General features: G+C 73.3%; 50 protein-coding genes and 2 pseudogenes. 37 read left to right on the top strand and 15 right to left on the bottom strand.

Annotated features, from left to right (window positions below; translation table 11 throughout):
• Positions 1–56: 56 nt before the first annotated feature.
• Positions 57–1076 (bottom strand): SMP-30/gluconolactonase/LRE family protein, encoded by a 1020-nt coding sequence (locus tag BXA10_RS21735; protein WP_076472658.1) that lies wholly within the window; start codon positions 1074–1076, stop codon positions 57–59.
• A 190-nt stretch (positions 1077–1266) separates the two neighbouring features.
• Here BXA10_RS21735 and BXA10_RS32590 point away from each other — a divergent pair.
• A pseudogene (locus BXA10_RS32590) lies at positions 1267–1584 on the top strand (STAS domain-containing protein); the annotation flags it as partial.
• A gap of 271 nt (positions 1585–1855) precedes the next feature.
• Here the strand turns inward: BXA10_RS32590 and BXA10_RS21725 are convergent.
• On the bottom strand, positions 1856–2248 hold the full coding sequence (locus BXA10_RS21725) for an FKBP-type peptidyl-prolyl cis-trans isomerase (protein ID WP_076472717.1): 393 nt from the start codon (positions 2246–2248) through the stop codon (positions 1856–1858).
• Positions 2249–2586: 338 nt separating this feature from the next.
• On the opposite strand from BXA10_RS21725, the gene BXA10_RS21720 reads away from it, so the two are divergent.
• Positions 2587–3507 carry a TerC family protein gene (locus tag BXA10_RS21720; RefSeq protein ID WP_217696821.1) on the top strand — a complete coding sequence of 307 codons (921 nt, stop codon included), beginning with the start codon at positions 2587–2589 and terminating at the stop codon, positions 3505–3507.
• 95 nt (positions 3508–3602) lie between these two features.
• Here BXA10_RS21720 and BXA10_RS21715 read toward each other — a convergent pair whose 3' ends face one another.
• Genes BXA10_RS21715 through BXA10_RS21700 form a run of 4 tightly spaced genes read right to left on the bottom strand, consistent with a single transcriptional unit; the run spans position 3603 to position 5815 of the window.
• Complete coding sequence (locus BXA10_RS21715; protein WP_076472656.1) at positions 3603–4331, bottom strand: helical backbone metal receptor; 729 nt, start codon at positions 4329–4331, stop codon at positions 3603–3605.
• A gap of 54 nt (positions 4332–4385) precedes the next feature.
• Positions 4386–4940, bottom strand: a complete 555-nt coding sequence (locus tag BXA10_RS21710) for a hypothetical protein (protein ID WP_076472655.1) — start codon at positions 4938–4940, stop codon at positions 4386–4388.
• Positions 4937–5455: a DUF6286 domain-containing protein gene (locus tag BXA10_RS21705; RefSeq protein WP_076472654.1), complete on the bottom strand. Its 519-nt coding sequence runs from the start codon at positions 5453–5455 to the stop codon at positions 4937–4939. Before BXA10_RS21705 ends, BXA10_RS21710 begins: the two co-directional genes overlap by 4 nt.
• Before the next feature lie 24 nt (positions 5456–5479).
• Positions 5480–5815 carry an Asp23/Gls24 family envelope stress response protein gene (locus BXA10_RS21700; RefSeq protein WP_076472653.1) on the bottom strand — a complete coding sequence of 112 codons (336 nt, stop codon included), beginning with the start codon at positions 5813–5815 and terminating at the stop codon, positions 5480–5482.
• A 215-nt stretch (positions 5816–6030) separates the two neighbouring features.
• Here BXA10_RS21700 and BXA10_RS21695 point away from each other — a divergent pair, with 215 nt between their 5' ends.
• Complete coding sequence (locus BXA10_RS21695) at positions 6031–6906, top strand: PDDEXK family nuclease (protein ID WP_076472652.1); 876 nt, start codon at positions 6031–6033, stop codon at positions 6904–6906.
• A 791-nt stretch (positions 6907–7697) separates the two neighbouring features.
• On the opposite strand, the gene BXA10_RS21690 is transcribed toward BXA10_RS21695, so the two are convergent.
• Both BXA10_RS21690 and BXA10_RS21685 read right to left on the bottom strand, forming a co-directional pair.
• Positions 7698–8045, bottom strand: a complete 348-nt coding sequence (locus BXA10_RS21690) for a histone-like nucleoid-structuring protein Lsr2 (RefSeq protein WP_076472651.1) — start codon at positions 8043–8045, stop codon at positions 7698–7700.
• Positions 8046–8225: 180 nt separating this feature from the next.
• Complete coding sequence (locus BXA10_RS21685; protein WP_076472650.1) at positions 8226–8867, bottom strand: response regulator; 642 nt, start codon at positions 8865–8867, stop codon at positions 8226–8228.
• A 66-nt stretch (positions 8868–8933) separates the two neighbouring features.
• On the opposite strand from BXA10_RS21685, the gene BXA10_RS21680 reads away from it, so the two are divergent.
• The 5 genes from BXA10_RS21680 (at position 8934) to lon (ending at position 14478) form a co-directional block, all read left to right on the top strand.
• On the top strand, positions 8934–9671 hold the full coding sequence (locus BXA10_RS21680; RefSeq protein ID WP_175649271.1) for a sensor histidine kinase: 738 nt from the start codon (positions 8934–8936) through the stop codon (positions 9669–9671).
• Between the two features lie 86 nt (positions 9672–9757).
• Entirely contained in the window at positions 9758–10627 is an 870-nt protein-coding gene (locus BXA10_RS21675) for a manganese catalase (RefSeq protein WP_076472648.1), read from the top strand.
• Positions 10628–10691: 64 nt separating this feature from the next.
• Positions 10692–11816, top strand: coding sequence for a putative manganese transporter (locus tag BXA10_RS21670; protein ID WP_076472647.1), 1125 nt, complete (start codon positions 10692–10694; stop codon positions 11814–11816).
• A gap of 23 nt (positions 11817–11839) precedes the next feature.
• Positions 11840–12103 carry a hypothetical protein gene (locus BXA10_RS21665; protein ID WP_139338077.1) on the top strand — a complete coding sequence of 88 codons (264 nt, stop codon included), beginning with the start codon at positions 11840–11842 and terminating at the stop codon, positions 12101–12103.
• Positions 12104–12141: 38 nt separating this feature from the next.
• The gene (gene lon, locus BXA10_RS21660; RefSeq protein WP_076472645.1) at positions 12142–14478 is read left to right on the top strand and encodes an endopeptidase La; all 2337 of its coding nucleotides are present in this window, start codon (positions 12142–12144) and stop codon (positions 14476–14478) included.
• 198 nt (positions 14479–14676) lie between these two features.
• Here lon and BXA10_RS21655 read toward each other — a convergent pair.
• Positions 14677–16383, bottom strand: a pseudogene (locus BXA10_RS21655) (DEAD/DEAH box helicase); the annotation flags it as partial.
• A 158-nt stretch (positions 16384–16541) separates the two neighbouring features.
• Positions 16542–17393, bottom strand: a complete 852-nt coding sequence (locus BXA10_RS21650; RefSeq protein ID WP_076472644.1) for a hypothetical protein — start codon at positions 17391–17393, stop codon at positions 16542–16544.
• Between the two features lie 133 nt (positions 17394–17526).
• On the opposite strand from BXA10_RS21650, the gene BXA10_RS21645 reads away from it, so the two are divergent.
• From BXA10_RS21645 to BXA10_RS21635, 3 genes are read left to right on the top strand one after another with little or no spacing between them, the layout of a single operon-like run.
• Positions 17527–18681, top strand: a complete 1155-nt coding sequence (locus BXA10_RS21645; RefSeq protein ID WP_076472643.1) for a sensor histidine kinase — start codon at positions 17527–17529, stop codon at positions 18679–18681.
• Positions 18678–19283 (top strand): response regulator transcription factor, encoded by a 606-nt coding sequence (locus BXA10_RS21640; RefSeq protein ID WP_076472642.1) that lies wholly within the window; start codon positions 18678–18680, stop codon positions 19281–19283. Before BXA10_RS21645 ends, BXA10_RS21640 begins: the two co-directional genes overlap by 4 nt.
• A 42-nt stretch (positions 19284–19325) precedes the next feature.
• On the top strand, positions 19326–19844 hold the full coding sequence (locus tag BXA10_RS21635) for a 2'-5' RNA ligase family protein (RefSeq protein ID WP_076472641.1): 519 nt from the start codon (positions 19326–19328) through the stop codon (positions 19842–19844).
• Between the two features lie 36 nt (positions 19845–19880).
• Here the strand turns inward: BXA10_RS21635 and BXA10_RS21630 are convergent, their stop codons facing one another.
• Positions 19881–22106 (bottom strand): glycoside hydrolase family 43 protein, encoded by a 2226-nt coding sequence (locus tag BXA10_RS21630; RefSeq protein WP_076472640.1) that lies wholly within the window; start codon positions 22104–22106, stop codon positions 19881–19883.
• A gap of 120 nt (positions 22107–22226) precedes the next feature.
• Between BXA10_RS21630 and BXA10_RS21625 the strand changes: the two genes are divergently transcribed.
• The 7 genes from BXA10_RS21625 to BXA10_RS21595 all read left to right on the top strand — a co-directional run bounded on the left by BXA10_RS21625 (position 22227) and on the right by BXA10_RS21595 (position 29722).
• Positions 22227–22973 carry an ArsR/SmtB family transcription factor gene (locus BXA10_RS21625; RefSeq protein ID WP_076472639.1) on the top strand — a complete coding sequence of 249 codons (747 nt, stop codon included), beginning with the start codon at positions 22227–22229 and terminating at the stop codon, positions 22971–22973.
• A 150-nt stretch (positions 22974–23123) separates the two neighbouring features.
• Positions 23124–24185: a cytochrome P450 gene (locus BXA10_RS21620; protein WP_245828341.1), complete on the top strand. Its 1062-nt coding sequence runs from the start codon at positions 23124–23126 to the stop codon at positions 24183–24185.
• Positions 24182–25048, top strand: a complete 867-nt coding sequence (locus tag BXA10_RS21615; protein ID WP_076472638.1) for an isocitrate lyase/PEP mutase family protein — start codon at positions 24182–24184, stop codon at positions 25046–25048. The genes BXA10_RS21620 and BXA10_RS21615 overlap by 4 nt, the downstream gene beginning before the upstream one ends.
• Positions 25049–25270: 222 nt before the next feature.
• The gene (locus BXA10_RS21610; protein ID WP_076472637.1) at positions 25271–26233 is read left to right on the top strand and encodes a DUF5715 family protein; all 963 of its coding nucleotides are present in this window, start codon (positions 25271–25273) and stop codon (positions 26231–26233) included.
• A gap of 4 nt (positions 26234–26237) precedes the next feature.
• Positions 26238–27851 carry an asparagine synthetase B family protein gene (locus tag BXA10_RS21605; RefSeq protein ID WP_076472636.1) on the top strand — a complete coding sequence of 538 codons (1614 nt, stop codon included), beginning with the start codon at positions 26238–26240 and terminating at the stop codon, positions 27849–27851.
• Positions 27852–27945: 94 nt separating this feature from the next.
• Positions 27946–28422 carry a DUF1203 domain-containing protein gene (locus tag BXA10_RS21600; RefSeq protein ID WP_076472635.1) on the top strand — a complete coding sequence of 159 codons (477 nt, stop codon included), beginning with the start codon at positions 27946–27948 and terminating at the stop codon, positions 28420–28422.
• Between the two features lie 304 nt (positions 28423–28726).
• Positions 28727–29722, top strand: coding sequence for a carcinine hydrolase/isopenicillin-N N-acyltransferase family protein (locus tag BXA10_RS21595; protein ID WP_076472634.1), 996 nt, complete (start codon positions 28727–28729; stop codon positions 29720–29722).
• 135 nt (positions 29723–29857) lie between these two features.
• On the opposite strand, the gene BXA10_RS21590 is transcribed toward BXA10_RS21595, so the two are convergent.
• Positions 29858–31312: an LVIVD repeat-containing protein gene (locus tag BXA10_RS21590; RefSeq protein WP_076472633.1), complete on the bottom strand. Its 1455-nt coding sequence runs from the start codon at positions 31310–31312 to the stop codon at positions 29858–29860.
• Positions 31313–31450: 138 nt separating this feature from the next.
• On the opposite strand from BXA10_RS21590, the gene BXA10_RS21585 reads away from it, so the two are divergent.
• The 5 genes from BXA10_RS21585 (at position 31451) to BXA10_RS21565 (ending at position 37581) form a co-directional block, all read left to right on the top strand.
• The gene (locus BXA10_RS21585; RefSeq protein ID WP_076472632.1) at positions 31451–32149 is read left to right on the top strand and encodes a DUF305 domain-containing protein; all 699 of its coding nucleotides are present in this window, start codon (positions 31451–31453) and stop codon (positions 32147–32149) included.
• A 104-nt stretch (positions 32150–32253) separates the two neighbouring features.
• Positions 32254–33483, top strand: coding sequence for a sensor histidine kinase (locus tag BXA10_RS21580; protein WP_076472631.1), 1230 nt, complete (start codon positions 32254–32256; stop codon positions 33481–33483).
• Complete coding sequence (locus BXA10_RS21575) at positions 33480–34145, top strand: response regulator (protein ID WP_076472630.1); 666 nt, start codon at positions 33480–33482, stop codon at positions 34143–34145. Before BXA10_RS21580 ends, BXA10_RS21575 begins: the two co-directional genes overlap by 4 nt.
• 146 nt (positions 34146–34291) lie before the next feature.
• Positions 34292–35101 carry an ABC transporter ATP-binding protein gene (locus BXA10_RS21570; RefSeq protein ID WP_076472629.1) on the top strand — a complete coding sequence of 270 codons (810 nt, stop codon included), beginning with the start codon at positions 34292–34294 and terminating at the stop codon, positions 35099–35101.
• A 5-nt stretch (positions 35102–35106) separates the two neighbouring features.
• Positions 35107–37581, top strand: a complete 2475-nt coding sequence (locus tag BXA10_RS21565) for an ABC transporter permease (protein WP_076472628.1) — start codon at positions 35107–35109, stop codon at positions 37579–37581.
• 51 nt (positions 37582–37632) lie between these two features.
• Here the strand turns inward: BXA10_RS21565 and BXA10_RS21560 are convergent, their stop codons facing one another.
• Positions 37633–38895, bottom strand: a complete 1263-nt coding sequence (locus BXA10_RS21560; RefSeq protein WP_076472627.1) for a nucleotide sugar dehydrogenase — start codon at positions 38893–38895, stop codon at positions 37633–37635.
• A 153-nt stretch (positions 38896–39048) separates the two neighbouring features.
• Positions 39049–40413, bottom strand: a complete 1365-nt coding sequence (locus BXA10_RS21555; RefSeq protein ID WP_076472626.1) for a serine/threonine-protein kinase — start codon at positions 40411–40413, stop codon at positions 39049–39051.
• 515 nt (positions 40414–40928) lie between these two features.
• Between BXA10_RS21555 and BXA10_RS21550 the strand changes: the two genes are divergently transcribed.
• The 11 genes from BXA10_RS21550 to BXA10_RS21500 all read left to right on the top strand — a co-directional run bounded on the left by BXA10_RS21550 (position 40929) and on the right by BXA10_RS21500 (position 51108).
• On the top strand, positions 40929–41567 hold the full coding sequence (locus BXA10_RS21550; protein ID WP_076472625.1) for an RNA polymerase sigma factor: 639 nt from the start codon (positions 40929–40931) through the stop codon (positions 41565–41567).
• Between the two features lie 16 nt (positions 41568–41583).
• Complete coding sequence (locus BXA10_RS21545; protein ID WP_139338076.1) at positions 41584–42537, top strand: hypothetical protein; 954 nt, start codon at positions 41584–41586, stop codon at positions 42535–42537.
• A 266-nt stretch (positions 42538–42803) separates the two neighbouring features.
• On the top strand, positions 42804–44039 hold the full coding sequence (gene egtA / locus BXA10_RS21540) for an ergothioneine biosynthesis glutamate--cysteine ligase EgtA (RefSeq protein ID WP_076472623.1): 1236 nt from the start codon (positions 42804–42806) through the stop codon (positions 44037–44039).
• A complete protein-coding gene (gene egtB, locus BXA10_RS21535) occupies positions 44036–45373 on the top strand; it encodes an ergothioneine biosynthesis protein EgtB (protein WP_076472622.1) in 1338 nt (445 codons plus the stop codon). The genes egtA and egtB overlap by 4 nt, the downstream gene beginning before the upstream one ends.
• Before the next feature lie 13 nt (positions 45374–45386).
• Positions 45387–46127: an ergothioneine biosynthesis protein EgtC gene (egtC, locus tag BXA10_RS21530; RefSeq protein ID WP_076472621.1), complete on the top strand. Its 741-nt coding sequence runs from the start codon at positions 45387–45389 to the stop codon at positions 46125–46127.
• 58 nt (positions 46128–46185) lie between these two features.
• The gene (gene egtD, locus BXA10_RS21525; protein ID WP_076472620.1) at positions 46186–47157 is read left to right on the top strand and encodes an L-histidine N(alpha)-methyltransferase; all 972 of its coding nucleotides are present in this window, start codon (positions 46186–46188) and stop codon (positions 47155–47157) included.
• Between the two features lie 361 nt (positions 47158–47518).
• Positions 47519–48106, top strand: coding sequence for a TMEM165/GDT1 family protein (locus BXA10_RS21520; RefSeq protein ID WP_076472715.1), 588 nt, complete (start codon positions 47519–47521; stop codon positions 48104–48106).
• 39 nt (positions 48107–48145) lie between these two features.
• On the top strand, positions 48146–48508 hold the full coding sequence (locus BXA10_RS21515) for a DUF1622 domain-containing protein (RefSeq protein WP_076472619.1): 363 nt from the start codon (positions 48146–48148) through the stop codon (positions 48506–48508).
• Positions 48505–48837, top strand: a complete 333-nt coding sequence (locus tag BXA10_RS31600; RefSeq protein ID WP_076472618.1) for a hypothetical protein — start codon at positions 48505–48507, stop codon at positions 48835–48837. Before BXA10_RS21515 ends, BXA10_RS31600 begins: the two co-directional genes overlap by 4 nt.
• Complete coding sequence (locus BXA10_RS21505) at positions 48834–49031, top strand: hypothetical protein (RefSeq protein WP_076472617.1); 198 nt, start codon at positions 48834–48836, stop codon at positions 49029–49031. The genes BXA10_RS31600 and BXA10_RS21505 overlap by 4 nt, the downstream gene beginning before the upstream one ends.
• A gap of 616 nt (positions 49032–49647) precedes the next feature.
• Positions 49648–51108: a tyrosine-protein kinase domain-containing protein gene (locus tag BXA10_RS21500; RefSeq protein WP_076472616.1), complete on the top strand. Its 1461-nt coding sequence runs from the start codon at positions 49648–49650 to the stop codon at positions 51106–51108.
• Here the strand turns inward: BXA10_RS21500 and BXA10_RS21495 are convergent.
• The gene (locus tag BXA10_RS21495) at positions 51089–51643 is read right to left on the bottom strand and encodes an arsenate reductase/protein-tyrosine-phosphatase family protein (RefSeq protein ID WP_076472615.1); all 555 of its coding nucleotides are present in this window, start codon (positions 51641–51643) and stop codon (positions 51089–51091) included. The two genes, BXA10_RS21500 and BXA10_RS21495, sit on opposite strands and share 20 nt — an antisense overlap.
• A 165-nt stretch (positions 51644–51808) precedes the next feature.
• Between BXA10_RS21495 and BXA10_RS21490 the strand changes: the two genes are divergently transcribed.
• The 3 genes from BXA10_RS21490 to BXA10_RS21480 all read left to right on the top strand — a co-directional run bounded on the left by BXA10_RS21490 (position 51809) and on the right by BXA10_RS21480 (position 55596).
• Entirely contained in the window at positions 51809–53026 is a 1218-nt protein-coding gene (locus tag BXA10_RS21490) for a glycosyltransferase family 4 protein (protein WP_076472614.1), read from the top strand.
• 121 nt (positions 53027–53147) lie between these two features.
• Positions 53148–54935, top strand: coding sequence for a DUF4012 domain-containing protein (locus BXA10_RS21485; protein WP_076472613.1), 1788 nt, complete (start codon positions 53148–53150; stop codon positions 54933–54935).
• Between the two features lie 13 nt (positions 54936–54948).
• Entirely contained in the window at positions 54949–55596 is a 648-nt protein-coding gene (locus BXA10_RS21480; RefSeq protein ID WP_076472612.1) for a hypothetical protein, read from the top strand.
• Positions 55597–56523 lie beyond the last annotated feature (927 nt).

Genomic DNA, 56523 nt, shown 5'->3' with positions numbered 1-56523 from the left:
GACCCGCCGTGGCGTTGCCGGAGCGTCCGGTCGGCGCACTCACCGCACGGCGCCGGTCAGGTCAGCGGGACGCGGGCGATGCCCGGACCGATCAAGCTGCCGAGCCAGAGCACGTCGCCGTGCTGGCGTACACCCGTGATCATCCAGTAGTCACCGCGCGGACCGTGCAGGGTACGGCGGACGGCGCCCTCGCCGTCGACCAGCGCGACCAGGCCGTAGCGTCGTGGTTGGGGCTGCATGGCGTCGGGTAGCAGCGCGGCGAGCTGGCGCAGCCGCGGGTGCGGCAGCAGTCGCTCGGCCACCGCCACCCGGGGGCTGGGCAGCGCGATCCAGTACGTGCCGTCGCCCACGGCAGAGAGATTGTCCGGGTAAGCCGGCAGGTCGGCCAGGACGCGGACCGCGCCGCCGGGCAGCTCGACCCGGAGCAGCCGGTGTGTGGTCGTCTCCACCAGCATCAGCGCCGACTCGTCCGGAGTCAGCGCGATGCCGTTCGGGAAGTAGAGGCCCTCCACCACCACCTCGGCGCGACGACCTCCGGGCCGGTACGCGAGCACCCGGCCGTTCGGCCGGTGCTCCAGCAGGTCCCGCTTCCAGTGCGACACCGGGAATCGATCCGAGCTGTCGGTGAAGTAGATGGTGCCGTCCCGGGCCACCGTGGCGTTGTTGGCCAGGTGCACCGGTGGGGCGGTGCCGGTCAGCTCGTGCACCGACCCGTCCGGGGTGACTCGCAGCAGCCCCCGGTAGGCGTCGCAGACCACCAGCCCGCCGCCGGTCGGGTCGAGCTCGATACCGAGCGGCCGGCCACCGGTCTCGGCCAGCAGCCGCGGGCGGGTGCCCGGTGCCGCGTCCGCCGGCCACCACCACAGCCGCCCGTCCTCGTCGCCACTGAGCACCCGGCCGGCCGGGTCGACGACCACGTCCTCGGGGCCGGCCGCGCCGTCCGGCAGCGGCAACAGCTCGACCGAGTCGAGCCGCCGATCGGTGGGGGCCCACGAACCGGTCAGCGCGGGCGGGACGGTGGCCGGCTCACGGACCGGTCGGATCAGCCGGGGCGGCCGGGGGCGGGGGACGACCATCCATGCATTGTCACCCGCCGATGCCCTGTTGAGTCGTCGACGGGCCGGTCGGTGTTGCGGCGCGCCGGCGCAACCCGTACGTCCCGGCTCGCGAGGGATCGGGGTCCGGTCGGGGTACGACCCTGGGCGTACCCCGAATCACCTTCGGCGCCGAACCGGACTGTCGGTGGTCGAGACTAGATTGGACAGCATGGGAGAGCAGCTCAGCGACCGGTTCCACGTGCAGGTGAGCGTGGGCGACGAGAGCGTGGACGTGCGCGCGTTCGGCGAGATCGACGTCGCCACCGTGGGCGCGCTCCGCTCGGCGCTCTGGGCCGCGCCGGCGCGGCCGGTGCTGCGCGTGGATCTGGCGGGCGTCCGGTTGCTCTCCGCCGCCGGGGTGCGGGCGCTGGCCGCCGCGCACCTGCGCGTGCGCGCGCAGGGCGGCGAGCTCGTGCTGGTCGACCCGGATCCGGTGGTGGCCCGGGTGCTTCGGGTCACCGGGCTGCACCGGGTCGTCCCGGTCGTCCAGTCGTCCCGGCCGGCCGCGGGCCCGCCCGCACAGCCCGCCTCGCCACCGCGATCGCCGGCGCCACCCACCGCCGCCCCGGCCCCGGCCCCGGCGCCGGTCGCACCGGTCGAGTCGTCGGTGCCGGTGCCGGTGCCGGTGCCGGTGGCGCGGCCCGGGCGGCTGGCGCGGCGGCCGGTGCTGGTGGCCGCCTGAACTCGGCGTCCGCCCGCGAGCGGACACCGAGCCGCGAGCGGGGCCGCCGACGTTCGTCGACGGCCCCGGCGAGTGGTCAGCGGACGCCGAGCAGGTCCACCACGAAGATCAGGGTCTCGCCCGGGCGGATGACACCGGCCGCGCCCCGGTCGCCGTAACCCAGGTGCGGCGGGATGACCAGCCGGCGGCGGCCGCCGACGCGCATGCCGACCACGCCCTGGTCCCATCCGGCGATCACCTGTCCGCCGCCCAGCGGGAACTCGAAGGGCTCGCCCCGGTTCCAGGACGAGTCGAACTCGCGCCCGCTGCTGTGCCCGACGCCGACGTAGTGCACGGTGGCCAGCTGCCCCGGCTGGGCCTCCGGGCCATCGCCGACGGTGAGGTCCTCGACAACGAGGTCGGCGGGGGGCGCACCCTCGATCGGGGCGACGTCGGGCTTGCCCGAGCGGGCACCTGCTGGCTGGTTCATCGGGAAGTCTCCTGCCGTGTTGGGTCGTGTGGCCCGGTCAGCTCCGATCCTGCCGGATAGTGCGGGGCCGATGTGCGGCAGCCCGCCACCGTGTCCGCGACGGACCGGCCCGTACGCGGCCCGCACCGGCCGCCGCGGGCCGATCTCGTCCGAGCGGTCCCGCCGCACGCGTCGTTGAAATAGGCTCGGAGGCGCCCCCTGCCTCAGTCCGTCGTCGCCGCGCCGAGCGGCGGAGATCACCCCGGGGAAGCGGTCGATGCGGAGGGCACCGGGTGGGCGACGCGACGTTCCCGGCACCGCCCTGGGCCTGGGCGGCAGTCAGTGTCGTCATCGCGGTCATGCTCGCGGTGGATGTGCTCTCGCACCGGGACAACCACGTCATCGAGCTGCGCGAGGCGTTGATCTGGAGCGCCGTCTGGATCGGCGCGGGCCTCCTCTTCGGCCTCGTCATCTGGTTCTGGCGCGGCGGCGAGCCGGCGGTCGCGTACTACTCCGGCTACCTGTTGGAGAAGGCGCTGTCGGTGGACAACGTCTTCGTCTTCGCCCTGCTCTTCGGGTACTTCCGGGTCCCCGCCGGCTACCAGCACAAGGTGTTGTTCTGGGGTGTGCTCGGGGCGTTGGTGTTCCGGCTGGCCTTCATCCTCGCCGGCGCCGAGCTGCTGCGGCGGCTGGCCTGGGCCGGCGTGGTGCTCGGCGCTTTCCTGATCTGGACCGGCTGGCGGTTGGCCGTACGCGGCGAACCCGACGTGAACCCGGAACGCAACCGCGTGGTGCGGCTGTTCCGCCGACTGGTCCCGACCGACCCCGGCTACCACGGCGACCGATTCACGGTACGCATCGACGGTCGACGCCGGGCGACCCTGCTGCTGGTGGCGCTCGTCGCGATCGAGGCCACCGACGTGGTCTTCGCGATCGACTCGGTGGCCGCGATCCTGTCCATCACCACCAACACGTTCCTGGTCTGGACGGCCAACGCCTTCGCCGTGCTGGGGCTGCGCAGCCTCTACTTCTGCCTCGCCGGGCTGCTGCGTCACTTCGGCTACCTGCGGTACGGCCTGGCGGTCCTGCTGGCCTTCGCCGGGCTGAAGCTGATCCTCGCCGAGACGCCCGTGGGAAAGCTGCCGCTCTGGCTCACGTTCGCGGTGGTGGTGGTGACCCTGTCGGTGTCGATCGGGTGGAGCGCAGTGTCGGTCCGGCGGGGGCGAAGCCGGGCCCGCAGTCGATCGACGGGCCGCCGGGCCGAGGGCGGGGAGCCCTGACGCCGTGATCCGGTCCAACGGCGGCGCGCAACCGATCACCACCGGGCCGCCGGACTGCCGTGCCGGCGGCCGAGCGGATGATCGAACCGGCCAGGTCAGGCCGGGACGGTCACCGGCCGGGCCAGCTGCGCGGCGAGCACCGCGGGCGCCTCGGCCAGCGACGGTCCGTACCAGGTCAGATGCCGGCCGGAGAGTAGGGCGCAGGGCGTACCGGGGAAAGCCTCGGGGCCGTCGTCGGCGGTGAAGCGGTACGGCTCGTCGGGGAGCACCACGAGTTCCGCGCCGATGTCGCGCAGCTCGGCGAACTCCGGGCGGGGGTAACGCTCCGGGTGCCCCTCGTAGAGGTTCAGCGTCCCCAACCGCCGCAGCACGTCCCCGGCGAACGTGTCGGATCCGAGGACCACCCAGGGGCGACGCCAGACCGGCACCACCGCCCGGCGGGCCGGCGACAACCGCGGCGGGTCGGCCCAGGCGCGGCGGGCGGCGCCGAGCCAGGCCGGCTCCTGCGTCGCGCCGAGGTCGGCGAGCAGCTCGGTCAGCTCGGCGAGCGCCTCCGGCACGGTACGCGGGTAGGTGACCCGCACCGGCACCCCCGCGGCGACCAGGGCGTCGGCGTCCTCCCGGCGGTTCTCCTCGACGTTGAGCAGCACGAGGTCCGGGCGCAGCGCGAGCACCCGAGCCAGGTCGGGGTACTTGCTGCCGCCCACCCGCGGCACGTCCAGCTCCGCCGGGTGGGTGCACCAGTCGGTGGCGCCGACCAGCACGCCGGGCAGGGTGACCGCCACGGCCTCGGTCAGCGACGGTACGAGCGACACGACCCGCACGCTCCACCTCCAGGTCTCGGCGCTCCGGCGACCGAGCGGGCGCCGGTGGGTCGATCATGCCTGGCCGGCGTCGACCAGCGCGGTCACGTCGAGGTGGGCGGGGTGGCAGTCGGCGGTGTCGACGTAGCGGCGGATGGCGCCGCTCACGTGCTCCCGCAGGCCGGCGGTGCGCGTGCCGGCCACGATCTCCACGCGGAGCCACAGGTCGGGCCGGTGCGGATCGCCGGTGAGTACCACCCGTGCGCGACGTATCCGCGGATCGCCGGTCAGGTCGCGTTCCAGCGCCCGGGTGAGCGCCGCGGCGGCCAGCCGGGTCCGCCCGCGCCGGCCCGGGTGGACGAGTGTCCGCCGATCCTCGCCGATTCCGCGCAGCTCGCGGAGCAGCAGCCACAGCCCGCTCACCGCGGCGAGCAGCCCGGCGACCGCCGCGGCCAGTGCGCCCCAGGGCGCGGCGAGCCGCCAGGATCGCCGTAGCCCCGTGCCGAGCAGCACGGCGCCCGGGTCCCCGCCGGGGAGCCGACCGAGGTTCAGCGCCAGCACGACGCCGCCGAGCGCGACCAGCAGCAGCGCCACGACGGTCCAGAGCACCCGGTGCGCGGCGTTGGTCACGCCGCCCGCCGCCGGGGAAGCAACCGCACCTCGATCCGGCCGGATCGGGAGACGGCCAGCCGGTGCAGTTCCTGACGCACGGCGAACTCGACCTCGCCGCGGGTCGCCGGGTCACCGACGACCGCCACCCGCGGTCGCCACTGGGCGCCGTACCGGCGTATCCGGACCCGGGCCCGCCGTACACCCGGAACCGAACCGGCGGCCACGGTCAGCCGGCGCTCCAGGCAGCGGCGGTGCAGGTGCCAGCCGGCCCCGGCGTCCACCCGCAGGGGTGTCCATCGCCGCAGTTCGGCGGCGAGGAGACAGAGCCCGAGCAGGAGGACGGCGATCGCCGCCGCGCGCACGGCCGGCTCGTCCCACCGGGCCCCACCGAGCGTCGCGGCCCAGCCGGTGAGGTCGACGAAGAGCGCCGGCCGGCCGGCCGCGGACAGCAGCGCCTCCACGGCCAGCAGCACGCCGCCGACGAGCAGGACGACAGCGAGCAGCAGCGTGGCCAGCCGGTTGGCGGTACGCATCTCAACCTCCGGCGGTCCGGCCGGTCACGTCGGCACCGGCACGTCCACGCCCGGTACGACGACGTCCTGCACCGTGACGGTGACTTCCCGTACGGCCAGCCCGGTTGACGACTCCACCTGTTCGATCACCGCGTCGCGGATCGCATCGGCCACGGTCAGCACGCTCTGGCCGTACCAGGTGACGACGTCCACGTCGACGCTCACCGCCCGGTCGTCGAGGCGGACCGCCACCCCGTACGGCCGGGCCGGCACGGCGACCAGCGTGTGCACGCCGGGAGCCTGGCGGGCGGCGTGGGCGCTGATCCGCGCGACGGCGTCCGGGGTGATCCGGGTGGGGTTCCGGTCGATCGGGTAGCTCACCGCTGCCTCCCTGTCGGTCACCGCCGCCGTACGGCCCGTCGGCGTGGATCTGGATACACGCTCGCCGCGAGTCGGAACATGGCCGATCTGTGATCCACCTCACATCTGCTGGGTTTGGCTGGTCGTGGCCCCGGCCCGGGCCGCACCGGCGACGCGGCCCCCATGATCCACCCCTAGACTCGGCCGGTCGACGAATCGGCGGATGGATCAGGCGGATGACGATCATCGGTGACGAGGGCAGGCTCCTGCGGGCGCTGCCCCTGGCGGGCGGGCGCGCCCCGCTGCTCCACCGCGCCGGTCACCAGGTGTACCCCGCGCACCGGCTCGGCGAACTCGTACCGGGACGGCCGCCGGGCATCACCGGCAACCAGTGGAGTACGGCCAGCCGCGAGGGATACGACCTCGTCATCTGTTCCGGCGACACCGGTCAGATCGTCGCCGCGGTCGAGATCGGTCCCGCCGTGCCCGGAGGCTCGCCGGCGCAGCGGGCCGAGCGGATGAAGGCCACCGTCGCCGCGGCAGCCGGGCTGCCGGTGCTGCGGGTCGAGTCGTCCACACTGCGACCCGCCGACCACGGTCGTCGCCTGGTGGAGTACGTCCTCGACGCGCGCGGTTACGCCGCGGCGACCCCGCCCGACCCGGAGGGGCCCGCGCCGACCGGGTTCCGCGAGATCCTCGGCAGGCTCCCCGACGGGCGTACGGGACACGTGAACGATCTGGGCGCGCTGGCCCGCGCGGCGGCGGTGGAGGCGTACGTCTCCCGCGGACTGGTCGACCCCATCGTGCGCGGCCTGCACGTGCAGTGGTCCGGTGGACCGGCAGAGGGGTGGAGCTGGGTGGAGGTCCGCCCCGGACGCTGCCTGGTGGAACGGGTGACGGTCCGGGAGCACGGCTTCTCCTGCGGCATCGACTCGGCGCAACTGGCCGAGGACCTCGCCGCGGTCGCCATCGGCGAGCGGCTGCGTGACCTGGACGACGCGGAGCCGGAGTTCGTCGGCAGGGACGCGCTGCGGGCCGACATCCTCGCGCTGCAGGCCCGCCGGGACGAACTGGTCGGCGGTTTCGCGTTCGACCATCTCTGCGCCGACTGAGTTCGTCGGCTTCTTCCCGACCGCAGGTACGACCTGACCAGCGGCTATCAGTCCCCACCCGGGGCGGCCGGTGACTGCCTGGACAATTTTTTCCGGCGGCTCGTCGAACCCCTGACCGTGGACGTTCCGTACCTCAGCGGGAATGGGCAGGATCTCGCCCCGTCCGCGGCACCGGAGGCGGGAGACGGTACGGAAATGGCATCGTCGGCCATCGACGTGTGACGGTACGCCAGGAGTGCCGTCTCGGCGTGCGCGCAATTCCGCCGGCCGGCGAGGGACGGATCCACCGGATCGCGGAGGCGAGCAATTCGATGCGCAGGTCCAGACGGGCGCGCCGGTCGTCCGGTAACGCACGGAGCAGGCGACTGCCGGCCGTGATCGGCACTCTCGCGGTCTTCGGCGGGATCGTCGCCGGTCTGGACGTGCTCGCGAACAACTGCGACGACAGCCGGCTGCGGTGGCGCGGAGCCGGACGAGGTGACCATGCAGGTGCCCGGCCTGCCGGAGTCCGGCATCGCGCAGTGCGCGGCCTGGGCCGGTGACGGTTCGCACCGGCTGCCGATGATGTAGCGGGGCCACCAGACCCCCGCCTTCGACGCGGTCCGCATCCAGCTCGGCTGAGCCGGCTCCGGTGCGGCCGGGCCGCCCGGTGCGATCCCGGCCGGCCCTCGCGCGTGGGCCCGCCCGGCATCGCGAACACGTCCGGCCGGCCCGTGCGGGCCGGCCGGATGGATGCCCTGCTGGCGACGCTCCCCGCCGCGACGGAACGTCGCGCGCCGCCGCGAGCAGGATCAGCGGTTCTTGTACGCCTCGGCGACCTCGACCGGGATCCGGCCCCGTTCGGAGATCCGGTAACCGTTCTTGGCGGCCCATTCGCGGATGGCGCGGTTCTGCTCCCGATCCATTCCCGCACCGCCGATCCGGACCGCCCGCCGTCCGCTGCGGGCGCTCTCCACATTGCCGCGCCCGATGCGGCGACCGGCGGTGATGTAAGGGTCGAGCGCCTTGCGCAGCACGCCGGCGTTCTCGTCCGAGACGTCGATGGTGTAGCCGACGCCGTCGAGGCTGAACTCGACAGTCCGGTCGGCCTTTCCACCATCGAGGTCGTCGGTCAGCACCGTGATTACTTTTCTGGCCATCGCCGATTACTCCCTGTCTGGGGCGGGGTGTGTCCCAAAGTTTGACGTACGATCCCAGTAAACCGCAAGAATACGGTCGATTCATTTCGGTGGGTCGTGTTTTCGCGCCATCAATAGTGTGCCCGACGGGGTAATCGGTCCCGCCACCAGATCGGTGGGCCGTGGAATCGGCCCGACTGTTCATTCGCCGAGCAGACCCACCTGGCCGGCGAGAGCGGCGGCCTCGGCCCGGCTGGAGACCCGTAGTTTCCGCAACAGAGCGGCGATCATCCGCTTCACGGTCCGTTCCGACACATGCAGGTCTCCGGCGATCTCGACGCTGCTGCGGCCGGTGGCGACGGCCCGCAGCAGACGACGCTCGTCGACGTCCAGGTCGATCGCGGCGGACCGGACCGGTCGGAGCAGCGCACGCAGCAGCTCTGCCGGGAGCACGGCCCAACCGTCGAGGACCGCCAGCAGCGGCGGCAGCAGCTCCTCGGGTTGGCTGCTCTTCGGCAGGTACCCCTCGGCGCCGGCCCGTAGCGCCTCCAGCGCCGGATCCGGGTCGTCGCCGCCCGACATGGCCACGACGCGTACCCGGGGCGTGGTCCGCCGGATGGCCGCCACGGCGCGTACGCCGCCCGGTGGCGGCATGTGCAGGTCGACCAGGGCCAGGTCCGGATGGCAGCGGCTCACCAGCGAGGCGGCCGCCGAGGCGTCACCGGTCGAGCCCACGACCTCCACCCGCTTGTCGGTCGTGGCGGGCAGCAGAAGTTCGAGCCCGCGTACGAAGAGCCGGTGGTCGTCGACGACCACGAGCCGAATGGTGGGCACGTCGGGCATGTCTGGTCCCTTCCCGAGCGGGTACCGATCATGCGGGTACGCACCGGTACGGAGGGAGCGGGTCGGATGCGCGGACGGCACGGGTTGGCGGCGGTGCTGCGAGGTTTCCGGCGGATCGAGCCGATCGGTGAAGACGTGGACCGGCCGACAGCTAGCGACCCGGAACTGCTGCTGCGCGTGCTCTGTCACGAGTTCCGTACCCCCGTCAGCTCGCTGACGTCGCTGACCGGGGCGCTCGCCGACGAGCGCCGGGAGTTGACCGCCGCCGACCGCCGGGCGATCATCCGACTCGCGCGGGACCAGGCCGCGCACCTGCAGGCGCTGCTCCGAGACGCGACGGCCGGCACCGGCGCGCTGACCCCGGCGGTGGCGCCGGAGACGCTCGTGCCGCTCGGCGAGCTCCTGCGGGAGTCCGCCCTTCTCGTGCCCGTGCACCGGCGGCGGGTCCGGGCCACCCGGCGGGCGGCACGGTGCCCGGTGCCGGCACGACGCGTCCGGCAGGTGTTGGTCAACCTGGTTGAGAACGCGCTGCGGCACGGGCCTCGCGACGGTCGGGTGGGGATCTACGCGACGCTGCGCCGCACCGGGCTCAGCCTGCTGGTGACGAGCGAGGGGCGGGTGGCGGCGAGTCTGCTGGAGGCGCTGCGCCGGCCGCAGCCGGGCTCCGGGATGTCCGGGCTCGGCCTGTGGATCGTCCGCCGGCTCGTCGCGGCCGATGGCGGCTCGGTGCACGTGCACCGGCTCCGCCCACGCGGTGTGGCGATAGAGGTGCTGCTGCCGCAGGTCGCGCGCGCCGGCGGTTGACCCGGCTGGGCCGCCGGTTGGCCCGGCCGGGTCAGCAATGCGGGAAACGTACCGGTGCCACGTCGTCGCGGTACCGAGGAGGACCCTTGTTCACGCACCTGAAGGACCTGCAGTTCGAGGCGAAGCCGGACGGTCCGGACGCCGCGTTCGCCCGCCGGCTGCAGGAGATCCTGGGCGGCAAGTGGGGCGAGATGACCGTCGCCAACCAGTACCTCTACCAGGGCTGGAACTGCCGCCTGCCCGGCAAGTACAAGGACCTCTTCCTCGACGTCGGCACCGAGGAGATGGGTCACGTCGAGATGATCGCCACAATGATCACCCGGCTGCTCGAGAACGCGCCCCTGTCCCTGCAGGAAGCGGCCGAGCAGAACCCGATGGTGGGGGCGATCTACGGCGGCTCCAACCCGGCGCACCTCATCCACGGTGGCGGCGGGGCGTTGCCGGTGGACAGCGTCGGGGTGCCCTGGAACGGCTCGTACATCACGGCCAGCGGCAACCTGCTGGCCGACTTCTACCTCAACGTCACCGCGGAGGCCCAGGGCCGGCTGCAGGTGGCCCGGTTGTTCAACATGACCGACGATCCGGGGGTCAAGCAGATGCTCCGCTTTCTGCTGGCCCGGGACACCATGCACCAGAACATGTGGATGGCCGCGATCGAGCAGCTCATGGAGGACGGCCTGGAGGAGATGCCGGTGCCGGACGCCTTCCCCGACTCGTCCGAGTTGACCGAGCAGTTCGGCTACACCTACCTGGACTTCTCGCCCGGCACCGACGCCTCGCAGGGGCGCTGGGCGTCCGGGCCCGCACCGGACGGCAAGGGCCAGTTCCGGTACGACGACAGCCCGCGGGCGCACGCGCCGGAGCCGGTGCTGCCGCCCGGTGACCCGCGTCTGTACGGCACCAACCCGGGCATGGTCGGCGAGGTCGCCACCAAGGTCAAGAGCAAGTTCACCTGATGTCGCCGCGCCGGCCGCGCACTGGCGGGCGGCCCAGCGGCGCCCGTCCTGAAGGAGGTGTGGCGTGACCGAGCTGGTGCTTCGTCCGCTCGCGGACGCGTTCATGCAGGTGGGCGTCTACGTCGCCGTCATGGTGGCACTCTTCGGCTGGCTGCGCTGGCGCTACGGCGACCGGGCCACCGACGGGCTCACCAAGCATCCCCGGCTCGGGCCGCTGGTCGGGGCGCTGCTCGGTGTCAGCCCCGGCTGCGGTGGGGCGATCATCCTGATGCCGCTGTACGCCCGTGGGAAGGTCTCCTTCGGCACCGTCATCGCCGCGCTTACCGCGACCATGGGGGACTCCTCCTGGGTCGTGATCGCCTGGAACCCGCTCTTCGCGCTCAAGATCCACCTGCTGCTCTTCGCGGTGGGGCTGGCCACCGGGTACGTCGTGGACGCGCTCGGCATCGATCCGGCGCGTCGCGGTCGGAGTGTCGCGGCGGAGGCGGCCCGCGTCGCCGCGCCCGCCGCGCCGGCCGGGCTGGTGGCCGCCGGCGGGCCGGATCCCGGCGCGTCCCGCCGGCTGCTCGGCGGGCTGCTGCCCCGGGTGCCGGCCGCCAAGGCGTTCTGGGGACTGACCACGCCCGCCTTCGCGGTGTCGGTGCCGGTGGTCTTCCAGATGGTGGATCCGGGCACCCTGACCCGTGCGTTCGGCGGTATCGACCCGTACCTGGCACTCGGGGTGCTCGGCACGTGCACGGCGGTGGTGATCTTCGCGGCCGGCCGGGGGCGGTTCGCCGACGACACCCTCGAGACGGCGCATCCGCGGTCGTTCCGAGCGACGCTGCGACACAGCGCGCGCGAGGCGTCCTTCATCACCGTCTGGGTGGCCGTGGCGTACGTCGGCTGGCAGGTCTTCACCACGACCACCGGTTTCGACGGGTCCCAGCTCGCGCTGACCGGCTTGCTGGGCGTGCTGGTCGGCGCCGGGATCGGGTTGATTCCCGGCTGTGCGGTGCAGATCGTCTTCACCGGTCTCTACGTCAGCGGCGGGCTGCCGCTGCCGACCCTGGTGGCCAACGCGCTCAGTCAGGACGGTGACGCGCTGATCCCGCTCGCCGCGCTGCGTCGGCACTCCGCCCTGCTGGCCACCGTGATCACCACCATCCCGGCCGCAGCCGTCGGCGCCGCGCTGCTGGTCCTGCTCTGAGGACCCGGAGAGAGGTGTCGAAGATGTCGTCGGATCCGTTGGTCCCGATCGCCCGCACGCGCGTGAAGCTGGCTGTCTCCGGCGCGCTGACCATCGGTGCCGTGACCGCCGGGCTGCCCGCCTGGACGGTGGCCGCACTGGCTCTGACCAGCATCGCGATCCCGGTCGCGGTGGTGCTCGCCGGTGGCGGCCGGCTGCTGCGGGAACTGCTGCTGCCGGTGCCCGGCGACGACAGCGGCAGTGGCCTGGCTCACACCCCGGAAGAAAGCGAACGCCTCGTGACTTGAGTCAGACACGCTCAACTCAATGCGATGGCAGGTGTTCGATGGCAACTCTTCCGGTACTTCCTCTGACCGATGCCGTGCTGCTGCCCGGCATGGTCATCCCGGTGACCCTCGACCCGACCACTCAGGCCGCGGTCGACGCGGCCCGCGCCAGCGGCGACCAGACGCTGCTGGCCGTACCCCGTATCGACGGCGAGTACGGTCCCGTCGGCGTCGTGGCCACCATCGAGAAGGTCGGCCGGCTGCCCAGCGGGGAGCCCGCCGCCGTGATCCGTGGTGTGTCGCGCGCCCGCATCGGCTCCGGCGTACCCGGACCGGGGGCCGCGCTCTGGGTCGAGGCCACCGAGCTCTCCGAACCCACCCCCGCCGGCCGGGCCCGCGAACTCGCCCGCGAGTACCGCGCGCTGGTGTCGTCGCTGCTCCAGCAGCGTGGGGCCTGGCAGGTCATCGACGCGATCGAGCGGATGACCGATCTCTCCGAGCTCGCCGACTCCGCCGGCTACGCGCCGTGGCTGAGCCTGGAGCAGAAGAACGAACTGCTCGCCGCCCCGGACGTCACCGCCCGGCTGGAGCTGCTCGTCGGCTGGGTGAAGGAGCACCTGGCCGAGCAGGAGGTCACCGAGCAGATCAACAACGACGTGCGGGAGGGGCTCGAGAAGTCGCAGCGGGAGTTCCTGCTGCGCCAGCAGCTCGCCGCGATCCGCAAGGAACTCGGTGAGGACGAGCCGGACGGCTCGGCCGACTACCGGACCCGTGTCGAGGCCGCCGACCTGCCCGAGAAGGTGCGCGAGGCGGCACTGCGCGAGGTCGGCAAGCTCGAGCGAGCCAGCGACGCCTCCCCGGAGGCGGGGTGGATCCGTACCTGGCTGGACACGGTCCTCGAGATGCCGTGGAACACGCGTACCACCGACAACACGGACCTGGCCGCGGCGCGTGCGGTGCTCGACGCCGACCACTCCGGCCTGCCGGACGTCAAGGACCGCATCCTGGAGTACCTGGCGGTGCGTAACCGGCGTGCCGAGCGCAACCTCGGCGTGGTCGGCGGACGCGGCTCCGGCGCGGTGCTCGCCCTGGCCGGACCTCCCGGTGTCGGCAAGACCAGCCTCGGCGAGTCGGTCGCCCGGGCGCTCGGCCGCAACTTCGTCCGGGTGTCCCTCGGTGGCGTCCGGGACGAGGCGGAGATCCGCGGCCACCGGCGCACCTACGTCGGCGCGCTGCCCGGCCGTATCGTCCGTGCCCTGCGCGAGGCGGGCTCGATGAACCCGGTCGTGCTCCTCGACGAGGTGGACAAGCTGGCCGCCGGATACGCCGGTGACCCGGCCGCCGCGCTGCTGGAGGTGCTGGACCCGGCGCAGAACCACACCTTCCGGGACCACTACCTGGAGGTCGACCTCGACCTGTCCGACGTGCTCTTCCTGGCCACCGCGAACGTGGTGGAGACCATCCCCGGCCCGCTGCTGGACCGGATGGAGCTGGTCACCCTGGACGGCTACACGGAGGACGAGAAGGTGGCCATCGCCCGGGACCACCTGCTGCCCCGGCAGCGGGAGCGGGCCGGGTTGACCGCCGACGAGGTGACAGTCGCCGACGAGGCGCTCGCCCAGATCGCGGGGGAGTACACCCGGGAGGCCGGTGTCCGGCAGCTCGAGCGTGCGCTCGCCAAGATCCTGCGCAAGGTGGCGGTGGCCCTGGCCACCGACCCGACGCCGGTCCACGTGGACACCGGCAACCTGGCCCGCTACCTGGGCCGGCCGAAGTTCACCCCGGAGTCGGCGGAGCGCACCGCGGTGCCCGGCGTGGCCACCGGCCTCGCCGTCACCGGCGCCGGTGGGGATGTGCTCTTCATCGAGGCGACAAGCATGGAGGGCGAGCCGGGGCTGACCCTGACCGGCCAGCTCGGCGACGTGATGAAGGAGTCGGCCCACATCGCGCTGTCCTACCTGCGGTCCAACGGTCGGCGCCTCGGCATCGACCCGAACGCGCTGGCCGGGCGCCGGATCCACGTGCACTTCCCGGCGGGCGCGGTGCCCAAGGACGGGCCCAGCGCCGGCATCACGATGGTCACCGCGCTGGCCTCGCTGGTGACCGGCCGGCCGGTCCGGCCCGAGTTCGGGATGACCGGTGAGGTGACCCTCTCCGGGCGGGTGCTGCCCATCGGCGGGGTCAAGCAGAAGCTGCTCGCCGCGCACCGGGCGGGCCTGACCGAAGTGATCATCCCGAAGCGCAACGAGCCGGACCTGGACGACCTGCCCACCGAGGTCCGTGAGGCGCTGACCATCCACACCCTCTCCGATGTCGCCGACGTGCTCGCCCTGGCGCTGCGCCCGGCTGAGATCGACACGGAGTCGCTGGACGGTCCGGCGCTCGCCACGGCCTGACGCGTCACCGAAGGGCCCCCTGCCGTATCCCCGAACGGGACGGCAGGGGGCCCTTCTGGCATCTGACGACCGGGACGGTGGTCAGGGACGCTCACGGCGGTCGCCGTCGCGGTCCCGCCGCTCACGGCGGTCGCCCCCGTACGGCCGCTCACGGCGGTCACCGCCGTACGGCCGTTCGCGGCGATCCCCCGCGTACGCCCGCTCCCGGCGGTCCCGGTCGTCGCCGTCACGGTCTCGGCGTACGGTCGCCTTGCGCCCCTTGATCGTGCTGGCGCGCAGCCCCGCGATCACCTCGTCGGCGACGGCGTGCGGCACCTCCACCAGCGAGAACCGGTCCGCGATCTCGATCGAGCCGATGTCCCGGCCGCTGATCCCGGTCTCGCCGGTGATCGCGCCGACCAGGTCCTGGGGCCGTACCCCGGCACGCCGGCCGAGCCCGACGAAGACCTGCGTGGTGCCGCCCGCACGGGGCCGGCCGCCGGCGCCGCGCCGCTCGCCCCGCGCCCCCTCGCGTGGGCCGCGCAGCGACACCTGCGGAATCTCCTCCTCGTCGTCCGCGCCCGGCGACGTCGCCTCGTGCGCCAGCCGCACCGCGGCGAGGGCGACCTCCATCAGGTCGAACTCGTCGGTGAGCGACTCCACGATCACCCGGAACGGCTCCAGGTCGTCATCGAGCAGGCTCTCCCGCAGCGCCGCCTGGGTCAGCTCCAGACGCCGGGTACGCAGATCCGCCACCGTCGGGATGGTGTCGATGGAGATCCGTTGGCCGGTTACCCGCTCGATGGTCTTGAGCATCCGGTGCTCCCGGGGCTCGGCCAGGGTGATCGCCACCCCCTCCCGGCCGGCCCGGCCCACCCGCCCGATCCGGTGCACGTACGACTCGGGAGCCGACGGCACGTCGTAGTTGACCACGTGGGTGAGCTGCTCGACGTCCAGGCCGCGCGCGGCGACGTCGGTGGCGACCAGCAGATCGGCCGTGCCGGAGCGCAGCCGCCCCATCACCCGGTCGCGCTGCTCCTGGCTCATCCCGCCGTGCAGCGCCTCGGCCCGGTAGCCCCGGCCGTTCATCGTCTCGGTGAGCCGGTCCACCTCCTCCCGGCTGCGACAGAACACGATCGCGGCGGTCGGTGACTCCACGTCCAGCACCCGGCCCAGCGCCGCCGGCTTGTGCGCCCGGGCGACCAGGTACGCGCTCTGCCGCACCCGCGGCGCCTCTCCGGCGACCGGCTGCTCCCGCTGGATCAGGATCCGGACCGGGTCGGTGAGGTGCTGCCGGGCCATCCCGTCGATGCGCGACGGCATCGTGGCCGAGAAGAGCACCGTCTGCCGCTGCTCCGGCGCGTGCTCCAGGATCGCCTCGATGTCCTCGGCGAAGCCCATGTCGAGCATCTCGTCGGCCTCGTCCAGCACCACGGTGGCTATCCCGCCCAGCCGCAGCGTCTCCCGGGCGATGTGGTCCAGCGCGCGACCCGGGGTGGCCACCACCACGTCGACGCCCGCGTCCAGGGCACGCAACTGCCGGCCGATCGGCTGCCCGCCGTAGATCGGCAGCACGCGGGTGCCGAGTTCCCGGCCGTAGCGGTGGAAGGCCTCGGAGACCTGCACCGCCAGTTCCCGGGTCGGTACCAGCACCAGCGCCACCGGGTCGCCGCTGTCCCGGTGCGCCGGCATCCGCTGCAACAGGGGCAGCGCGAAGGCCGCGGTCTTGCCGGTGCCGGTGGCCGCCTGGCCGAGCAGGTCCCGGCCGGCCAGCAGCGGGGGAATCGCCTCCCGCTGGATCGGGGTGGGCTCCTCGTAGCCGAGGGCGGTGAGCGCGCCCAGCAACTCGGGGCGGAGCCCCAGGTCCGCGAAGCCGTTCGCCTCGGTGTCGCCCGGGTCGGTGGGGTGGATCTGTGCCGAACTCATGTGCCAAGCCTTTCATCACCGCCTCGCGCCCGCCTCGCCGACCGGCACCTATCCGCCGCAGATGGTTCCGGACCGCCCAGATGATCAAGTAGTGCGGGTCCGGAGCGGGTGCCGCCGTCCTCTTGATCGGGCGGCGGCCGGGGGTGGCGACATCGGGGTCAGGCGGTCAGCAGCGCCAGGATGATCGTGACGCCGACGACCGTGTCGAGCACCCCGCACCATTCGGCGTAGCCACGGGGCACGACCTCGTGGCGGCGGTGGTGCACGACGTCCCAGACCGCGTGGCCGAGCCAGCCCAGGGCGACCAGCCACGCGGCGCTCCGTCCGCCGGCCACCGCCGCGAGCAGCGCCAGCGCCGACCAGACGGCCAGGCCGGCGACTTGCCGGGCCAGCACGCCCGGCCCGCGCAGCCGGCGACGGTACCCGCCGATGATCAGATACCCGGCGGGCAGCACGAGCAGCGTCCAGGGGCCGGGCACCGCCGGTGAGACCCAGAGGTCGATCGTCATCAGCAGGGCTAGCGCGGTCGGCCAGCGGCGGACCAGCGTGGCCACCAGCCGCGCCCGCCGAGGTGCGGACGCGGGCCGGTGGTGCCGGTGCCGCAGCGCCACGAGCACCATGGCCGGCAGCATCAGCAGGTGGCCGCCGAGCAGCATCGCGTCGCCGCCGAGCAGGCCCGCCCAGTAGGGGGCCAGCAGCACCAGGAACGGGACGTACATGGCGGCCGCCATCTCGGCGCAGGCCGCCACGGAGTGTCGCCGGTGCCGCATCCACACGGTCATGCCGATGGTCATGTTCGTGGCCATCACCAGCGCGGCGACGTCCGGACGGTCGAGCGCGGCGGTGAGCCCCGGCGGATCGGCGACGAGCGACCACACCGGGTCGAGCAGCAGCATCCCGGCGATCATCGCGAGGAGCATCTCGCCGAGGTGCCGCAGCAGGTGGGCGACGCCGCCCGTCCGGCGCGGGCCGGTCGCGGTGGTCGGCTGGTGGAGCAGGGTGTCCGTCATGCCGTCGACCCTGCCCGCGAAGGCGACCGGGCGGGCAGGCCCGGATGTCACGGGTTCTCCGTGCGATGTGCACGGTCCATTCGTGACATCTCGCAGGGGCGGATGGTGCGGCGACGGCCCTACGATCGGGTCCGTGACACAGGAGGAGGCGGGATCCCGGGCGGACCGGCGGCTGCGTCGTGCACGCACCGCCACCCTCGTCTCGCTGGCGACCGGGGTCTGGGTGAGCCTGCTGCTGCCGCTGGTCGGTGTGGCCCGGGAGCCCGACGTCGTACGCGCCGCGCTCGGCGCGTTGGGTGTGGTCGGCTTCGCCGCCGGCCAGGCCGCAGTGCTCTACGCGGCGGTGACCCCCTGGCTGTCGCAGCGGTGGCGCCGTCGGTCCCAGTCAGGACTGGCTGCGGTGGCGCTGCTGACCGTCCCGCTGGTCGGTCCGGTCGCCGCGGGCGCGTGGCCGACCTGGGCGTGGCTGGGCGCCTCGCTGCTCGGCATGGCACCTCTGCTCGTACGACCGCCGGTCGTGGCCGCCGTGGCCGCGGCGACCCTCGGCGTGTCGGCCGGGGTGGGGCTCTGGAGCGGCGGACAGGTCTCCCGGTTCCTCTTGGTGACCGGCGGAGTCGGCGCGGGCACGGCTGCGGTCAACTGGCTCCAGGTCTGGTTCTGGGATCTGCTCGTCGAGGCGCGGGAGGGGCAGCTGGCGCAGGGCCGGCTGGCCGCCGCCGAGGAGCGGCTCCGTCTCGCCCGTGACGTGCACGACGTGCTGGGGCACAACCTCACGGTGATCGCGTTGAAGGCGGAGCTGGCCGCCCGCCTCGCCGAGGTGGATGCCGAGCGGGCCGGCCGGGAGGCCACCGAGGTGCAGCGGCTGGCGACTTCGGCGCTGGCCGAGGTCCGCGCGACCGTGTACGGCTACCGGGCCGTCGACCTGGCCGACCAGCTCGCCGCGGTGGCGGGCGTGCTGCGCTCCTGCGGCGTACGGTGCACGACCGTGCCCCCACCCGCCGACCTGCCAGCGGGGGCGGCGAGCGACCTGGCGGCGGTGCTGCGGGAGGCAGGCACGAACGTGCTGCGGCACAGCCGGGCCGGCTGGTGCCGGATCGACATCGTCCGTGACGGCGACGTCGCCCGCTTGACGGTCGCCAACGACGGTGCCGCGAGTCGCGGGCCGGACCAGCACAGCAACGGCCTGCGCGGACTCACCGACCGGCTCGCCGAGGCCGGCGGGCGGCTGCGCGTCCGGCGGGAGGAGAACGTGTTCACCCTCGAAGCCACCCTTCCGGTCGGATCATGATCCGCGTCCTGCTCGCCGACGACGAGGATCTGATCCGGGCGGCGCTGGCCGCGCTGCTCGCGCTCGAGCCCGACGTCGAGGTGGTGGCGGAGGCGGCCGACGGGCCGTCGGCGGTGACGACGGCGCTGGCGCACCGGCCGGACGTGGCGGTGGTCGACCTGGAGATGCCGGGGCTGACCGGCATCCAGGTCGCCGCCGAGCTGTCCCGGACGCTGCCCGGGTGCGCGGTGGTCCTGCTCACCGGGCACGGCCGCCCCGCGCACCTACGTCAGGCGCTGACCGTCGGCGCTCGCGGCTTCCTGGCCAAGGGCGCACCCGGCGGGGCGCTCGCCGACGTGATCCGCCGGGTACACGCCGGCGGACGGTACGTCGACCCGGTACTGGCCGCGGACGCGCTGACCCTGCCCGACTGTCCACTGACTCCTCGGGAGCTGGAGACGCTACGGCTGGCCGAGCTGGGCGCCCCGGTCGCGGTGGTCGCCCGGCGGGCGCACCTGTCCGCCGGCACCGTGCGGAACTACCTCGCGGCGGCGGTGCAGAAGCTCGGCGCGGCCGACCGGGCGGAGGCGATCCGGACGGCGCGGGAGAACGGCTGGCTCTGAGCGGGTTTCCCGACCGCCTTCGTGGACGACTAGCGTGGGTGGGTGCGTACGGTCGAACTGCTCTGCTCGGCTGAGTTGGACGCCACGGTGCGGGCCGCGTGGCAGCGGCTGGCCGAGACCGGCCTGCCCAGCCTGGCCCGCAACATCCACCCCACGAACCGTCCCCACCTGACCCTCGCGGCGGTGGACGAGTTCCCGCCCGGTGCCGAGGAACGCCTCACCGATCTGTTCGACGCGGCGCTGCCCGTCCGCGCGCGGGTCGACCGGGTGGCGGTGCTCGACGGCAGCGCCCCGCTGGTGTGGCTGATCCGGCCCACGCCGGAGCTGCTCGCCCTGCACGGGGCGGTCTGGGACGTGCTCGCCGCCGCGCCCGGACCACACCCCTGGCACCTGCCCGGGCGGTGGGTTCCACACCTGAGCCTGGCGCTGCGCTTCCGCGACGCCGACCGCCGCCGGGCCCGGGCGGTGATCGGCGGTGACCGCCCGATCGGGGAGCTCGTCGCGGCACGCAGCTACGACGGGGCCACCCGTACGGCCGGGCCACTCGGTGCCGGACGCTGACCGGGGCCGTCACCAGCGGCCCCGGTCAGCACACCGTCAGCGGTAGAAGCGCAGGTAGTCGAATTCGGCGGTGACCGCCGGCGTGGCGCCGCCGTGTGCCACCAGCCCGATCCGGGGGGTGGTGTCGGCCGGGAAGGTCCACACCCCACCCCACGTCCAGTGTTGCCCGTCCCGGCTGGAGGCGGCCCGGAACTCGTGCTCGCCGGTCGTCGGGTCGACGTGGTGTGCCAGCCGCAGCCAGGTGGTGGTGGCCGGGGTGCCGACGATGGTGCCGCCGTACACCGGCTGGCCGGCGAAGGGCAGCTCGTAGCCGTACTCCACCTGCCGGGTGTTCCAGATCGCCACCTGGGCCAGCCGGGCGAACCGGTCGTCGTCGACGTACGCCACCAGGCCGGCCTGCTGGTAGTTGCGGACGCTCTCCTCGCCGAGGTCGAGGGTCACCTTCGTCTCGGCCACGTAGTCACCGGCGGGCGCGTCGCGCAGGAGCACCCCGGCCGTGTTGGCGGTGCCGCTGAAGTCGGCGGACTGCACCGGCCAGCGCAGCGCTCCACCGGCCACCGTCGCCGCGGGGTCCGGGCGCACCCAGCTCCAGGCCGGGCCGAGGCCGTCGGTGAAGTCGTCGGAGTACGACGGCAGGATCCGCCCGGCCCCCGGCGTCGTGGCAGCCCGCGCCGGTCGGTACAGCCGGACGGCGCTCACGTTGTCGAACTCGGCGGCACCTCCGATCGCCCCGAGCCCGATCCGTCCGGAAACCGGGCGGTCCAGCCTCAGCTCGACCACGGCGAGCTGGTCGCCGAGGCGGGCCGGGCTCAGCTCGGCGACGAGTTGGCGGCCGCGTACCTCGACGGACAGGTTGTGCCGATCGGCCGGGGTGAACCCGGCGGGCAGCGCGGCGCCGGCCGTACGGCTGCCGTCCCGAGCCACCAGCCGACCAGCGGTCGCGTCGACGCGTACCTCGACCCGGTCGGCGAGGGTGATCCCGGCGGAGGCCGCGCCGGTCAGCCGCAGGTCGGCCTCCGCCCGCAGGTCGCCGCCCACGGTGGTACGGCTCGTCATCGCGCCGCTGCCGGTGAGCCGGCCGTCGTCGACCTGCCAGTCGCCGGCGACGCGCCGCCAGCGCGCCAGCCCGGTGGTGTCGAAACGCTCGTCGAGCGGACCGGTCGTCACCGGGGCGGGGCGCTCGCCGTCGGACGGGCCGGCGCCGGCGTTCACGGTCGGCCAGCCGTCGATCCAGTCGAGCCGGTCGATGAGCATCGGCCGCTCGTTGACGCCGAACGGCTCGTCCAGGTACGGGTCGGCCCGGTCGATGGCGTGGTAGACGATCCAGTCCTGCCCCGACAGGTCGGTGAGGAATCCGTTGTGTCCGGTGCCGATCCAGCGGTTGCCGTTCTGCGTGAGCACCGGGGTGCCACCCGTGCGGGACGCGGTCAGCGCGATGCCGTCGCGGTCCAGGAACGGTCCGCGCGGGCTGCGGGCGCGCCCGACCTGCACCGAGTAACCGGTGGCCGGGCCGGCGCAGCAGTTCGCGGTGGAGGCGAAGAGGTAGTACCAGCCGTCGTGGCGCAGTACGTAGCTGCCCTCGAACTTGTTGTCGACGGCGACCAGGGTGGGGGAACCTGTCGCGTGCAGCCCGTCGGGGGTGAGTTCGGTGACCGAGACGCCACCGTAGTAGCTGCCGTAGTAGAGGTAGTTCCTGCCGTCGACGTCGGTGAACTGGCTCGGGTCGATCGTCCACAGCCAGCCACCGCCGCCGCCCGGCCGTGGTGCGACCACCGGTTGGTCGGCGAACGTCCACGGGCCGGTCGGGGTGGGCGCGGTGGCCGCGCCGATGGCGTAGTCGCTGCCCTCGGGGGAGACGGTGGTGTCGGTGACCGTCACGTACATGACGTACCGGTCGCCGATGCGGCGTACGTCCGGGGCCCAGAAGGCCGCGCCGGGCGCCGCGTAGGGCGGGCGCTGGTCGGGCCCGAAGGCGTCGCCGGCGTACGTCCAGTCGACCAGGTCGGCGGAGCGGGCGGTGGGTACCCGGTGCGGCTGCTTCTCGGCCTCGCGCAGCGGGTCGGTGGTGCCGTAGGCGTACCAGTAGCCGTCGTCACCGCGGACGACGACCGGGTCGGCGAAGGTGTCGCCCACGTCGACGGAGATCGGGTTGCGGTAGTGGGGGGTTGTGCGGGCTTCGGCGGCGGCCGGCGCGGCGGCCGAGACCGTCAGCACCAGACCGAGTACGGCGGCGAGTGCGCCACCGCGACGTGGTTGTCCCATCAGACCTGCCTTGCGTGCAGTGGTTGTCGGTGCGAGCCGCGTCCCTTCCTACCGCGCGGCGTACAACGTTGTAAAGACCGGTCGGCGAAGACCGAACCGTCCCCGTGCCAGCATGGGCGGATGCACCCGACCACCGCCTGGGCCCCGGGCCTCGCACGGTTCGCCGCGCTGCTGGCCGACACCACCCGGGCCCGGATCTGCCTGGCGTTGCTCGACGGTCGGGCCTGGACGGCGGGGGAGCTGGCTCGGGCCGCCGGCGTCGCCCCGTCCACCGCGAGCGACCACCTCAGCCGCCTCGTCGAGGGCGGGCTGCTGGCGCAGGAACGGCAGGGGCGGCACCGCTACCTGCGGCTCGCCGACGCGAGCGTGGCCCAGCTCGTCGAGGACCTGGCCGGAAGGGTCACCGCGCCGCCGGTTCCGGACCGGTCGCTGCGGGCGGCCCGGGCCGGTGCCGCGCTCGCGTACGCCCGGACCTGTTACGACCATCTCGCCGGACGCCTCGGCGTGGTGGTGCACGACGCGCTGCTGCACCGGGGACTGCTGGACCGGTCGGCCGGACTGACCCTCACCACGGCTGGGGAGCGCTGGTGCGCCGAGCTGGGGCTGCCCCTCGCGCCGCTGCGCGCCGCACGCCGGCCGTTGCTGCGCGACTGTCTGGACTGGACCGAGCGGCGCCCGCACCTGTCCGGAGCCCTCGGCGCGGCCCTCTGCGCCCACCTGCTCGACCTGGGTTGGCTCACCCGGGGCGCCGGCCGGGCCGTCCGCCTCACCCCGTCCGGAGGCCCGGCGCTCGCCGCCGTCCTCGGCCTGGACGCGGCCGACCTCACCCCGCCGGTGGAGGCCGTCACCGGCGGGGGACGCGCCTGACCTGGCGCTCATCCCTGGTCGACGCCGGAGTCCGGCGCCCGGGCGCACGCCGGCCGTCCGGCGGTTGATCGACCCGGTCCCCTTTGATCTCGGGGTGCCGCGTCGACACTTCGGCGCCGGCCGCAAGGTCCCGGCCCTAGCGTTCGTCGGGTGACACTCACCCGCCCCCGCATCGCTCCGATCCCCGGCACTCCACCCTGCGGTCCACCCACCGTGGACCCGCGGACCGGTTGCACGCTGACCCGGTACGCGGACGTGCGTGCCGCCCTCGCCGCCCCGGCCTGCCACGTACCGGCCGCCCGCCCCGGCGCGCCCTACACGCTCGACTGGTTCCGTGGCCTGGTGAGCCGCTTCAGCGCCCCGCAGGACCATCCCGCCCGGCGGGCCGCCGGCCTCGCGGCGCTGGCCCCGCTCGACCCGGACGAGCTGCGCGCCGAGGCGGCCCGGCGAACCGCCGACGCCCTGGACCGGGCCGGCGGCCGGCTGGACGTGGCGTCCGCCCTCGCCCGGCGCGTACCGGTGGGGGTGCTCGCCGGGCGACTCGGGCTGGCCGATGCGGCGACCGCCGTCGACGCGGTGGCCACGATCGCCGCCGCCTACCAGGCCGGCGCGGACGCGGCCGCGGCCTGGCGGGCCGACGGGGCGGTGACGGTACTGGTGGCGCTCGCCCCGCCCGCCCCGCCCGAGGCGCTCGCCAACCGGCTCGGCCTGCTGGTCCAGGCCTGCGACGCCACGGCCGGGCTGATCGGGGCCGGTGCCCGCCACCTCCTGCCCCCGGCCGCCGATCTGCCTCCCGCCGCCGGCGAGGTGACCGGGTTCGGTCGTCCGGCCGGCGACACCGAAGAACTGCTCCACGAGGTGCTCCGGCTGGACCCGCCGGTACGCGGCACCCGCCGCACCACCACCGGGGCCGTTCACATCGGCGGTGTCGACGTGCCGGCGGGCACCCCGCTGCTGCTGCGCTTCGATTCGGCGAACCGGGATCCGGAGGTCTTCCCCGAGCCCGACTCCTTCACCCCCGGCCGCCCCACACCCGCACTGACGTTCGGCGCCGGCCCCCGCGGCTGCCCCGGGCAGCGGCACGCGCTGGCGCTCGCCACCGGAGTGCTGGACGTGCTGCGTGAGCGGTGCCGGCTCGCGCCCGGCGTGCCGGCGTACGAACCCCACCCGCTGCTGCGGGTGCCGACCCGACTCGAGGTGATCCCGCTATGACGACACCGTCCGACGGCACCGACCGGTACGCCGACCGCTGCGCCGCCTTCCGTTCGCTGCATCGGCCCGGCCGCCCGCTGTTGCTGCCCAACGCCTGGGACCATGCCTCGGCGGCGATGTTCGCGACCCGGTCGTACCCGGCCGTCGGCACCACCAGCCTCGGCGTCGCCGCCGCGGCCGGCCTGCCGGACGGCGCCGCGGCGACCCGGGCCGAGACGCTGTTGCTGGCCCGGCGGCTGCGCCGGCTCCCGGTGCTGCTCACCGTCGACGTGGAGGCGGGCTTCAGCGACGACCCGGCGGACGTCGCCGCCCTCGCCGTCGAGCTGGCCGGGCTCGGCGTGGTCGGCCTCAACCTGGAGGACGGCCGCCCGGACGGTTCGCTCGCCCCACCGGCGGTGACCGCGGACAAGGTGGCCGCGGTCAAGTCCGCCGTGCCGGAGCTGTTCGTCAACGCCCGCACCGACGCGTGGTGGCTGGGCGTGCCCGATCCGCTGGGCGACGCGGTGCGGCGGGTGCGGGCGTACCGGGCGGCGGGGGCCGACGGGATCTTCGCGCCGGGCGCCCCGGACGAGCACACGATCCGTGTCCTCGTCGCCGAGGCCGGCGCCCCGCTGAACGTGCTGTACCGCCCGGGTCTCCTGGAGGTCGACGAGCTGGCGAGGCTCGGGGTGGCCCGGGTGAGCACCGGATCACTGCCGTTCCGGGCCGCGCTCGGTGCCGCGTTGGCCTGCGTGGACGCCCTCACGGCGGGGCGGGTGGGCGTCGCCGCCGATCGCGCCTCGGTCGCCCCGGTCGGGTCGCCCGAACCGCCGTCGTACGCCGGCGTGCAGGCACTGACGGAGGGGTGGATGCCGGCATCCTGATGCTCGTTCGGCTGCCGTGCCGTGGCACTCCCCGCGGCGGTTGACCGGTTCGTGCCTCGCCCGGCCCGCCCTGCCTGCTCCTGGCGGGGCGTGCCGTGCTTTCCCGAACCGTCGCCCTTCGCGGGTGATAGGAGGAATGTTCGGCCTTCTCCCGATCCGACTGGTTACCGTGTCTGTGCAGGGCGAGCGACCCAGGTGTCGTGACCGCAGAGAGGACCGACCATGCGAGTGCCCAGCCGCAGCCCCGGGGGGCGGTCCGGTCCGACCGCCGCCTCCACCGCCCCCGCCCGCCGCCTCCCCAGCCGGCCCGGACCGGTGCCGGTCACCGAACCGGATCTCGCCGCCTACCGGGAGGCCGTCGCCGACCTGTTGGTGGAGGTCGGCGCGCTCGCCGACGCGCCGAGCGTCGCCGCCCGACAGGTGCTCATCGACGACCGGCTGCGCGAACCGGCCCTCGCCGCGGTCCTCGACGCGACCCCGCAGGGATTCCTCGGTGCCCGCGAGACGCTGCTGCTGGAGATGGCCCGCTACCAACCCAACACGCGCAGCTCCGCACAGGACCTGACCGCGCTGGTGCGGATCTACCTGCTCTCCCGCATCGACATCATGTGGTGGCGGGACACCCCCACCTTCCTCACCGACGACCAGGTTCAGGGCAGCACCGACCTGGTCGACCTGGAGTGGCTGCGCCGCCGTGACCTGCTCGGCTTCCGCTACCGGGAACAGCCGGCCAACGTGGTGGGCCGCGGATGGCAGGCGGTACGGCGGCGGTTGCGCCCCGACGCCAGCCCGCGCACCGCCGGTCTGCTCGCCCGGCGCGCCCGCCGAGAGGTCGTGGCGCTGCTCAACGACCTCGCCCGGGAGTTCGCGGCGGCCACCCCACCCGGCACCCCGCCACTCTGGGTCACCTCACTCACCCGCAGCGTCGAGCACCAGCACCGGCTGCGCCGCCTCGGGTACGCCGCCATGCTGCCCAGCGGGCACTGCGTCGGCTACGCCATGGACGTGGAGATGACCTGGTTCGCCCGATACGGCGTACGAGACACCCTGGCCGCCCTGCTGCTCGAGCGCCAGCAGGCCGGCGAGATCAACGTGATCGACGAGGGGCAGGCCTGGCACGTGTGCCTCGCGCCGGCGGCCGGGCGGCGGCTGCGCCGGGCGTACGAAGTCGAGATGGGCCTCTGAGCCGATGTGCGGCATCGCCCTGAGCATCGGCCCGGACGCCGACCCGACGTTCTTCCGCCGGATGCTCGCCGTGCTCGCCCCGCGCGGCGAGGTGACCGAGGCCCGCTACGAGTCCGGGCTGCTCGCCGGCACCCGCCGGCTGCGCGTGGTGGACCGCGGTCGGGCGGTGCAGCCGTGGACGTCCGCGGACGAACGCTGGCTGCTCTGCTACAACGGCGAGGTCTTCAACCACTGGGAGTTGCGAACGGAGCTGAGCCGGCTCGGCCACGACTTCCGGGGCGACAGCGACACCGAGGTGGTGCTGGCCGCCTTCGAGTACTGGGGTCCCGAGGCCGTCCACCGGCTGCGCGGCGAGTACGCCTTCGCCGTGGTGGAACGGGCCACCGGACGCGCGTTCCTGGCCCGCGATCCGCTCGGTGTGAAGCCGCTGTACTGGGCCCGCGAGCCCGGCTGCCTGCACGTGGCCTCCGAGGTCAAGGCGTTGGTCGGGTACGGCATGCCGGTCAGCGAGGTGCCGCCCGGGCATCACGGCTGGGCGGACGCCGACGGCCATGTCCGCCTGCGTCCGTACGTGGACCTGCCCGCCCTCGGCGCGGGACTTCCCGTGATCGACGACCCGGACGAGGCCGCCCTGCTCGTCCGTGCCGCGTTGCGGGACAGCATCCGGGTCCGGGTGGACACCGACCTCACCGTGGGGGTGGTGCTCTCCGGCGGGCTGGACAGCTCGCTGGTGCTGCACGAGGTTCGGGAGCTGCACCAGGACTGCGTGGCGATCACGATCGGTGCGCCGGGCAGCCCCGACGTGGCGTACGCGCGGCGGCTCGCGGCCGACCTCGGTGTGCCGCACGAGGTGGTGGAGCTGCGCCCGCGCGACATCCGGCTGGCCGACATCCGGGAGGCGATCCGGATCTCCGAGCTGACCGAGTACGGCGACATCATCAACGCGGTGGTCTCCGTACCGCTGTTCCGGCGGCTGCGGCAGCTCGGCGTGAAGGTGGCGCTCACCGGCGACGGCTCGGACGAGCTGTTCGGCGGGTATCCGATGTACCACGAGGTGGGGGCGGAGGCGTCCCGCCGGCTCTTCCTCCATCGCATTCGCAACCTCGGGCGTACCGAGCTGCAACGGGTCGACCGGACCAGCATGGGCCACGGGGTGGAGGCGCGGGTGCCGTTCTTCGACCCGAGCGTCGTCGAGCTGGCCATGCGACTGCCGCTGGAGTTCAAGCTGCGCGACGGGCGCGAGAAGTGGATCGTCCGGCGGGCCTTCGCCGGCGTGCTGCCCGAGTACGTGCTCCGGCGGCCGAAGAACCCGATGTCGTACTCGTCGGGGCTGCACGAGCGGGCGCGGCTCTACAAGCCCTTCTTCGCCCGGCTGTACCGTTCGTTCGGCTACCAGCTGCTGGAGCCGGTACGACGGGACTTCGACAGCGTGTTGAGCCGCTGCGGCAACGACCTGGACCAGGCGATCGCGGACGGTCTGGCGCGGCCGGACTACACGGTCCTGGAGCACGCCCGGGACCTGGTGGGCGCGGCGAGGTGGAACGCGGCGCCGATGGTGCGCCGGCTGGTGGGCCCGCGGCGGACCCGAGGTGACGACGAGGCCCCGCTCACCGGCTGACGGGATCTCGCGGCGGACACCGCGGCCGCGGCACCGGCAGCGCCAGGTCCGATCGCCGCCAGCGTTCCCGCCGGAAGCGGACCAGGCTGGGCGCATGACCACCCTGATCGGCTTCGTCGTCCGCCCCATCTCCGCCGACCTGCTCGACACCGTGCGCCGTAACCGTCGTGACGCCGCCGACCGGCCGGTCGAAGCCGCCACGGCCGCCGGCGGGGAACCGCTGCGCTGCTGCCTGCGCGACGCCACGCCGGGCGAGGAGTTGCTGCTCTTCGGGTACGCGCCGCCGGTCGCCGCCGGCGCCTACCGGGAGATCGGTCCGGTCTTCGTCCACACCCTGCCCTGCTCCGGGCCGGAGTCGATCGACTCCTACCCCGCGGCCTGGCGAGGGCGGGAGCAGGTCCTGCGGGCGTACGACCGGCAGGGCCGCATCCACGGCGGCCGGCGGCACACCGGCGGTGACCCGGAGTCGGTGATCGCCGAGCTGCTCGCCGACCCGGCCGTGCGCCAGCTGCACAGCCGCAACGTCGTGTACGGCTGCTACATGTTCGCCGTCGAGCGCGCCGAGGAGTGACCGGCGGCGGGCGGCGAACATCGCGACGAGCTTGATACCTGAGAGGCATCAATATGCCTCTCAGGTATCAAGCTCGTGCTGATAATCGGCCCGGTGGCCCGCGCGACGTCCCGGGCCTACGTGACCCCGCCACCATGTCCCGCGGGTGTGGGCGCCACCGGCGGTCGGTGCCGGTGGGGAAGGGCGGTGCGCTCGCCAAGGGCACCCTGCCGATCAGCCGGACCCGATTTGACTGGTGGGCGGGGGTGTCCGGCCGGTCCGGCCAATGGACAGACGGGCGCCCGACGCATAGCGTCCTGTGGATATGCGGAGGACTGTACCGGCCGCCACCCTGGCCCTGCTGCTCGTGCTCACCGCCTGCTCGGCGCCGTCGGAGACCCCGACATCCGCGCCCAGCCCCACCGGCACGCCCACCGCGTCGCGGCAGGACGCGGCTCAGGTGGAGCAGACCCTGGCCAGCCTGCGCCGGGTCGACGACTTGCCGTTGTACGAGATGACCTACGTCGGGTCCTACGACGCCACGGTGGGCACGGACGCCGCGCCGGCGAGCCCGTTCGGCTGCTCGCTCTTCGTGGCGGCCGGCGACCGGAGCCGGCCGCTGTTCGCCCGCAACTTCGACTGGGACCCCAACCCGGCGATGGTGCTGCGCACCGATCCATCACAGGGGTACGCGTCGATCTCGCTCGTGGACCTGGCCTACCTGGGGGTCGGCCCCGACCTGACCGGTGACCGACGGCTGTTGAACGCGCCGCTGCTGCCCTTCGACGGGATGAACGAGCGCGGCCTGGCGGTGGGGCTGGCGGCCGACGACGCCGCGCGGGCCGAACCCGTGCCGGGCAAGCCGACCGTCGGCTCGGTGCGCATCCTGCGCCTGGTACTCGACCGGGCGGCCACCGTCGACGAGGCGGTCGCGGTCTTCACCGCACACAATCTCGACTTCTCCGGTGGGCCGGCGCTGCACTACCTGCTGGCCGACGCCACCGGCGCGTCCGCGGTGATCGAGTTCGTGGACGGCCAGATGCGGGTCGAGCGGGGCCAGGGCAGTTGGCAGGCGTTGACCAACGTGCCGGTGGTCGGGGTCGCGGAGCAGAAGCGCCGTGCGGACCGCCGGTACGACCTGATCGCCCAGGCGATGACCGACGCCGACGGTGTGGTGGACGCAGCGGCGGCGTTCCGGGTGCTGGCCGGCGTCCGGCAGGCACACACCCGCTGGTCGGTGACGTACGGCTTGCGCAGTGGCGAGGTGCGGCTGGTCACCGCCGGCGGCGCCGAGCGGCGCTACGAGCTGCCGATGCGCTGACGCGCCAGGGGTTCCCCGCTCTTCCGCCCGGACCGGTGTGCGCACCCGTGCGCCCCGGACGCGGCCGGGCCCGGCCCCCTCTCCGGGGACCGGGCCCTTTTCGCGTGTGCGTCGGCGGGTGCCGCCGTGCGGCGCCTACCGCCCGCCCTGGAAGCTGGGCTGGCTCTGCACGTTGAGCTCCTTGTACCGGACCCGCTCGGCCGGCTGGGTGCGCGCGTCGCTGAGCTTCAGGACGTCGAAGCCCTTGAACAGGTCGTTGGAGTAGATGTAGCCGTTGTAGTAGTACGCGGACCAGCTACCGCCGCCAATCATCTCCTCGTTCGAGATCGGCCCCCGCTCCCAGAAGGCGATCTCCGTCGGCTGGGCGGAGTTGGTGAACTCCCAGACCGAGATGCCGCCCTGGTACCACGCCTGGACCATGATGTCCTTGCCCGGCACCGGGATCAGCGAGCCGTTGTGCGCCACGCAGTTCTCGGTGTCGGCGTTGGTGCGCGGGATCTTGAAGTAGCTGCGGAAGACCATCTGGCGGCTGTCACCGCGACCGGTGATGTCGTAGATGGCGTCCGCGCCCCGGTTCGGGCCGACCTCCTCGTTGCAGGTCGCCGCGCCGCCGCCACCCAGCTCGTCGGTGAAGACGACCTTGGTGCCCGAGTTGTTGAACGTGGCCGAGTGCCAGAAGGCGAAGTTGGTGGTGTCGCGCACCCGGTTGATCACCCGCGGGGCCTCCCGGTCGCGGATGTCCATCAGGATGCCGTCACCCATGCACGCCCCGGCGGCCAGGTCCTTCGACGGGTAGGCGGTGATGTCGTGGCAGCCGGTGGTCGCGGAGCCGCTCTCGCTGCCCTCGAAACCACCGTCCGGGAAGAGGTTCGGCGTGGCGGCCACGGCCGCCTCGGTGGGCTTCTTCACCGGCACCTTGATGATGGAGATCGAGTCGTGCGGCGGCTGGCAGTCCGGGAAGGTGGCCCGAGGGCTGTACGACGAGACGTACAGGTAGACCGTCTTCTTGTCCTTGCCCGGCACCAGCGTGTGGGTGTGCGAGCCGCAGGCCGTCTCCACCGACTTGATGTAGCGCGGGTTGGCCTTGTCCTTGATGTCGAAGATCTTGATGCCCTCCCACGACTCCTTCACGTCGGCGCCCTGCGCGGTGCTGTTGCAGGAGTCGTCGCTGCGGGACGAGTCGGTGGAGAGGAAGAGCAGGTCACCGTAGACGGAGACGTCGTTCTGGGACCCCGGGCAGAGCACCCGCGACACGACCTGTGGTGAGCTCGGCCGGGAGATGTCGTAGATGACGAACCCGTTGTAGTTGCCGGCGAAGGCGTACTTGTCCTGGAAGGCGAGGTCGCTGTTGGTGCCGTCGAGCGGGGCCACCTTGGGCAGGTTGGTGACGAGTCGCAGGTTGGGGCTGCTGGCGATCTCGTCGACGCCGGGGATGGTGTTGGTGCCCGCGGCCGGCGCCGCCTCGACCGCCTGCGGCGCGACCTGCGCGCTGCTCGGCGGGGCGACGAGGACACTGGCGGTGAGGAGGCCGGCCGCGGCGATGCTCACGACCTGCAGTCGTCGTAAGCGTGGCCTGGGGGTTCTGATCATCGGCGAGACCCTTCGCACGGGAGTGGTGACTGTGGACACCTTACAGTCGTGTGACGGACGTCGATGTGATGTACGTCACATCGATGTTCGTTGCCGAGTGGATAGCATCGCGGTGACCTCGATCTCAGGGAGTGGCTCATGACCGTTCGGCGTGCCCGGGTCCTGGCGGCCGTCACATTGGCGCTCGCCCTGCCGCTGGTAGCCGTGGTCTTCGTCGTCGCCCGCGATGGCTCGGGGTCCGCGTCCACGCGACCGGCCGCCGCTCCCGCCAGCGCGACGCCGGGCAGTCCCGGACCGAGCGAGGTGACAGTCATCGTGCCCGGCCGGCCAGGAGAGCCGGCCGCCACCCGGCGCGCCGGAGAGGTCCGCGGCGCGGGCTCGACGCCGCACAACGAGATGGACGTCTGGTTCGTCCGGATGATGATTCCGCACCACATGCAGGCGCTGGAGATGTCCCGGCTCGCGCCCGACCGGGCTGCCGACCCGACGGTGCGGGCCATCGCCGACCGGATCCGGGCCACCCAGGACCCGGAGATCGGGTTGATGCGCGCCTGGCTGCAGAATCGCGGCCTCTCTGCCGACGTCGCCGGTCACGACCATGGCAGCATGCGCGGCATGCAGACGCCGGAGGCGATGCGGCAGTTGGCCGCCGCCCGAGGCGCCGAGTTCGACAGGCTCTTCGTGAAGATGATGACCGAGCACCACGAGGGGGCCATCGAGATGGCCACCAACCTGCTCACCGTGGGAGCCGACCAGCAGTTGAACGAGTTCGCCAACTCCGTGGCCACCGAACAGACCGTGGAGATCGACCGGATGCGCGAGCTCCTCGCCGGCTGACCGGCAGCGCCGCGGCACCCGGCAGGGCCCGTGGATGACCAGCGAACGGGGCCGCAGGCGGCAACGATGGTGGCGGTTGACGAGCGTCCCAGCGCGTACGCTGGGTGACCGTGATCCGCAGAGTCCTCCGCCGCCCGCTGCGCAGCGTCGCCTTCGACGTCTTCGTCGTCGGGCTGGTGCTGTTGTTCGGTCTCGTGGCCATGGCGTCGCAGCCCGGCTGGAAGGCCAGCCTGGTCGGCGTGGGGATGGCGGTCGCGCTGCTGTTCCGCCGTGCGCACCCCGTGACCGTGGCCGGGGTCGTCGGGGCGCTCGGGCTGGTCCAGTTGATCGGCGCGTGGGGGCCGCTTCCGTACGACATCGCGGTACTCGTAGCGCTCTACAGCGTGGTGAAGTACGCCGACCGGCTCCGCGACGGGGTGCTCGCCGGGATCGGCGCCCTGGCCGGTGCGGTGCCCGCCGCACTCCAGATCGAGAACGGCGGGCGGTGGTGGGTAAGCGCAATCGTTCTCGGGCTGGTCACCGGGGCGGTCTGGCTGGTCGGGCTGAACGTGCGTACCCGTCGGCTCTACGTGCTCAGCCTCGAGGAGCGAGCCGCGACGCTCGAACGGGAACGGGAGGCCGAGGCCCGTGCGGCGGTCGCCGGCGAGCGGACCCGGATCGCCCGGGAACTGCACGACGTGGTGGCGCACGGCATGGCCGTCATGATCGTTCAGGCCGACGGTGCCCGTTTCATGATCGACCGTGACCCGGAGGCCGCCCGTCAGGCGGTCAAGGTGGTCGCCGACACCGGCCGGCAGGCGCTGGAGGAGATGCGGCGGCTGGTCGGCGTGCTGCGGGAACCGAGCGCCCCGGAGGCGACGACCGGGCCCGGACCGGACGACGCGGCGGTGGGTGGCGACCCGGAGCGTCGGCGCCTCGTTCTCGCCGAACTGCCCGCCCTGCTCGACCGGTTCCGCGACGCGGGCCTGCGCGTCCGGCAGACCGTCACCGGCGAGCCGGCGACGCTGCCGCCCGGGCTGGAGCTCACCGTCTACCGGGTCGCGCAGGAGGCGTTGACCAACGCGCTCAAGCACGCCGGCGTCGGGGCCGAGGTGGAGCTGACCCTCGAGTACGGCCCGGACGACGTGGTCGTCCGGGTGGTCGACGACGGGCAGGGCCGGCCGGCGGCCAACCCGACGCCCTCCGGCGGGCACGGCCTGATCGGCATGCGGGAGCGGGTCGGGGTGTACGACGGCAGCCTCGCCGCCGGCGCCCGGCTGGCCGGGGGGTGGCAGCTTGAGGTGCGACTGCCGCTACCGTCGAGCGCTGCGACGACGGAGGTGATCGCGGCGTGACGACCCGGGTGGTGATCGTCGACGACCAGGCGCTGGTGCGCGCCGGCTTCCGGATGGTGCTCGACTCGCAGCCCGACCTCGAGGTGGTCGGTGAGGCCATCGACGGCGCGGACGCGCTGCGGGTGCTCGCCCGGGTCGAGGCCGACGTCGTGGTGATGGACATCCGGATGCCCACCATGGACGGCGTCGAGGCGACCCGGCGGCTCTGTGCGGGACGACCCCCGGGCCCGCCCCGAGTTCTCGTGCTGACCACCTTCGACACCGAGGCGGACGCCTTCGCCGCGCTCCGGGCCGGGGCGAGTGGCTTCCTGCTCAAGAACGTGCCGCCGGAGGAACTGCTCGCGGCGATCCGGGTGGTCGCCCAGGGCGACTCGGTGGTCGCGCCGTCGATCACCCGGCGACTGCTCGACCGGTTCGCCGACCAGCTCGGCCCCGGCCCCACCGGGGATCCGCGGCTGGCCCAACTCACCGAGCGGGAACGGGAGATCCTGCTGCTGGTGGCGCAGGGGCTGTCCAATGCGGAGATCGCCGCCCAGGCGCACGTCGCGGAGGCGACAGTGAAGACCCACGTCGGACGGATCCTCGCCAAGCTCCAGCTCCGGGACCGGGTGCAGGCCGTGGTGTACGCGTACGAGAGCGGGCTGGTCGTACCCGGCGTCTGACTCCGTACGACCTGAGACGTACGGGTGCTCCTGGTCAGGGGCGACCCGGGGCGTACCGAGGTCGAGCGCGCAGGTGGAGCCGGTCCGGCCGCCCGGTCCATAGCGTCGGAGAGGTCAGAACGTCCCTCTCCATCGGGAGCAACACGTTGCGCGTCTCATCTCCCGCGACCGCCGCCGGTGTCCAGCAGCCCGGCTCGGCCGGTGCCGCCGTCAGCGCCCGCGGCCTGAGCAAGCGGTACGGCGACGGGCCGGCCGCGGTCGTCGCCCTCGACGCCGTCGACCTGGACTTCGCCGCCGGCCGGTTCACCGCCATCATGGGTCCGTCGGGTTCGGGAAAGTCCACGCTGCTGCACTGCCTGGCGGGGCTCGACCGGCCCAGCGCCGGATCGGTACGCATCGGTGACGTCGACCTCGACAGCCTCGACGACCGGCGACTCACCCTGCTGCGCCGCGACCGCGTCGGGTTCGTCTTCCAGAAGTTCAACCTGCTGCCCGCGCTGACCGCCGAGCAGAACATCGTCCTGCCGCTGGCCATCGCCGGACGGCGTCCCGACCCGGCCTGGCTACGCCAGGTGGTGGCCGCCGTGGGGCTCACCGACCGACTGCGGCACCGGCCCGCGGAACTCTCCGGCGGCCAGCAGCAGCGGGTCGCGATCGCCCGTGCCCTGATCACCCGGCCGTGGGTGATCTTCGCGGACGAGCCGACCGGCAACCTCGACTCCCGCGCCGGCGCGGACGTGCTCCGCCTGCTCCGGGAGGCCGTCGACACCCTCGGCCAGAGCGTGATCATGGTGACGCACGACCCGGTGGCCGCCGCGCGCGCCGACCGGGTGGTCCTGCTCGCCGACGGCCGCCTGGTCCACGACCTCGCGGCCCCCACCGCCGAGCAGGTGCTCGACGCGCTCGCCGGTCTGGACCCGGCCGGCGCCGTCCGGGCCCGCTCGGTGGGGCGGTGACCGGGATGTTGGGTCTGACCCTGCGTTCACTGCGCGCCGAGGCGCTGCGGAGGCTGCTCTCCATGCTGGCCGTCGTGCTCGGCGTCGCGTTCATCGCCGGCACGCTGATCCTCAACGACGCCCTGACCGACGGCGCGTACGAGCGGGCCGGCACCTTCGACCGGCACACCGACGCCGGTGTGTACGCGGAGAAGGAGACCCTCTCGCCCGCCACTGTCGACCGGGTCCGCGCGGTCGACGGGGTGGCCGCCGCCGACGGCGAGTTGATCGGCACCGGCGGGATCGTCGGCTCCGACGGCCGACCGGTGCTCGGATACACCGTCCTCGCCGCCGTGCCGACCGACCCGGCGCTGCGCTCCTACGACGTGGTCGCCGGTCGGCTGCCGGACCGGCCGGGAGAAGTGGTGCTCGACGCACCGACGGTGACACGGGAGGAGTTCACCATCGGCGCGCCGGTACGCATCGGCGGCGTCGCTGCCGCCCGCCCGTACACCCTGGTCGGCACGGTCGACGTGGCGCACACCACCCGCGACGTCGGCGGGCCGTTCATCGGGATGGTCGGCTCGGACGCGCTCGCCGTGACCGGGATGCAGGGGTACGGGAGGATCATGGTGGCCACCCGTCCCGGCACCGACGCGGCGGCGTTGACCGGCCGTCTGGCCGCCGCCGCCGGCCCGGGCGCGACGGTGAAGACCCGCCAGCAGATCCTCGACGACGCGGTCGAGGACGCGGTCCGCGACGCCCGCCAGTTCACGATGGCGCTGCTCACCTTCGCCGCCGTCGCCGTCGTGGTGGCCGGCTTCGTCATCGCGAACACCTTCGCGATCGTGCTCGCCCAGCGCACCCGCCAGACGGCGCTGCTGCGGGTGGTCGGCGCCACCCGCAGGCAGGTCTTCCTGGCGGCCGTGCTGGAGTCGGCGGTGGTCGGCCTGGTCGCCTCCGCGCTCGGTGTGCTGCTCGGCGCGGGTCTGGCCGCCGGGCTGGCTGCGCTGCTGTCCCGGACGACCGCCCAGATCGGCGCGGGAATCACCCTCGCAACGGGAACCGTGCTGGTCAGCGTGCTGCTCGGCGTGCTGCTGACCGTCGGCGCGTCGCTGCTGCCGGCCTGGCACGGCACCCGCGTCGCACCGGTCGCCGCGCTCGCCGACGCCGACGTGCATCAGACCCGGCGGGCCGGCCGGCTCCGGCTCGCCGCCGGCGCGCTGGTGCTGGCCGCGGGGATCGCCGCACTGTTCGGCGCGGTCGTCGCCGGCCAGGTGGTGCTGGTGGCGCTGGGTGGCATGCTCGCCTTCCTCGGCATCGTCCTGTTCGGTCCGGTGCTCGTTCCGGCACTGGCGAGGGTCGTCGGCTGGCCCTTGCGCCGGTTGATCGGGGCGACCGCCGGGCTGGCCGTGGCCAACGCGGTACGCAACCCGCGCCGGATCGCGGGGACCACCACCGCCCTGGTGATCGGGATCGGCCTGGTGTCGGCGTTCGTCGTCGGCGCCCACAGCACCAAGGCGGGCATCGAGCGCACCGTGGACGCCCAGATAGGGGTGGACTACGTGGTCACCGGCATCGGGGCGGACCTGCCCCGGGGGATCGCCGCGGAGCTTGCGGCCCGGCCGGAACTCGGCGTCGTGCACGAGGAACGGGCCGCCGTCACCGACGACTTCGAGGTGCGCGCCGCGCACCCCGCGCTGGTCGGTCGCACGCTGACCGTGACGGCCGGCGACCTGAACCGGTTCGGCCCGGGCACCGTGCTGGTGCACCGCGAGCTGGCCGCGGCGCGTGGCTGGGCCGTAGGTGACTCGGTCACCGTCAAGAGCCGGACGTTGCGGGTCGTGGCCGTGGTGGACGGCGGCACCGGGCCCGCGCCGAGCGCCGGGGTGCCGGCGGGTCATCGCCTCTACCTGACCGACGCCGACTTCTCCGCGCTCTTCCCCGCGGAGCGGGGCTACCTGGCCGAGATCGATCCGGCCGACGGCGTGACCGCCGGGAGGGCGCGGGCCGCGATCGAGTCGGTGCTCACCCGCTATCCGACGGTCAACCTCCTGGATCAGGCCGCGTACAAGAAGATGCTGACCGGCACCGTCGACATGGCACTCGCGCTCGTCACCGCGCTGCTCGGCCTGGCCGTGGTGATCGCCCTGGTCGGCGTGGCGAACACGCTGAGCCTATCGGTCCTGGAGCGCACCCGGGAGAACGCCGTGCTCCGCGCGGTCGGGCTGACCCGGGGGCGGATGCGGGTCATGCTCGCCGTCGAGGCGGTGCTCATGGCGGTGGTCGGCGCGCTGCTCGGGCTCGGGCTGGGCACCGGGGTGAGCGCCGCCGCGATGGCCCTGCTGACCCGCCTGGGTGGGGACTTCCACGTGGTCCTGCCATTCGGCCAGCTCGCCCTGATCCTCGGGGTCGCGGCGGTGGCGGCGCTGCTCGCCTCGGTGTTGCCGGCGCGCCGTGCGCTGGCTCGACCGGTGGTGGAGGCGCTCGCCGACCTGTGACAGCGCCGGCCGGTCCCGTCGACGCTGACGGGACCGGCCGGCGGTGCCGGTCTAGAGGCGCTCGACCACGTCGCCGGAGCAGCGGTTGCGGGTGTCGAAGACGTAACCGGCGTGCCGGGTCACCAGGTCGTAGTCGAACACGTCGTGGTCGGTCACCACGACCACCGCGTCCGCCTCCCGGACCTCCCGTTCGGTGAGGTTCACCACGACCACCCCGCCGGGGATGTGGTGCGGTTCGGCGTACGGCTCGACGGCGCGTACGTCCGCGCCCAGCGCCTGCAACCGCTGGGCCACGTCGACCGCGGGGGAGTCGCGCATGTCGCCGGTGTTCCGCTTGTACGCGAGCCCCAACAGCAGCAGCCGGGAACCGCTGATCGCGCGGCCCCGCCGGTTCAATCCGGCCATCACCCGCTGCGTCACGTGCTCGGGCATCTCGTGGTTGACGTCGTTGGCCAGCTCGATGAAGCGGAACTGCCGGCCCAACCGCCTCTTGACCTGCCAGGACAGGTAACACGGGTCGATCGGGAGGCAGTGCCCGCCCACGCCGGGACCGGGCCGGAACGGCATGAAACCGAAGGGCTTGGTCTCCGCCGCCTCGATCGCCTGCCAGACGTCGATGTCCAGATGGTGCGAGAGCATGGTCAGCTCGTTGATCAGAGCGATGTTGACCTGGCGGAAGGTGTTCTCTATCAGCTTGGTCAGCTCCGCCACACGGGTCGAGTCGACGGGCACCGTGCGCTCGACGATCCGCTGATAGAAGCCGTCGACCCGGGCGAGCGACTCGGCGTCCACACCGGAGACCACCTTCGCGGTGTTCTCCAGCCGCCAGGTGGGGTTGCCGGGGTCGATCCGCTCCGGGCTGTAGCCCAGGTGGAAGTCGCCGGGGCTGCTCAGCCCGCTCGCCGACTCGAGCAGCGGCCGCAGCAGCTCCTCAGTGGTGCCGGGGTAGGTGGTGGACTCCAGCACGACAGTGCAGCCCGGCCGGACGTACGGGCCGATGCCGATCCCGGCCTGCTCGACGAAGCTCAGGTCCGGCGTGCCGTCGCGCAGCGGGGTGGGCACGGTGATCACGCAGATGTCGAAGCCTTCGGCATCGGTGTACTCGGTGCTCGGCAGGTACCGGCCGGTGCTCAACGCCCGCCCGAGCCGGTCGGTGGTGATGTCCTCCACGAACGACTCTCCCGAGGCGAGCCGCTTGATCCGGTCGCCGTCGACGTCGAGCCCGACCACGTGCAGGCCGGCCTCGACAGCCCGCATGGCAAGTGGCAGTCCGACGTAACCCTGGCCGATCACTACCAACTTCTCAGCGCTCACCCAAGCTCCTGGGGCAGACGGGAAAAGACCTGCTTGGAGCGTAGAGCGCTGTCTGCTGTCGTACGTCCGGTTTGGGAATATCGGGGCGGGTGAGGCCTGTCGGGCATCCGGCTGCCCGCCGCCGTCACCCGCGCGCCGGTTTCCTTCGGCCGGTCAGTCGTTCCCGCCCTGACCGCCGTCCCCGCCGATCGGAGTGCTCGGCGTGGTGCTCGGTTCGGTTGTCGACGGCGACTGCGAGGGGCTGCTCGAGGGCGAATCGGTCGGCGTCGGGTCGCTGGCGGTCGGGGTCGGCGACTCCGGGCTGGCGGACTGGCTCGGCTGCACGCTCGGACTCGGGCTGCTCGACGCCGGCGCGCTCGTGCGGGGAGTCGCGGGCCGGTTCGGCCGCTCCGAGTCGCTGGGCGTCACCTCGTTACCGACCGGAAGTTCGACGTCCGCACTGGCCGTGACCGGCGGCGTGGTCGGGGTGAGCTCGACCGCCGGGGCGTCCCCGGCGTACTTGGCCGCGCCGAGCGCCGCGGCCAGTCCGACCACCGCGACCAGCACGGCTGCTCCAGCACCCAAGAGGGCTGGCCGCCCGCGCCGGCCACGTCCGGCGGCGGCGACCACGGCCGGGTCGAGCTCGGCCTGCGTGTCCGGACCGGCGCCGCGCAGCGGAGCCACCGTGACCAGGGCGGTCGGTCCGGCGTCGCCGGTCACCGCGGTACGCGCCGCCTCGGCCATCGCCGCGCCGCTGCTGAACCGGTCGGCCGGGTCCTTGGCCAGGGCGCGTGAGACGAGGGCCCGGACTGCCTCGGGGATGTCGTGCGGCAGTTCGGGAGGCTCGTCGTCCAGGTGCCGTACGGCCACCTGAAGCGGGTTGTCCCCGGTGAACGGCGGCGTGCCGGTGAGGCAGCAGTAGGTGACGGCACCGAGCGCGTAGATGTCGGTGGCACCGCTGACCGGTCGCCCGGCGGCCTGCTCGGGTGCCATGTAGAGCGCCGTGCCGGGCACCGCGTTCGTGCTCGTGATGCTCGTGACATTCGTCGACCGGGCCACCCCGAAGTCGACTAGGACGACGGATCCGTCCTCCTGCACGAGCAGGTTGCTCGGCTTGACGTCGCGGTGCACGATGCCGCCGCGGTGCGCGGCGTTCAGCGCCTGCGCCGCCTGCGCGACGATCGACATCGTCTCGGCGACGCCGAGTTTCCCGGCGGCCTCGATCCGCTTGGACAGCGGCTCGCCGTCGACGAACTCCATGACCAGGTAGTCGGCCCGGCCGCCGTCGGGCAGGTCGTCCTCGCCGCAGTCGAAGACCTGCACGATGCCCGGATGCCGCAGGGCGGCCATGATGCGCGCCTCGGCCCGGAACCGGGCGATGAAGTCGGGGTCGGACACCAGCGCCGGCAGCAGCACCTTGACCGCGACCTGCCGGCCGAGGACCTGGTCCGTGCCCCGCCAGACGTCGCCCATGCCGCCGGTGGCGACGCGTTCGTCCAGGCGGTACCGACCGCTGAGTACGACCTCCGATGACAGCACGGGGTTACCGTACCCAGACCCGTTGATGGGCACGCACGGCGCAGTCCCGCGCTCGGCGCTGGTTCCGCGGCGCCGAACCCGCCCTTCACCGCCGCTTCGTGACGCATAGACGATGATCCGATTACGCTGCGCGCGCATCCCGCCCCGGGTCCTCCTGCCGGCGGCGACCGTGCCGGCCCGGCGTACGAGGGCCGGAAATTGTTACGTCGACACGCGGGAGAAGGCGGTTGATAATTGTCACTCTTCTGTGACGTGCCCGCTGCTTGTGGGTGCGGGGGTCCGATCCTAACGTTGGCCCGAACTCGGGCCGTTTGGTGACGCCGTTGTGACGTTGCGTCGACGTCCCTCGTCGTGGTGCCCGGGCATACCGACCGGGCAGCCGCGGCCGCGGGCATGAAGGGTCAGCGGAGGGCTGGGAGAAGTGCGGGAACAGGCCCGGTCCGCGAACCGGAGAGTGCGGGAGTCCGCTCGTTCCGGAGGCCGATGCCGTCCGGCGACGTCCGGTCGGCGACGGCATGACCGCTGAACTGAGCGACGCGGTCGCGAAGGCGCGCTCCGGCGACGAGGACGCCTTCCGCTTCCTCTACCGCAGCCTCCAGCCGGGACTGTTGCGATACCTGACCGCGCTGGTCGGTGCCGACGCCGAGGACGTCGCGTCGGAGACCTGGTTGCAGATCTCCCGGGATCTGCCCAGCTTCACCGGCGGCGAGTTCCGTGCCTGGGCAGTGACCATCGCCCGTAACCGGGCCATGGACCACCTGCGCCGGCAACGTCGCCGCCCGTCCCTGCCGGTGCCCCTGCAGGCGCTCACCGACTTGGCCGGGGACGCCGACACCGCCGAGCGGGCCGGGGAGAGCATCGGCACCGAGGCCGCGCTCGCGCTGATCGCCACCCTGCCGCCCCGGGAGGCGGAGGCGGTCCTGCTGCGCGCGGTGATCGGCCTCGACGCGGAGACCGCCGGTCGGGTGCTCGGTCGTCGGGCCGGCGCGGTGCGTACCGCCGCCCACCGTGGGCTGCGGAGACTCGCCGAGCTGCTGGAGCAACGACGTCGCGAAGCAGGCCAGATCCCGGCCGTGTCGGACGGTGCGCTGCCGCCCCGTCCGCGCGGCGAGTTGCGCCGGCGTAAGCCGCGTGCCGAACCGGCGGATGGTTGACGTGGGAGAGTTCAGGATGAGTGACGGTCGCCGGCCGGATCGGCTCGCCGACGGCGCCGAGGCCGACCGGCTCCTCGACGCGGCCGGAGCGGGCACGCCGACGGAGGCGGGCGGGCCGCCGGATCCGCTCGTGGATCTGCTCGCCGCCGCGGCGGCTCCGGCACGTCCGCACGAACTGGCGGGGGAGCAGGCCGCGATGGCGGCCTTCCGGGCGGCCCGCGCGGCACCGGCGTCGCCTGCCCGCCGGCGGCCCGGATTCACGGCCGGCGCACTGGCCTGGGGCGCCGGCGTGCTCGTCACCGCGACGGCGGGGGTGGCCTTCGCGGCGGTCACCCTGGAGAAGCCGCCCGCACCGCCCCCACCGCCCACCTCGGTCAACCCAGCGCCCGACAGCGCGGATCCCGGCGAGAGCGCGTCCGCCGGCGGTACGTCCCCGGACGGGCCCACGACCGCCGAGCCGAGCACGAGCCCCAGCCGTCCGGCCGGTGCCACCGAACAGCGCAGCGAACTGGTCGGGTTGTGCCGGGTATACCTGGCGAAGAACCCGGCCGAGCGGGAGAAGACGCTCACCGCCGCCGGGTTCCCGCCGCTGGTCCAGGCGGCCGGCGGGGCAGGCCAGGTCGAGGCGTACTGCCGGGGCGTGGTGCCGGACCCGTCGGCCGACGCCACCAGGACCGGGAACGACAACGGCCAGGGCGACGGGCACGGCAAGGGCGACGGGAACGGGAAGGCCGACGGCCAGGGCGACGGGCACCGGGAGGCCGACGGCCAGAGCGACGGGAACGGGAAGGCCGACGGCCAGGGCGACGGGAACGGGAAGGCCGACGGCCAGGGCGACGGGGACGGGAAGGCTGACGGCCAGGGCGACGCGAGCGGTCAGGGCCCGGCCGGCAGTCGGGAGACCGGCGACGGCGAGGAGAACGGCAACGGCAAGGGGCGGCACAGCCCGCCGGCCGAACGGGTCGGTTAGATCCGGCCGACGCGCGGCGCACACCCCGCCCGCAGCTGACATGCCCGAGTCGGCCGACGCCGCCCGCGGTCATCTCCCGCAGGAACCGGCCATCGACTCCCGTGCCGGCGGTGGCCCCGCCGCACTGCCCGCGCGGCTGTTTGCGCCGGCCGCCAGCCAGCGGTCTGCTAGACAAAGGTGAACGGGCCCGCACGTCGGCCCGCAGTGTCGCAGGGTGCCGTTACGGTGACACCCGGTCCGGATGCCGGTGCGGGAGGGGGCCGCAGATGGTGACGTCACCCGAGCTCGATCGTGGTGTGATCCTGCACGAGTACGAGGCTGCGGCCCGCCACCTCGCGCGCATCTGCTTCAAGACCGGTCCGCCGACACGCACCGGCGTGGAACTGGAATGGACCGTGCACGACGCCGCCGACCCCGCCCGCCGGGTGGACCGGGCGCGGCTGCGGGCGGCGCTGGGGCGACACAGCCCCCTACTCCTCGACCAGGCGAGCCCGGCGCATCCGCTGAGAGAGGGCAGCGTGGTGAGCCTCGAACCGGGCGGCCAACTGGAACTATCCACCCCGCCGCACACCTCGATCGGCGCGCTCGTCCGCGCCACCGAGACCGACATCGCCCAGGTGAGCGGCCTGCTACGACGCGCCGGGCTGACCCTCGGCGGCAGCGGCATCGATCCGTATCGGAAGCCGCACCCCCTGCTCGAGACTCCCCGCTACCGGGCCATGCGCCGTGCCTTCGACCGACGCGGCCGAGCCGGCCGCACGATGATGTACTGCACCGCCGGCTTGCAGATCTGCCTGGACGCCGGTGAGTCCGAGCAGGTGCCGCTGCGCTGGGCCGTGGCGCACGCCGTCGGGCCGCCACTGCTCGCGCTGTTCGCCACGGCCGACCGTCACGCCGGACGCCCCACCGGCTGGGCCTCGTCCCGCATGGGCGCCTGGCTGGCGATCGACCCGTCCCGCGCCGGCCCGGTCTGGTCGCCGGCACGACCGGACGACGACCCGGTGGCCGCCTGGACCCGCTACGTGCTCGCCGCGCCGTTGCTCTGCCTGCGCACCGCCGGGTCGGACTGGACGCCCCCGCGCGACGTCACCTTCGCCGACTGGCTCGCGGGGGCGCTCCCGCGACCGCCGACCACCGACGATCTCGACTACCACGTGAGCACGCTCTTCCCGCCCGTACGGCCGCGCGGCTACCTCGAGCTGCGTTACCTGGACGCTCAGCCGGGCCGGGACTGGGCGATCCCGCTGGTGGTGCTGGCCGCTCTCTTCGCCGATTCGGAGACGCTGCACGCCGCGCACCTGGTCAGCGTCCCCGTCGCGCAACGGTGGCAGGACGCGGCCCGCGCCGGGCTCGCCGACCGGGCGCTCGCCACCGTCGCGGCACGCCTGCTCGACCTGGCCCTGGCGGCGCTGCCCCGACTCGACCTGCCACCCGACCTGAACGAGGAGATCCACCGAGGCGTACGACGGCGACGGGCCGCCGCGGAGAGGGGAGACCGGTGACCGACACGAGCATCGACCGGCTCGGTACCGAGCAGCTGCGCGATCGGATCGCGGCCGAGCTGGAGCGCACGAGGGCGCGTACCGCGCTGCTGACCGACGTGGTCGACGACGCCGACCTGATGCGGCAGCACTCACCGCTGATGTCCCCGCTGGTCTGGGACCTCGCGCACGTAGGCAACCAGGAGGAACTCTGGCTCGTGCGCGACGTGGGTGGCCGTCCGCCGGTACGGCAGGACATCGACGATCTCTACGACGCGTTCAAGCAGCCGCGCAGGGACCGGCCGTCCCTGCCGTTGCTGCCCCCGGGTGAGGCCCGGGCCTACGTCACGACCGTCCGGGACAAGGTGTACGACCTGCTCGACCGGATCCGGTTCACGGACGACCGGCTGGTGGCTGACGGCTTCGCGTTCGGGATGATCGTGCAGCACGAGCAGCAGCACGACGAGACGATGCTCGCCACCCACCAGCTGCGCTCCGGGCCGGCAGTGCTGCACGCCCCGCCGCCGCCCGAGCCGCGGGCCCCGGTCGGCGGGGAGGTGCTGATCCCCGCTGGTGCGTTCACCATGGGTACCGACACGGACCCGTGGGCGCTGGACAACGAGCGCCCCGCACACCGCGTCGACCTGCCCGCGTACGCCATCGACGCGACCCCGGTGACGAATGGCCAGTACCGGCGGTTCATCGCCGACGGCGGCTATGACGACCCGCGCTGGTGGAGCGCTGCCGGCTGGGCGCACCGGGTGCAGGCCGACCTGTCCGCGCCGATGCACTGGCGCCGCGACGGCGACGGCTGGCTCTGCCAGCGGTTCGGCCGGTGGGCGCCGGTTCGCGACGACGAGCCGGTGGTGCACGTCTGCTGGTACGAGGCGCAGGCGTACGCGTCCTGGGCCGGCCGGCGCCTGCCCACCGAGGCGGAGTGGGAGAAGGCCGCCCGCTGGGATCCGGTCACCGGTCGCTCCCGCCGATATCCGTGGGGCGACGACGATCCCACCGCCGTGCACGCCAACCTCGGCCAGCGCCACCTGTCGCCGGCTCCGGTGGGCGCGTACCCGGACGGGGCGTCACCGCTCGGCGTGCACCAGCTGATCGGGGATGTCTGGGAGTGGACCTCCAGCGCCTTCCGAGGGCACCCGGGGTTCACCGCGTTTCCCTACCGGGAGTACTCGGAGGTGTTCTTCGGCGACGACTACCGGGTGCTGCGGGGCGGGTCGTTCGGCACCGACCGGGCCGCGTGCCGGGGCACGTTCCGCAACTGGGACTTCCCGATCCGCCGGCAGATCTTCAGCGGGTTCCGCTGCGCCCGGGATGCCCGGCCGGAGGAGTCGCGGCCGTGACGGTGGCCGCCTGATGTGTCGACACCTCGTCTATCTGGGGCCGCCGGTCACCCTCGCGCGGTTGCTGTTCGACCCGCCCTTCTCCCTGGTACGGCAGTCGTGGGCACCGCGCGACATGCGCGGCGGGGGCACCATCAACGCCGACGGTTTCGGGATCGGCTGGTACCCGGGCGACGGCGAACCGGTGCGGTACCGGCGTGCCCAGCCGATCTGGAGCGACCCGACGATCGCCCAGCTGGCCGAGGTGACCACGGCGGGCGCGGTGCTGGCCGCCGTCCGCTCCGCCACCGTGGGTATGGCGGTGCTCGACAACGCCGCCGCACCGTTCGCCGAGGGGCGCTGGTTGTTCAGCCACAACGGTGTGATCCGGGGCTGGCCCGACACGGTGGTGCCGCTCGCCGCCGAGCTGCCCGTACGCGACCTGCTCACCCTGGACGCGAGCACCGACTCGGCGCTGCTCTGGGCGTTGGTGCGGCACCGGCTGCGAGCCGGCGCGGACGCGGCCGACGCCGTGGCCGCGACGGTCGGGGCGGTCGCCGAGGCGGCGCCCGGGTCCCGACTCAACGTGCTGCTCACCGACGGGCGCGTCGCGGTCGCCAGCGTGCTCGGGCACGCGCTGTCGGTGCGCGCGAGCCCGGAGGCGGTGCTGCTCGCCTCCGAGCCGCACGACGACGAGTCCGGCTGGCGCGAGGTGCCCGACGGCCGGCTGGTGACCGCCAGCGCCGGGCGGGTGCGGCTGCGCCCGCTCAGGTGAGCACGACCCCCGGTTCCGGTGCAAAGTCCATCGATCCATGTGAAGGGAGTGCCGTCAGATGAGCGCCGAACCACTGGAGATCCATCTCGAAGAGCAGGACCTGGCCCGGGGGCTGCGCGAGGATGTCCGCGTCGGGCTCACCGCGGAGCCGAAGTGGCTGCCGCCGAAGTGGTTCTACGACGCGCGGGGCAGTGAGCTCTTCGAGGAGATCACTCGGCTGCCGGAGTACTACCCGACCCGGGCCGAACGCGTGGTGCTGGCCGCACGGGCGCCGGCCATCGCGGAGCTGACCGCTGCGAAGACCCTCATCGAGCTGGGGTCCGGCTCGTCCGAGAAGACCCGCCTCCTGCTGGACGCCCTCACCGATCGGGGTGGGCTGGGCACCTTCGTCCCGCTGGACGTCTCGGCCAGCGCGCTGCGCGGCTCCACCGCGCGGATCGCCAGCGACTACCCCGGCCTGCGGGTACGCGGCATCGTCGGGGACTTCACCCGGCACCTGGACCGACTGCCGGCGGGCGGGCGGCGGCTGGTGCTGTTCCTGGGTGGCACGATCGGCAACCTGCTGCCCGCCGAGCGGGCGGCGTTCCTCGCCGGGATGCGGGCCGCCCTGGAGTCCGGCGACTGGCTCCTCATCGGCACCGACCTGGTCAAGGACCCGTCGATCATCGTTCCCGCGTACGACGACGCCGCCGGGGTGACCGCCGAGTTCAACCGCAACGTGCTGCGGGTGATCAACCGTGAGCTCGGGGCGGACTTCGACCCTTCGGCCTTCACCCACGTGGTGCGGTGGGACGCGACGCACGAGTGGATCGAGATGCGGTTGCGCGCGGACCGGCCGATGCGGGTTCGGATCCCCGACCTGGATCTCGAGGTGGCGTTCGCCGAGGGCGAGGAGCTGCGTACCGAGGTCTCGGCGAAGTTCCGCCGGGAGGGGCTCGCGGCGGAGCTCTCGGCCGCGGGATTCGCGGGCCGGACGTTCTGGACCGACCCGGACGAGCTCTTCGGCGTCACGCTGGCCCGGGCGGTCTGACCCGCGCTCGCGGGCCGGCTGACCCGGACGACCTCTTCGGTGTCACGCCGGCCCGGGCCGGCCGACCCGCCCGGCCGGTCGCCGGTCGGGCTGTCGGTTGACCCGGCTAGAGGTCGGGCGCCCTTCGCCGCGCGCCCGGGCAGGATCCGGTCACCCGTGCCGCAGGTCCGCCGGCCGATCGGTTAAGCTCGGTCCCGCGAAGGGGAGTAGCCCCCAATGTCGTGGTCGACATACTGGTGCGTCGCGCATCCGGCCACACGGCCCCGCTTCCGGCGGGGCGGGCGAGACCTTCGACTCAGGCTGTTGCAGCCGGGTCGAGGGCGCCCCTGTACCTCCTCCCGGCATGATCGGGAAGGGTGTCATGGAAGGATTCCTCGCCGCGCTGGTGCTCAGCTTCGGCGTCATCTTCGTGGCCGAGTTGGGCGACAAGAGCCAGCTGATGGCGCTGGCCTTCGCCACGCGGTTCAAACCGGTACCGGTGCTGATCGGCATCACGGTCGCCACCACGGTGGTGCACCTCGCGTCGGTGGCCATCGGCGCCGGCCTCGGCTCGGTGCTACCGACGGACTGGATCTCGCTGATCGCCGGCGTCGCGTTCCTCGGCTTCGCTGCCTGGACCCTGCGCGGGGACACCCTCACCGAAGCGGAGCGGCGCAAGGCGGAGAAGGCCACCAGGTCGGCGATCATCACGGTCGGAGTGGCGTTCTTCCTCGCCGAGCTGGGCGACAAGACGATGCTCGCCACCATCACCCTCGCGACCCAGCATGGTTGGGTCGGTACCTGGATCGGCTCGACGGTGGGCATGGTCGCCGCGGACGCGCTGGCGATCCTGGTCGGCCGGCTGCTCGGTCGGCGCCTGCCCGAGAAGGTCATCCAGTACGGCGCGGCCGCGCTCTTCGCGATCTCCGGCCTGTGGCTCATCCTCGAGGCCGTCGTCAAGCTGACCTGACCGTCGACTACCCCTGTCGCCGCCGGGTAACGGCCCGGGATGGAGGTGGAGGGGTTCCTGCGCCACGCAGACCAGGTGCTGGTCGCCGTGGTGGAGGTGGCCGGCGCTCTGGTCATTTTCGTCGGGGCAGTTCTCGCGGCGGTGCGGTTCGTGGTCGAGGGACTGCGGCACCGCACCGCCGCCGTGTTCACCCCGATCCGGCTCAGCCTCGGTCGTTTCCTCACGCTCGGGCTGGAGTTCCAGCTCGCGGCGGACATTCTGCGTACGGCGGTGTCGCCGACGTTCGACCAGATCGGGCAGTTGGCCGCGATCGCCACCATTCGTACCGCGCTCAACTACTTCCTCGGCCGGGAGATCCGCACCGAGCAGCGGCAGGTGGGCGACGAGGAGCGGAACCGATGACGTCGCTGCTGGTCGCCGTGGTCACCGGGCTCGCGCTGCTCTCCGGGGCCGCCGTGCTGGTCGGTAGCGGCCGGCCGTTGCCGGCCGTGCGGGTGCTGCTCGACCTGCTGACCGCCGCCGGGGTGCTACGGCTCGCCAGCGGCCGCAGCTGGGACGCTCTGGCCGTCGCCGTCTTCATCATCCTGCTGCGCCAGCTGGTCTGGGCCTCACTGAGCAATGCCAGCCCGTGGCCACGTCGACAATCGTCAGCCCCGCTGCGGGACAGACGATCACCACCTACCGTTGGCGGTAGAGGCGAAGCGGGAGAATCCGGGAGGGTGACCAGATGAGCAGGCACGACGAGCCCAACGAGTACGGCTTCGCCGGCGACCCCACCGCCCCTGAGCCGCCGCCGCGCGGGCGGGCCGACGAGCAGGACCGCGTCGAGCAGGTGGCGGTGCCGGGCGACGACCTCACCGAGCCGGCCGCCGAGGCGCTCTACGAGGAGACCGACGACGAACACGGGGTCGAGGAGCGGCGCTGACCCGTACGACCCGGGCCGATCGGGACGCGCCGTCCTCGCCGGGCCCTGCTCCGGAGTTCAGCGAAGTCGGGGTGTCCGATCGCCTGAACGCCCCGACTCCGTGGAAGGCGAGTTGATCTCGACCGGTGGCCGGGCCGAGGGGCCGTTTCCACGGCCTCCCGCGATCGCCGTCGTCGCCGACCGCCGGCGGCCCGGTGACCCGGTCCGGGCGGCGGGAGAACGTCCCGCCTGAACACCGGTCGACCCGCGGTGAACCACAATTCTGACGACCCGTCGCCGCCGCGCCGAGATCCGGCGCCGTGAGGCCGTTCCGGCGTCTCGTCCTTTCCGCACCCGCTTCGCCGCCGACATGCTGCACGTGTCGGCGGCGTCGGCGTACGCAGGAGTTCCTCACCGGGTGAGCGCGTCGGGCGACTCGTCCACTTTTCCCACCGGCCCGCCCGATGCCGAACGGGTCTTTCCCGGGTTGGTAATTCGGGCACACGCGTTTGCCAAAAACCCGCAACTCCGGACATAAGCCGCATGGGCCGGTTTAATGGTTTCACGAGTTGAAGACGACCTTGGGGGTTTTCGTGAAGTTCTTTGGCGTTACCGGTCCGGTACGGAGGCGCACCTGATGGACCTGCTCCGCCAACTGCGCCACGTGCGTCGGCACTGGTGGGTCGCGCTGGTCACGGTGATGGTGGCCCTGGGCGTCAGTGCGTTCCTCACAGTCCGGGCCCAGCCCCGGTACGAAGCCTCGGTCACCTTCTTCGTCACCACCCCGAACCAGGGGGTCGCGGACGCCTACCAGGGTGGCCTCTTCCTTCAGCAGCGCGTCAAGTCGTACGCCGACCTGCTGACCAGCGACCGGCTCGCGCAGAGCGTGGTTGCCGAGAACCCCGTCGGCCTCACCGCCGAGGAGGTGCAGCGGCGGGTCACCACCTCCACCGAGGCGGGCACGGTCCTGCTGCGGGCGTCGGTGACGGACACCGACCAGACCCGCGCGCTGCGGGTGACCGAGACGCTCTCGGCGAAGTTCGTCGAACTCGTGCAGAAGGTCGAGACCCCGCCGGAGGGCAAGGCCCCCATCAAGATCGAGGTGGTGAGCGGTCCCCGGGTCAGCTCCAGCCCGGTGTCGCCCCAGCCGGTGCGCAACATGACGCTCGGCGGGATCATCGGCCTGGTGCTCGGCATCGGCCTGGCCATCCTGCGCGGCGTGGCGGACGTGCGACTGCGCGACGCGGCCGGCCTCCAGCGGGCGACCGGCAGCCCACTGCTCGGCGAGATCCCGTACGAGGGCGGCGCCAAGTCCGCGCCGCTGATCGTCGGCGAGGCGGCGAACTCGTCCCGCGCCGAGGCGATCCGCAAGCTGCGTACGAACCTGCGCTTCGTCGACGTGCACGAGCCGGCCCGGGTCATCGCGGTCACGAGCGCGTTGCAGGGGGAGGGGAAGACCACCCTTTCCTGCAACCTGGCCATCGCGCTGGCCGAGGCGGGCTGGCGTGTCCTGCTCGTCGACGCCGACCTGCGCCGGCCGAAGGTGGACGAGTACCTGGGCATCGACGCCGGCGTCGGGCTCACCGACGTGCTGGTCGGAGACGTCCAGGTCGGCGACGTGGTCCAGCGCTGGGGCGACAAGTCGCTGCTGGTGCTGCCCAGCGGCTCCGCGCCACCGAACCCGAGCGAACTGCTCGGCTCGAAGGCGATGGCGGACCTGCTGCTCGCCCTGCGGGAATCCGCGGACATCGTCATCATCGACACCGCGCCGCTGCTCGCCGTGACCGACGGCGTCGTGGTGGCGGTCCAGGCCGACGGTGCGCTGGTGGTCAGCCAGCAGGGCCGCACGTCGCGGACCCAGGTGGCCGCCGCGGCGCGGTCGCTGCACGCGGTCTCGGTGCGGTTGCTCGGTTGCGTACTCAACATGGCCAAGATGCCCAAGGCCGAGGCGTACCAGTACGAGGCCTACCGGGTGGTCGCCGCGACGGAGACTCCCGAGGTGCCCGCGGACCGGGTCGCCACCGCCCGGCACGGCGAGAGCGGCGCGGCGAACGGTGTCAGCGACCGCACACAGGAACTCACCCGGCTGCCACGATGAGCGCGGCGAGGGGACGTAGCGACCGTTCGATCTCCTCGGCGCAGCGGCGGAAGTCTGCGGCGGTGCCGCCGATCGGGTCCCGGAGGTCGTCGGTGCCGGGGGCGGCGGGTTGCAGCCGCCCCCGGGCCAGGGCGGCGGCCTCGACGGCGGCGCGCAGGGGGTCGCCGGCCTGGTCCTCGGGCGGCTCCGCTGCGGCGGCCAGCCGGCCGAACTGGCGCAGCGTGAACGTCCGGTGCAGCACCGATGGCGCCAGCGCCGTGCAGACTGAGCGCTGGCGCCGGGTAGCCGTGAGCACGAGCGTTGCGCCCGCCAGGTGCTCGGCACGGAGCCGATGGCTACGGAAGTCCGTCGGGTCGGCACCGGTCTCCGCAGCGATGTCCGCGGCGTACGGGTGCATCGGCAGGCCCTCCACCGCGTCGGTGCCGACGCTCTGCACCGTCACCGGCCGCCCGGCCAGCGCCTTGCGGGCCAGGTACTCGGCCATGGGAGACCGGCACAGGTTGGCGTGGCAGACGAACAGCACCCGGTCGGTCATCAGAACCCCTCTCGTCGGTACCGTCGCGGGCGGCACCGCCACGACGGGGGCGCGCCGGCGGTCGCGGCCGGACGCTGAGGGGTTGCCCGAATCGTACGCGCGTCCCTCGGCCACCGGCCGTGCTGCCGCGCCGACGGCGGCGAACCGGACGGCGGTGACGATGCGATGAAGGTCGGGATCCTGTCGTACCACTTTCCGCCGGAGCCGGCCTTCATCCCCGGCAGCCTGGCGGAGGAGTTGGCGGCGCGGGGGCACGAGGTTCGCGTCCTGACCGGCTTCCCCGACTATCCGGGTGGGCAGGCGTACCCGGGCTGGCGGCAGCGGTGGCGGCACGAGACCCACAACGACCGGCTGTCGGTACGCCGCGTCCCTCGATACGTCGCCGACGGCGAGGCCTCCACCCGCGCCCGGCTGGCGAGCTATCTCTCCTTCGCCGGCAGCGCCGCGCTGGTGGCCCGACGTTTCCTCGCCGGCATCGACGTGCTCTACGTGTTCCAACTCCCCGCCACCAGCTTCGCGGCCGCCAGCGTGCCCCGGCTGATCGGGCGGGTGCCCACCGTGCTGCACGTGCAGGACGTGCTGCCCGAGGACGCCCCGCCCGGCGACGGAAGGTGGACGGCCCGGGTCGTCTCGGCGATGACTCGGGCCTTCCGTGCCGCGGACCGGATCGCCGTGGCCGCGCCGTCGATGCGGGATCTCGTGATCGCGGCGGGCGCCGACCCGGAGCGGGTCTCGGTGCTGCTCAACTGGACCGACGAGCGGATCTTCCACCCGGCACAGCCGAGCGCGGAGGCCAGGCGACTGGTGCGCCGCGACGGGCGGTGCGTCGTGATGCACGCCGGGACCATCGGCGCCCGGCAGGGCCTGGAGACGGCGGTACGAGCGGCGGCGGCGCTGGACAGCACCACCGACCTGGTTCTGGTCGGCTCCGGCGCAGACGAGCGGCGGGTGCGGGGGCTCGCCGCCGAGCTGCGCGCCGAGAACGTCCGGTTCGTCGAGCGGCGTTCGCCGCTGGACATGTCGGATCTCTACGCCGCCGCGGACTACCAGCTGGTGATGCTGCGCGATCTGCCCGAGCTGCGGGGCAGCGTGCCCGGCAAGCTGCAGGCCGCGCTCTCCTGCGCCGCGCCCGTGCTCGTCTCCGCGGGTGGTGACACCGCGGACCTGGTGGAGCGGGCGCGAGCCGGGCTCTCCTGCCCGCCCGAGGACTGGGCCAGCCTCGCCGACCGCTTCTGGCTGGCCGCGACCATTCCGCCGGCCGCCCGCTCCGACATGGGCCGGCGGGGGCGAGAGGCGTACCTGCGAGAGATGTCGTTGCCGGCCGGCGTGGACCGGATGGAGGGGCTGCTGCGCGAGGTGGCCCGAACCCGCGTACCGGCCTGAATCACCCGAACGAACCTCGCATAGCGGCGAAGATCCCCAATAACGTCACGTTCCTCGCACGATAGCTGTTAAGAACAGCGAAGTATTGGACCTTCTGTCCGATTCCAGCGAGGAGTGTGGCGTGACGGAGAGCGAACGGCCGCGGCGACGGCGCAGCCGGTCCCGGCGGCGCAGGCGGGCTCGCCTGCGCCGGGCACTGCTCGCCGGGCTGGTCGTCGGCTCGCTGCTGCTGCTGACCGGCGGCTGGGTCGGCTTCCGAGGTTGGCAGGCGCGCGCCCACCTGCTCAACGCCGCCGGGCTGGCCCGGGAACTCAGCGCTCAGGTCGTGGCTGGTGACATCGACCGTGCCCGGCGCACGCTGGCCGCTCTCCAGGAGCAGTCCGGAGCCGCCCGGTCCGCCACCGACGATCCGGGATGGGCCCTCGGCCGGCATACGCCGCTCGCCGGGGACGACCTCGGGGCGGTCCGGCAGATCGCGGTGACCGTCGACGACCTGGCCCGGCGCGCCTTCCCGGCCCTGCTCCGCGTCGACCTCGCCAAGCTGGTGCCGGCTGAGGGGCGGCTCGACGTCGGTCAGCTGCGTACCGTCTCCGCCGGCCTCGCCGAGGTCAACCGGACCATCCAGCAGAACCGCCGGGAGCTGGCCGCAGTCTCGGATGACGGCCTGGTCAGTCAGGTCCGCCAGGCCCTCACCGACCTGCGCGGGGAGATCGATCGCCTGGCCGCGATGACCGCGGCGGCCGACCAGGGTTCTCGCCTGCTGCCTACGCTGCTCGGGGCCGACGGCCCGCGACGTTACCTGCTGGTGTCGCAGAACCTCGCCGAGTTGCGCGCCACCGGGGGGATGTTCGGCGCGTACGCCCTGATCGAGGCGAAGGACGGCCGGGTCCAGATGGGACGGCAGGGCAGCAGCGCGTCGCTGGGCTTGTTCAACCCGCCGCTGCGCGTGCCGAAGGAGGTCCGCGCGCTCTGGGCCGACCTGCCGGGCATGTATCCCGCCGACGTGAACCTCACGCCGCACTTCCCGACCGCCGCCGCGCTCTACGTCGACATGTTCCGCCGTAAAACCGACACGAAGGTCGACGGTGTGCTGGCCGTGGACCCGGTGGTGCTGTCGTACCTGCTGAAGGCGACCGGGCCGGTGATGGTGCCGGGTGGGGTGCCGCTGGCGTCCGACACGGTGGTGCGGACGCTGCTCAACGAGACGTACCAGCGCCTCGAACCCGAGAAGCAGGATTCCTTCTTCTCCGCTGCGGCGGCTGCGGTCTTTGACGCCTTCTTTACGAAGAATGTAGACCCGAGTGTGTTGTTGTCCGTATTCGACCGTGCTGTCACCGAACGCCGGATATTGTTCTGGAGTGCCCGACCGGAGGAGCAACGGCAGTTCGGCGACAGCCGGCTGGCCGGGGCCCTTCCGGAACAGGACACCGTGCCGACGGTCGGCGTGTTCCTCAACGACGGCAGCGGCGCGAAGCTCGGCTACTACCTGCGGCCGGCGGCAACCCTGACGGTCGGCGAATGCCGGCCCGACGGGCGCCGCGAGCTCCGGCTACGGGTGACGCTCCAGTCGACGGCACCGAAGACCGGTCTCAGCGAGTCGGTTCTCGGCCTCGGCATGGCGGGTGACCCGTACACCGTTCGCACGCTGGTCTCAGTTTTCACACCGACGGGTGGGGCGGTGCTCGACGCCCGGCTCGACGGAACCGAGACGCCGGTCGGCGTCGGCACCGAACGCCGCCGCCAGGTCGCGACGGCGAGCGTGGACGTCCGGCCCGGCGCCAGCCGGACCTTGGAGCTCACCGTCCTGACCGGGAAGAAGACCAGCAGCGGCGAGGCCGAGCTGTGGTTAACGCCCACGGCCACCCCATGGACCACCCAAGTAGATACCGCACCAAGCTGTGACCAGTAGGAGGGAACCAACCATGCGGCTATCCCGCATCATCATGGCGCTCACGGTCGGTCTGGCCGTGGTGGCCGTGCCGACGGCAGCGGGGGCGGCACAGCCGCAGCCGCCGGCGCCAGGCGTCACCACCGACCCACCGCAGCCACCACCTGCGTACACACCCCAGCCCGCGCTGACCGTCAACGATCCGGAGATCTTCCTCGGCCAGACGGTTGTGCTCACCGGCCGCGGTTTCAGCGGTGCCCGCCAGGGTGAATCGCGCGAGTGGGTGGACTTCACCGTCACCGTGACTCCGATCGCGGCACCCGCCGCGAACCAGGCACCGGCCCGACGCGGCGACGGCAGCACAGTCGCCATGGCGCCGGTGGCCTTCGCGCCGAACACCCCGGCTGACATCTTCGCGAACAGCAGGGGCGAGTTCACCCGGAAGTTCAAGCCGTCGGTGACGGGTCTGCTGACGATCACCGCCACCGGCCGTGTGACCGGCCGCAGCGCTACCACGGAGCTGCGGGTGCTGGACCAGCGCCAGCCGCCGCCGCTCCCCGTCACGGGCGACAGCCTGGGCACCCCGATGAAGGTCGGTGGTGGCCTGGTCGGTGCGGGTGCGGTGCTGCTGCTCCTGACCTTCGCGTGGCGCCGCCGTCAGCACTTCATGGGGTCGCACTGAGGAGTGACGGTCCGGGCAACGCCCGGACATGACTGAGGCTGGCGCCCGTCGGATTCCCTCCGGCGGGCGCCAGCGCCTGCATGGGGAACGGCGGTGGCCCCGGGCGGTTGATCGGACTCGGCTCAGGGCCGGGGCGGTGGTCCCTGGGGTGACTGATCGACTCGGGCCCGAGCCGTGTCGGTGGTCCGGGATGGTGGTCCGGGATGGTGGTCCGGGAGGATGGTGGTCCGGGACGGTTGATCGGCTCGGGGTCCGTGTATGTCGGGGTGTCCGGGTCGCGTGGATGCCGCGACTTCATGGATGTCGAGTTGACCGTGGGCCGGGTGTGGGGGTGGTGGCTGGGCGTGGTGTCCGGTTCGTAGGCGGCCACCGGGTGCGGGTGAGTGGTTGGCCGCTTGCTTCCTGGTCGGTCCGGTTTCGCTGCCGGCCTCTTTGCCTGGTTGATCGGCTCGGATGGTGCAGAGGGTGGTGTCGGGCGCGGAGGGCTGATCGACTCGGGGGCTGGGTCGGCCGCCTGGGTGGTTGATCGACTCGGGTTGGGGTCGGGTGGGTTGCCTGGGTGGTTCATCGAGCCGGGTTGAGGCCGCGTAAGTGGCCTCTGGTGGGTTGATCGCCCCGGGTTTGGGGCTTGGTGGTAGCCCCGATCGGCTTGATCGACTCGGGTTCCTTGATGTCGGGGTGTCCGGGTCGCGTGGATGCCCCGACTTCATGGAGGTCGAGTCGATCATCAGGCGCGCCTGGGGTGAATGGCGCGTGGTGTCCGGTTCGTGCCCGGGGCGGGATGGCCGGATTCGCCCCGTTGGGTGGCCTGGGCGGTTCTGGGGTGTGACCGGTGGCATCCTCGGGCCGGAATCGTGGCCGGGTCGCCGGCGTTGAACACCCCCTGACGGCCGAGGTAGCAGCCCGCCCGGTGGTGCATCCGCCGGG

The sequence above is a fragment of the Micromonospora avicenniae genome (assembly GCF_900156065.1).
GTDB lineage: Bacteria > Actinomycetota > Actinomycetes > Mycobacteriales > Micromonosporaceae > Micromonospora > Micromonospora avicenniae.
The sequence above is the reverse complement of the archived record's forward strand: the minus strand, read 5'-3'. Positions and strand labels throughout refer to the sequence as shown.

Bases quoted from the DNA above. Each gene is read 5' to 3' on its own strand.
- BXA10_RS21600 (WP_076472635.1), top strand. From the start codon at position 27,946: ATGACCACCCTGATCGGCTTCGTCGTCCGCCCCATCTCCGCCGACCTG.
- egtC (WP_076472621.1), top strand. From the start codon at position 45,387: ATGTGTCGACACCTCGTCTATCTGGGGCCGCCGGTCACCCTCGCGCGG.
- BXA10_RS21720 (WP_217696821.1), top strand. From the start codon at position 2,587: ATGCTCGCGGTGGATGTGCTCTCGCACCGGGACAACCACGTCATCGAG.
- BXA10_RS21725 (WP_076472717.1), bottom strand. From the start codon at position 2,248: ATGAACCAGCCAGCAGGTGCCCGCTCGGGCAAGCCCGACGTCGCCCCG.
- BXA10_RS21630 (WP_076472640.1), bottom strand. From the start codon at position 22,106: ATGGGACAACCACGTCGCGGTGGCGCACTCGCCGCCGTACTCGGTCTG.
- BXA10_RS21585 (WP_076472632.1), top strand. From the start codon at position 31,451: ATGACCGTTCGGCGTGCCCGGGTCCTGGCGGCCGTCACATTGGCGCTC.
- BXA10_RS21520 (WP_076472715.1), top strand. From the start codon at position 47,519: ATGGAAGGATTCCTCGCCGCGCTGGTGCTCAGCTTCGGCGTCATCTTC.
- BXA10_RS21680 (WP_175649271.1), top strand. From the start codon at position 8,934: ATGCGCGGACGGCACGGGTTGGCGGCGGTGCTGCGAGGTTTCCGGCGG.
- BXA10_RS21500 (WP_076472616.1), top strand. From the start codon at position 49,648: ATGGACCTGCTCCGCCAACTGCGCCACGTGCGTCGGCACTGGTGGGTC.
- BXA10_RS21690 (WP_076472651.1), bottom strand. From the start codon at position 8,045: ATGGCCAGAAAAGTAATCACGGTGCTGACCGACGACCTCGATGGTGGA.
- BXA10_RS21565 (WP_076472628.1), top strand. From the start codon at position 35,107: ATGTTGGGTCTGACCCTGCGTTCACTGCGCGCCGAGGCGCTGCGGAGG.
- BXA10_RS21545 (WP_139338076.1), top strand. From the start codon at position 41,584: ATGAGTGACGGTCGCCGGCCGGATCGGCTCGCCGACGGCGCCGAGGCC.
- BXA10_RS21550 (WP_076472625.1), top strand. From the start codon at position 40,929: ATGACCGCTGAACTGAGCGACGCGGTCGCGAAGGCGCGCTCCGGCGAC.
- lon (WP_076472645.1), top strand. From the start codon at position 12,142: ATGGCAACTCTTCCGGTACTTCCTCTGACCGATGCCGTGCTGCTGCCC.
- BXA10_RS21495 (WP_076472615.1), bottom strand. From the start codon at position 51,643: ATGACCGACCGGGTGCTGTTCGTCTGCCACGCCAACCTGTGCCGGTCT.
- BXA10_RS21625 (WP_076472639.1), top strand. From the start codon at position 22,227: ATGCACCCGACCACCGCCTGGGCCCCGGGCCTCGCACGGTTCGCCGCG.
- BXA10_RS21490 (WP_076472614.1), top strand. From the start codon at position 51,809: ATGAAGGTCGGGATCCTGTCGTACCACTTTCCGCCGGAGCCGGCCTTC.
- BXA10_RS21735 (WP_076472658.1), bottom strand. From the start codon at position 1,076: ATGGTCGTCCCCCGCCCCCGGCCGCCCCGGCTGATCCGACCGGTCCGT.
- BXA10_RS21610 (WP_076472637.1), top strand. From the start codon at position 25,271: ATGCGAGTGCCCAGCCGCAGCCCCGGGGGGCGGTCCGGTCCGACCGCC.
- BXA10_RS21515 (WP_076472619.1), top strand. From the start codon at position 48,146: ATGGAGGTGGAGGGGTTCCTGCGCCACGCAGACCAGGTGCTGGTCGCC.
- BXA10_RS21665 (WP_139338077.1), top strand. From the start codon at position 11,840: ATGTCGTCGGATCCGTTGGTCCCGATCGCCCGCACGCGCGTGAAGCTG.
- BXA10_RS21695 (WP_076472652.1), top strand. From the start codon at position 6,031: ATGACGATCATCGGTGACGAGGGCAGGCTCCTGCGGGCGCTGCCCCTG.
- BXA10_RS21615 (WP_076472638.1), top strand. From the start codon at position 24,182: ATGACGACACCGTCCGACGGCACCGACCGGTACGCCGACCGCTGCGCC.
- BXA10_RS21605 (WP_076472636.1), top strand. From the start codon at position 26,238: ATGTGCGGCATCGCCCTGAGCATCGGCCCGGACGCCGACCCGACGTTC.
- BXA10_RS21705 (WP_076472654.1), bottom strand. From the start codon at position 5,455: ATGCGTACCGCCAACCGGCTGGCCACGCTGCTGCTCGCTGTCGTCCTG.
- egtD (WP_076472620.1), top strand. From the start codon at position 46,186: ATGAGCGCCGAACCACTGGAGATCCATCTCGAAGAGCAGGACCTGGCC.
- BXA10_RS21640 (WP_076472642.1), top strand. From the start codon at position 18,678: ATGATCCGCGTCCTGCTCGCCGACGACGAGGATCTGATCCGGGCGGCG.
- egtA (WP_076472623.1), top strand. From the start codon at position 42,804: ATGGTGACGTCACCCGAGCTCGATCGTGGTGTGATCCTGCACGAGTAC.
- BXA10_RS21480 (WP_076472612.1), top strand. From the start codon at position 54,949: ATGCGGCTATCCCGCATCATCATGGCGCTCACGGTCGGTCTGGCCGTG.
- BXA10_RS21595 (WP_076472634.1), top strand. From the start codon at position 28,727: ATGCGGAGGACTGTACCGGCCGCCACCCTGGCCCTGCTGCTCGTGCTC.
- BXA10_RS21505 (WP_076472617.1), top strand. From the start codon at position 48,834: ATGAGCAGGCACGACGAGCCCAACGAGTACGGCTTCGCCGGCGACCCC.
- BXA10_RS21650 (WP_076472644.1), bottom strand. From the start codon at position 17,393: ATGACGGACACCCTGCTCCACCAGCCGACCACCGCGACCGGCCCGCGC.
- BXA10_RS31600 (WP_076472618.1), top strand. From the start codon at position 48,505: ATGACGTCGCTGCTGGTCGCCGTGGTCACCGGGCTCGCGCTGCTCTCC.
- BXA10_RS21590 (WP_076472633.1), bottom strand. From the start codon at position 31,312: ATGATCAGAACCCCCAGGCCACGCTTACGACGACTGCAGGTCGTGAGC.
- BXA10_RS21685 (WP_076472650.1), bottom strand. From the start codon at position 8,867: ATGCCCGACGTGCCCACCATTCGGCTCGTGGTCGTCGACGACCACCGG.